At 36.4% G+C, this 57,671-nt stretch carries 43 protein-coding genes (2 of these 43 running past the window's edge); 25 read left to right on the top strand and 18 right to left on the bottom strand.

The window, feature by feature from the left end:
* The 11 genes from gyrB to tsaE form a co-directional block, all read left to right on the top strand.
* On the top strand, positions 1–533 hold the 3' portion of the coding sequence (gene gyrB / locus ACFIM1_RS00685) for a DNA topoisomerase (ATP-hydrolyzing) subunit B (RefSeq protein ID WP_375608980.1). Its footprint begins 1,900 nt before the window's first position; the window shows 533 of its 2,433 coding nt (coding positions 1,901–2,433); its start codon lies off the left edge, out of view; the stop codon is at positions 531–533.
* Positions 534–651: 118 nt separating this feature from the next.
* Positions 652–1,434, top strand: a complete 783-nt coding sequence (ubiE, locus tag ACFIM1_RS00680) for a bifunctional demethylmenaquinone methyltransferase/2-methoxy-6-polyprenyl-1,4-benzoquinol methylase UbiE (protein WP_375608981.1) — start codon at positions 652–654, stop codon at positions 1,432–1,434.
* A 2-nt stretch (positions 1,435–1,436) separates the two neighbouring features.
* Positions 1,437–3,023 (top strand): 2-polyprenylphenol 6-hydroxylase, encoded by a 1,587-nt coding sequence (gene ubiB, locus ACFIM1_RS00675; RefSeq protein ID WP_375608982.1) that lies wholly within the window; start codon positions 1,437–1,439, stop codon positions 3,021–3,023.
* 69 nt (positions 3,024–3,092) lie between these two features.
* Positions 3,093–4,514, top strand: coding sequence for a bifunctional phosphopantothenoylcysteine decarboxylase/phosphopantothenate--cysteine ligase CoaBC (gene coaBC, locus ACFIM1_RS00670; RefSeq protein ID WP_375608983.1), 1,422 nt, complete (start codon positions 3,093–3,095; stop codon positions 4,512–4,514).
* A 1,879-nt stretch (positions 4,515–6,393) separates the two neighbouring features.
* Positions 6,394–7,113, top strand: coding sequence for a sulfate transporter family protein (locus ACFIM1_RS00665; RefSeq protein WP_375608984.1), 720 nt, complete (start codon positions 6,394–6,396; stop codon positions 7,111–7,113).
* 988 nt (positions 7,114–8,101) lie between these two features.
* Complete coding sequence (accD, locus tag ACFIM1_RS00660; protein WP_375608985.1) at positions 8,102–9,022, top strand: acetyl-CoA carboxylase, carboxyltransferase subunit beta; 921 nt, start codon at positions 8,102–8,104, stop codon at positions 9,020–9,022.
* A gap of 4 nt (positions 9,023–9,026) precedes the next feature.
* Complete coding sequence (locus ACFIM1_RS00655; protein ID WP_375608986.1) at positions 9,027–10,346, top strand: bifunctional folylpolyglutamate synthase/dihydrofolate synthase; 1,320 nt, start codon at positions 9,027–9,029, stop codon at positions 10,344–10,346.
* A gap of 44 nt (positions 10,347–10,390) precedes the next feature.
* Entirely contained in the window at positions 10,391–11,389 is a 999-nt protein-coding gene (locus ACFIM1_RS00650; RefSeq protein ID WP_375608987.1) for a complex I NDUFA9 subunit family protein, read from the top strand.
* A gap of 714 nt (positions 11,390–12,103) precedes the next feature.
* A complete protein-coding gene (ahcY, locus tag ACFIM1_RS00645) occupies positions 12,104–13,501 on the top strand; it encodes an adenosylhomocysteinase (protein ID WP_375606120.1) in 1,398 nt (465 codons plus the stop codon).
* 34 nt (positions 13,502–13,535) lie between these two features.
* Positions 13,536–16,001: an ATP-binding protein gene (locus ACFIM1_RS00640; RefSeq protein ID WP_375607923.1), complete on the top strand. Its 2,466-nt coding sequence runs from the start codon at positions 13,536–13,538 to the stop codon at positions 15,999–16,001.
* A gap of 51 nt (positions 16,002–16,052) precedes the next feature.
* Positions 16,053–16,523, top strand: coding sequence for a tRNA (adenosine(37)-N6)-threonylcarbamoyltransferase complex ATPase subunit type 1 TsaE (gene tsaE, locus ACFIM1_RS00635; protein WP_375606118.1), 471 nt, complete (start codon positions 16,053–16,055; stop codon positions 16,521–16,523).
* A gap of 668 nt (positions 16,524–17,191) precedes the next feature.
* Here tsaE and trxA read toward each other — a convergent pair.
* From trxA to ACFIM1_RS00605, 6 genes are all read right to left on the bottom strand, one after another.
* Positions 17,192–17,515 (bottom strand): thioredoxin, encoded by a 324-nt coding sequence (gene trxA / locus ACFIM1_RS00630; RefSeq protein ID WP_375606117.1) that lies wholly within the window; start codon positions 17,513–17,515, stop codon positions 17,192–17,194.
* 177 nt (positions 17,516–17,692) lie between these two features.
* Entirely contained in the window at positions 17,693–21,169 is a 3,477-nt protein-coding gene (addA, locus tag ACFIM1_RS00625; protein WP_375608988.1) for a double-strand break repair helicase AddA, read from the bottom strand.
* Positions 21,170–21,171: 2 nt separating this feature from the next.
* Positions 21,172–24,291, bottom strand: a complete 3,120-nt coding sequence (gene addB / locus ACFIM1_RS00620; protein ID WP_375608989.1) for a double-strand break repair protein AddB — start codon at positions 24,289–24,291, stop codon at positions 21,172–21,174.
* Between the two features lie 385 nt (positions 24,292–24,676).
* Positions 24,677–26,251, bottom strand: coding sequence for a peptide chain release factor 3 (locus ACFIM1_RS00615; RefSeq protein WP_375607918.1), 1,575 nt, complete (start codon positions 26,249–26,251; stop codon positions 24,677–24,679).
* Positions 26,251–27,912: a lysine--tRNA ligase gene (locus ACFIM1_RS00610; protein WP_375608990.1), complete on the bottom strand. Its 1,662-nt coding sequence runs from the start codon at positions 27,910–27,912 to the stop codon at positions 26,251–26,253. The genes ACFIM1_RS00615 and ACFIM1_RS00610 overlap by 1 nt, the downstream gene beginning before the upstream one ends.
* 373 nt (positions 27,913–28,285) lie before the next feature.
* Positions 28,286–29,521, bottom strand: a complete 1,236-nt coding sequence (locus tag ACFIM1_RS00605) for an argininosuccinate synthase (RefSeq protein WP_375608991.1) — start codon at positions 29,519–29,521, stop codon at positions 28,286–28,288.
* 166 nt (positions 29,522–29,687) lie between these two features.
* On the opposite strand from ACFIM1_RS00605, the gene ACFIM1_RS00600 reads away from it, so the two are divergent.
* Positions 29,688–30,329: a LysE family translocator gene (locus tag ACFIM1_RS00600; RefSeq protein WP_375606111.1), complete on the top strand. Its 642-nt coding sequence runs from the start codon at positions 29,688–29,690 to the stop codon at positions 30,327–30,329.
* Between the two features lie 804 nt (positions 30,330–31,133).
* Here ACFIM1_RS00600 and rlmN read toward each other — a convergent pair.
* From rlmN to lptC, 6 genes are all read right to left on the bottom strand, one after another.
* On the bottom strand, positions 31,134–32,360 hold the full coding sequence (gene rlmN / locus ACFIM1_RS00595; protein ID WP_375608992.1) for a 23S rRNA (adenine(2503)-C(2))-methyltransferase RlmN: 1,227 nt from the start codon (positions 32,358–32,360) through the stop codon (positions 31,134–31,136).
* Positions 32,361–32,402: 42 nt separating this feature from the next.
* On the bottom strand, positions 32,403–32,906 hold the full coding sequence (locus ACFIM1_RS00590; protein WP_375606225.1) for an invasion associated locus B family protein: 504 nt from the start codon (positions 32,904–32,906) through the stop codon (positions 32,403–32,405).
* 1,614 nt (positions 32,907–34,520) lie between these two features.
* Positions 34,521–34,985, bottom strand: a complete 465-nt coding sequence (ptsN, locus tag ACFIM1_RS00585) for a PTS IIA-like nitrogen regulatory protein PtsN (RefSeq protein WP_375608993.1) — start codon at positions 34,983–34,985, stop codon at positions 34,521–34,523.
* 912 nt (positions 34,986–35,897) lie between these two features.
* A complete protein-coding gene (lptB, locus tag ACFIM1_RS00580) occupies positions 35,898–36,692 on the bottom strand; it encodes an LPS export ABC transporter ATP-binding protein (protein ID WP_375607915.1) in 795 nt (264 codons plus the stop codon).
* 6 nt (positions 36,693–36,698) lie between these two features.
* Complete coding sequence (locus tag ACFIM1_RS00575; RefSeq protein WP_375607914.1) at positions 36,699–37,271, bottom strand: LptA/OstA family protein; 573 nt, start codon at positions 37,269–37,271, stop codon at positions 36,699–36,701.
* Between the two features lie 106 nt (positions 37,272–37,377).
* Positions 37,378–38,022, bottom strand: a complete 645-nt coding sequence (gene lptC, locus ACFIM1_RS00570) for an LPS export ABC transporter periplasmic protein LptC (protein ID WP_375607913.1) — start codon at positions 38,020–38,022, stop codon at positions 37,378–37,380.
* A gap of 185 nt (positions 38,023–38,207) precedes the next feature.
* On the opposite strand from lptC, the gene ihfB reads away from it, so the two are divergent.
* The 7 genes from ihfB (at position 38,208) to ACFIM1_RS00535 (ending at position 44,140) form a co-directional block, all read left to right on the top strand.
* A complete protein-coding gene (gene ihfB / locus ACFIM1_RS00565; protein ID WP_375607912.1) occupies positions 38,208–38,486 on the top strand; it encodes an integration host factor subunit beta in 279 nt (92 codons plus the stop codon).
* Positions 38,487–38,493: 7 nt separating this feature from the next.
* The gene (locus ACFIM1_RS00560; protein WP_375607911.1) at positions 38,494–38,790 is read left to right on the top strand and encodes a lipopolysaccharide assembly protein LapA domain-containing protein; all 297 of its coding nucleotides are present in this window, start codon (positions 38,494–38,496) and stop codon (positions 38,788–38,790) included.
* Between the two features lie 174 nt (positions 38,791–38,964).
* Positions 38,965–39,897 carry a class I SAM-dependent methyltransferase gene (locus ACFIM1_RS00555; RefSeq protein WP_375606105.1) on the top strand — a complete coding sequence of 311 codons (933 nt, stop codon included), beginning with the start codon at positions 38,965–38,967 and terminating at the stop codon, positions 39,895–39,897.
* Positions 39,898–39,899: 2 nt separating this feature from the next.
* A complete protein-coding gene (locus tag ACFIM1_RS00550; RefSeq protein ID WP_375606104.1) occupies positions 39,900–40,754 on the top strand; it encodes a TrmH family RNA methyltransferase in 855 nt (284 codons plus the stop codon).
* Positions 40,744–41,247, top strand: coding sequence for a signal peptidase II (lspA, locus tag ACFIM1_RS00545; RefSeq protein ID WP_375608994.1), 504 nt, complete (start codon positions 40,744–40,746; stop codon positions 41,245–41,247). The genes ACFIM1_RS00550 and lspA overlap by 11 nt, the downstream gene beginning before the upstream one ends.
* 1,125 nt (positions 41,248–42,372) lie before the next feature.
* Positions 42,373–43,146 carry a Bax inhibitor-1/YccA family protein gene (locus ACFIM1_RS00540; RefSeq protein WP_375606102.1) on the top strand — a complete coding sequence of 258 codons (774 nt, stop codon included), beginning with the start codon at positions 42,373–42,375 and terminating at the stop codon, positions 43,144–43,146.
* 115 nt (positions 43,147–43,261) lie between these two features.
* Positions 43,262–44,140 carry an endonuclease/exonuclease/phosphatase family protein gene (locus ACFIM1_RS00535; RefSeq protein ID WP_375608995.1) on the top strand — a complete coding sequence of 293 codons (879 nt, stop codon included), beginning with the start codon at positions 43,262–43,264 and terminating at the stop codon, positions 44,138–44,140.
* On the opposite strand, the gene polA is transcribed toward ACFIM1_RS00535, so the two are convergent.
* The 6 genes from polA to ACFIM1_RS00505 form a co-directional block, all read right to left on the bottom strand.
* The gene (gene polA, locus ACFIM1_RS00530) at positions 44,137–47,043 is read right to left on the bottom strand and encodes a DNA polymerase I (RefSeq protein ID WP_375608996.1); all 2,907 of its coding nucleotides are present in this window, start codon (positions 47,041–47,043) and stop codon (positions 44,137–44,139) included. The two genes, ACFIM1_RS00535 and polA, sit on opposite strands and share 4 nt — an antisense overlap.
* Positions 47,044–47,369: 326 nt before the next feature.
* Positions 47,370–48,077: a DNA polymerase III subunit epsilon gene (gene dnaQ / locus ACFIM1_RS00525; protein ID WP_375608997.1), complete on the bottom strand. Its 708-nt coding sequence runs from the start codon at positions 48,075–48,077 to the stop codon at positions 47,370–47,372.
* Between the two features lie 4 nt (positions 48,078–48,081).
* The gene (gene coaE, locus ACFIM1_RS00520; RefSeq protein WP_375608998.1) at positions 48,082–48,669 is read right to left on the bottom strand and encodes a dephospho-CoA kinase; all 588 of its coding nucleotides are present in this window, start codon (positions 48,667–48,669) and stop codon (positions 48,082–48,084) included.
* The gene (locus tag ACFIM1_RS00515; protein ID WP_375606097.1) at positions 48,666–49,538 is read right to left on the bottom strand and encodes a shikimate dehydrogenase; all 873 of its coding nucleotides are present in this window, start codon (positions 49,536–49,538) and stop codon (positions 48,666–48,668) included. The genes coaE and ACFIM1_RS00515 overlap by 4 nt, the downstream gene beginning before the upstream one ends.
* Positions 49,531–50,127 (bottom strand): Maf family nucleotide pyrophosphatase, encoded by a 597-nt coding sequence (locus tag ACFIM1_RS00510; RefSeq protein WP_375606096.1) that lies wholly within the window; start codon positions 50,125–50,127, stop codon positions 49,531–49,533. Before ACFIM1_RS00510 ends, ACFIM1_RS00515 begins: the two co-directional genes overlap by 8 nt.
* A gap of 12 nt (positions 50,128–50,139) precedes the next feature.
* A complete protein-coding gene (locus ACFIM1_RS00505) occupies positions 50,140–50,964 on the bottom strand; it encodes a pyruvate, water dikinase regulatory protein (protein ID WP_375608999.1) in 825 nt (274 codons plus the stop codon).
* 564 nt (positions 50,965–51,528) lie between these two features.
* Here ACFIM1_RS00505 and rho point away from each other — a divergent pair.
* The 6 genes from rho to ACFIM1_RS00475 all read left to right on the top strand — a co-directional run.
* Positions 51,529–52,794: a transcription termination factor Rho gene (rho, locus tag ACFIM1_RS00500; RefSeq protein ID WP_375607905.1), complete on the top strand. Its 1,266-nt coding sequence runs from the start codon at positions 51,529–51,531 to the stop codon at positions 52,792–52,794.
* 31 nt (positions 52,795–52,825) lie between these two features.
* Positions 52,826–54,133, top strand: coding sequence for a tRNA uridine-5-carboxymethylaminomethyl(34) synthesis GTPase MnmE (gene mnmE / locus ACFIM1_RS00495; protein ID WP_375609000.1), 1,308 nt, complete (start codon positions 52,826–52,828; stop codon positions 54,131–54,133).
* 105 nt (positions 54,134–54,238) lie between these two features.
* Positions 54,239–56,107 (top strand): tRNA uridine-5-carboxymethylaminomethyl(34) synthesis enzyme MnmG, encoded by a 1,869-nt coding sequence (mnmG, locus tag ACFIM1_RS00490; RefSeq protein ID WP_375609001.1) that lies wholly within the window; start codon positions 54,239–54,241, stop codon positions 56,105–56,107.
* On the top strand, positions 56,107–56,754 hold the full coding sequence (rsmG, locus tag ACFIM1_RS00485; RefSeq protein ID WP_375609002.1) for a 16S rRNA (guanine(527)-N(7))-methyltransferase RsmG: 648 nt from the start codon (positions 56,107–56,109) through the stop codon (positions 56,752–56,754). The genes mnmG and rsmG overlap by 1 nt, the downstream gene beginning before the upstream one ends.
* A gap of 6 nt (positions 56,755–56,760) precedes the next feature.
* Entirely contained in the window at positions 56,761–57,558 is a 798-nt protein-coding gene (locus ACFIM1_RS00480) for a ParA family protein (protein WP_375606091.1), read from the top strand.
* Between the two features lie 40 nt (positions 57,559–57,598).
* Positions 57,599–57,671: the start of a ParB/RepB/Spo0J family partition protein gene (locus ACFIM1_RS00475; protein ID WP_375607901.1), read on the top strand. Its footprint extends 824 nt past the window's final position; only the first 73 of its 897 coding nucleotides appear in the window; its start codon is at positions 57,599–57,601; the stop codon falls past the right edge of the window.

Here is a 57,671-nt window from a genome sequence, read left to right as displayed (position 1 = left end):
AAAAAGCGCAAAAAATAGCAGATACTACAGCACACCGCCTTAATCTGATTGCTGATGATATGGAACAAGGTTGGAGTGGACAATATACAGCAGATGGAAGTTTATGTTTTGAGCGTATTTTACGTGGTGTTAAAGATGTTGTTACGCTTGATGTGGGACTTATAAATTCAACTGACGCACGCCAAATTGATCGCATTTCCCAAAATTTTATCGACATATATCATCCTCCTGTTCTTTTACGTCGCAAAGATAAAACAGAGCGTATTTTTGGTCCTATGAGCCTTTTAGAGAGCATTTTTACAAACGGTAAAAAAGGTGTTACTCTTCAACGTTATAAAGGTCTTGGGGAAATGAATGCTGAACAACTTTGGGAAACAACGCTTGATCCCAATGCACGTTCTCTTTTACAAGTAAAAATTAATGATGCAACCGATGCAGATTCACTCTTTTCTCGTCTCATGGGTGATGAAGTTGAACCTAGACGTATTTTTATTCAAGACAATGCCTTAAGCGTTGCCAATCTTGATATCTAAAGATACTCTTCTGTTTTTGGCTGTGTAAACGTCGTAGTTTTATACGTTGTTTTTTCGTAGTTGAACATTCTCTCTCTATTTCATTTACGATAAAAGAAAAATAAGGTAGATCATATACATGGCAATTGAAACAGAACGTGTAGGAACCAAGGGTGGCATGGAGCACTCTTTTGGTTTTACAAGAGTAGATGAAACACAAAAACAATCCATGGTGGATGGTGTGTTTCATTCTGTCGCTGAAAATTATGACAAGATGAATGATATCCTATCATTGGGGCTACATCGTGTGTGGAAAAATTCCATGATTGCTTGGCTTTCCCCACCAGCACTTTCTCATTGGAAAGTTCTTGATGTCGCTGGCGGTACAGGTGATATTGCTTTTCGTATTCTTAATGCTTCACGCCAAAAAGCCCATGCTACAGTGCTTGATATTAATGGCTCAATGCTCAGCGTTGGTAAAAAACGCGCACAAAAAAATGGTCTTGCCCCTCTGATTGATTTTGTTGAAGCCAATGCAGAACATCTACCTTTTGAAGATCAAAGCTTTGACGCTTACACGATTGCTTTTGGAATTCGCAATGTTCCTCATATTGATCAAGCCCTTAGAGAAGCTTTTCGTGTCTTAAAGCCCGGTGGACGTTTCTTATGTTTAGAATTTTCAAATGTCGAGATGCCTCTGTTGGATAAAATTTATGATCTTTGGTCTTTCCATGCTATCCCTAAGCTGGGTCAATTTATCGCAAATGATGGCGATGCTTATCGTTATTTGGTTGAATCTATCCGCAAATTTCCTAAGCAAGATGATTTTGCCCATATGATCAAGCATGCGGGGTTTTCGCGGGTATCGTACCGCAATCTCACCGGTGCGATTGCAGCGCTGCATTCAGGTTGGAAAATTTAAAAATGGTGCAAATTTCCCCTTACTTTCAATTGATGCGTGCAGGATGGGTTTTAACACGTGAAGGTGTTTTAAGTGCTCTCCCTCATGATGATCTTCAAGGATTTCCAGCGCTATGTCATCGTATAGCGAGTGCATTAGCACGACGCAAAACAAAAAAGAAACAACGATCTGAAAATATTTCATATGCCATTAATAAGCTTGGACCCTCTTACATAAAACTTGGTCAATTTCTTGCCACAAGACCTGATATTGTTGGGCGTGATATTGCGGAAGATTTGTCACAGCTACAAGATCGCGTCCAAACATTTTCTTGCACTGCCGCTATTGCTCAAATTGAAAGTTCTCTTGGTCGCTCTATTGATGATTTATTCGTAAATTTTTATCCCCCCATTGCCGCCGCGTCTATTGCTCAAGTTCATCCAGCTGAATATAGTGATGAAACTGGCCATAAGAAAAAATGTGCTGTAAAAGTTATTCGTCCCAATATCAGAGCACGTTTTTCTAAAGATCTTAGAGGATTCTATCTCATTGCTCATTTACAAGAGCGCTATATCCCTGCCTCTCGAAGGCTTCGTCCTGTTTGTGTAGTGGATACTTTAGCACAAACAACACGACTTGAAATGGATTTACGCTTAGAAGCAGCAGCTATATCTGAAATGGCTGAAAATATTCAACATGATACAGGCTTTCGGGTTCCACGTATTGACTGGGAACGGACAGGACGTAATGTTCTTACAATGGAATGGATTGATGGTATAAGAATATCCGAAACTTCCAAACTCAAAGAAGCAGGTTTTGATTTGAAGGCGCTTGCTATTACGCTTATTCAATCTTTTCTTCGTCATACACTGCGTGATGGTTTTTTTCACGCCGATATGCATCCTGGTAATTTATTTGTAGATGAAAAAGGATGTATTGTTGCTGTTGATCTAGGCATTACAGGAAGGCTTGGCAAAAAAGAAAAGCATTTCCTTGCTGAAATTCTTTACGGCTTTATTACCCGCGATTACCATCGAGTTGCACGTGCCCATTTTGAGGCCGGCTATGTTCCTTCACACCATAATATCGAAAGCTTTGCGCAAGCCAACCGCGCTATCGGCGAACCAATTCACGGACAATCAGCACAAAGCATTTCCATGGCTAAATTGCTCACTTTATTATTTGAAGTCACTGAATTATTTGACATGCAAACGCGACCTGAACTTTTATTGCTGCAAAAAACAATGGTTGTCGTGGAAGGTGTTGCCCGTACATTAGACCCCACTTTTAATATGTGGAAAGCTTCTGAACCCGTTGTCAAAGAATGGATTAGTAAAAATTTAGGACCCGTAGGCGTTGCAAAAGACTTTAGTGAAGGAGCACAAGCTCTCCTTTCGCTGGCACGCAAAACACCACAATTGGTTCAAAATTTCCAACGAATAGAAGAAGATTTCAATCAAATGAGAAAAACAGGTTTTAATCTTTCTCCTGCTACCCTCAAACAACTTGCTGTGGAACAAAGTCACAGAAACCGTTATGGTCGTTATAGTCTTTTCATCATTGCACTTTGTTGCGCTTGTCTTACTTTTTACTTTTTTCATCTTTTCTAATCTCCTTAATATGCTAAAAATATCAACAATGAAATCATTGTAATCATTTTTATTTCTTGGAGGTATTTTATGGCCAGTATTACTATTCGTAACCTGTCTCTTGAAACCAAAGAAGCTTTGCGCATACGCGCCGCGCAAAATGGTATTTCTATGGAAGAAGAAGCCCGCCGTCTTTTAAGCAATCCCCCTACTCACACCACACTCCCCTCTCATGCCAGTGCTGTTGAAGTGCAATCATTGAAATCAAAATCTCTCCTTCTTATTATTGGTGGAAGTATTGCATCTTATAAAGCCCTTGATTTGATTCGCCGTTTACAAGAACGTGGAGCACATTTAAAAGTTGTGATGACAAAAGCGGCGCAAAAATTTATTACGCCTTTAGCCGCTGAAGCTTTAAGCGGTGGTACTGTATATACTGATTTATTTTCACGCGAAGAAGAACATGATATCGGACATATCCGATTAGCACGTGATGCTGATCTGATTATTTTAGCTCCTGCTACAGCCAACCGCATTGCAAAAATAGCCAATGGCATAGGAGATGATCTGGCTGATTGTGTCCTTTTAGCAGCACGCTGTCCACTCTTGATTGCACCCGCCATGAATCCAGCCATGTGGGTGCATCCAGCAACTATTCGTAATGTTGCACAATTGCACGCAGATGGCGTTCATATCATCGGACCAGAAATCGGAAATATGGCTGAACGTGACGAGATTGGATATGGACGTATGAGCGAACCTTTAACTATTGTCGCTGCTATAGAGAATCTTTTGAATGTGCATGAAAAACCTCTCTTTGGCCGCCATTTCATCGTTACCTCTGGCCCTACCCATGAACCAATTGATCCAGTACGTTATCTTGCTAATCGGTCCTCAGGTAAACAAGGTCATGCCATTGCAACCGCTCTTGCACATTTGGGTGCAAAAGTAACACTTATTTGTGGACCTGTTCATCTTGCAGACCCACAAGAAGTAAAAACAATTCATGTTGAAACAGCACAACAGATGTTAAAAGCCGTTCAAACCGCATTGCCTGCTGATGGTGCCATCTTTGTTGCCGCTGTTTGTGACTGGCGTAGTCAAACCCAATCTTTACACAAAATTAAAAAGGATGCTCATAAAACACCACCATCCCTTCAAATGGTTGAAAATCCTGACATTTTAGCAACAATTGGACACGCTCCAAAACGCCCCTCATTGGTCATTGGTTTTGCTGCTGAAACATGCGATATTATTGCTAATGCGCAAAAGAAATGCGTTGAAAAAGGAGCTGATTTCATTCTTGCTAATGATATTTCTCTTCAAGTAGATGGTACAAGTGTCATGGGTTCTGATACAAATCAAGTTTATCTCGTAAGTAGAAAAAAAGTTGAACAATGGCCTCATATGAGTAAACAACACGTAGCACAAAAATTAGCAAACGTGATTGTATCATTTTTTGCCCCCCAAACATCTACTCCTCATGAGAAAAATATACCCCTTTGCAAATAAGAACTCTTCAAACGCGTTGATATTAAAACACCTTATAAAATAGAACTGATAATAGGTGTCTATCCATCTCAATTAGTATATAATATTTTTGATTTATAATGATAACCTAGCATTGTTCATATTAAATTAGAATCCCAGACATCGTAAGATTCTCTCATTCCCAATCTCTCTCATATTGAATCAATAAAAATCATTTTCTTGCACATTTTAAACAAGGATAACTGTATGAATACAAAACGTTTAAGAAAGAACTAAAAGCGCTTATAATGGACCGTCTCAAGAACCAAGAGCTTGTCTCGGACAACACTAAGGATGATGGCACCAACGTACTCTTTTTATTAAGAGTATAGTGATGCCCTATAAGTTTTATATTATTCACGAGAGCTTTACCCATAGACCATTCACAAGCGCTGTTGCGAAATGGGTGTGACAAGCGTTGGAAAATATTTTTTAAAAAAATCACATCTCACTCTAGCCTTCATAAAAGTAGGATCTATTGCACTACTGTCTCCCCAGCTTATAAAAAAACAAGCTATCATTCACTTTGCCTAACATTAATTTTGAGAAAGCTCTTGCACTGGATAAAATTTATAAAAAGCATTTTCTCTCTTCAATGTTTTTATCCCCATATTGGTCCTATTTATGATATACGAATAAATGATTTTGATTGTTTCATAATGAGAACAGCTCATGAGAAAATATGACAACTTTATTTGAAGCTCTTATTCACTATGAAAATGATGTATAAATTAATATATTATAATATCTCAATGCAATTTTAAGCATACCTCACACTGACGCTCATAAAGAGTGTAGACAAAATTCATTGTACCACTGTCTATAAGTTTATGAAACTGACGCTTTTATTATTTTCCTCAGTGATCGGTCTTTAAGATTAAATGTCTGTCTCCTCTCTCCAGCATACCAAGACCACAAAGACTAGAATTTTATCCATGATATCCTCACATTGTGACGATTCATGAGAAGCATTTTTATTCTTTTATCGAAAGCTTTGTACCCATACATTGGTCTCGCCTATAATGTGCACGTAAATAATTTTTTGATGTTGAATAGAGACTTTGAAATTAAAGAATATTTCTATATTTTGGATTCTTATTCAAGTTGAAAATGATCAATTCTCTTCATAAATTAATGGTGTTATTATCTAAAAATTATTTGATACAGTGCACCACTTGTATGAAAAGTGCTTCAATGAATTCTTACTTCATTGCACTTATGGCTTTTAAAATTCAAAATCTCATCATTTTTAAGCATCAGTGACATCTCCCTTTCTTTGCTTCTTCTCAAAAAACTGCTCTTCCATGGAATCGGACGGTCAATCGCCTAAGCTTATTTTTTCCACTTCTATCATATTAATCATTCTGTTGCCCAAAATTAGAATATCTACGGAGCTACTACGTTACCCCTATTCCATTGAACTCAATATTTTTTTGAAAGCGAGAGGCAAAAGCATGCTGCCAAATAGTAGAAAAGTACAGAATTTTAGGAATTGTGTAAAACAATTAAGCACTTAAATAAACTAAGTTAGATAAATCTACTGAATAAATAGAAGTAAATAACTTTCCTCTCCAAAGTTCTTATTCCTTAATTTTTTACATATATCATATAAACGCAATAATCTACACTATGTACAAAAATAATAAAAACTTCTTCTACAACAGCTGCTTTTTAAATTCTTCTTTGTTTTAAAAATCAAAATTTCTATTTATTCAAACTTTATTTTAAATAAAGGAGCCTTATCCGTTTTTTATAATGTTTTTGAAAAAAATCTTGTAATTCAAAGAAAGAAAAAATTACACTGTACATACTTTAAATATATTTCTTGTTTTTTTTGCTTCTTTCCTTAGTTTATTAATCTATGATTTTTACTGCTGCTTATCGTGCTTTACAACGTCTTCTGACCTCGCAATATCGTATTATGATACTGAAAGCATTGGGGGTTACTTTTTTCATTCTCACCATTTTATGGTTATGTGTGCACCAACTTTTTGTGTCTTACTTTTGGCCCTGGATTGCTCAATTTCTTCCTGGACTCCCTAGTTGGGCGGGATGGATTGGTTTTAGCATGCTTATCATTTTTAATCTTGGTTTGGCTCTTTTGTTAGCTTTTTTGATTGCACCAATCACCGCTATGATTGGTGGTTTTTTCATTGATTCTGCTGCTGAAATCATTGAAAAAGAGGATTACCCAAATGAGCCTATTGGACAAGCTTTGCCGTTTCAGCGTTCTCTTATCATTTCCTTTAAATTTGTTATTTTAAGCCTTCTTGGTAATGGAATTGCTTTTATTTTATTCTTCATACCAGGTATTAATTTAATTGCTTTTTATCTTATTAATGGTTATTTGCTCGGTCATGAATATTTCTTGTTTGCTGCTTATCGTTTTCGAACAGAGCAAGATGCACGTACTTTTTTACATACTCATTACACAACGGTTTTTGGTGCAGGATTATTGATAGCGCTTTTTGTTTCGATTCCAATTCTTAATTTAGCAACACCGCTTTTTGCAGCCGCCTTTATGACATATTTACACAAAATGCTTTCCCAAAAGACCATGGCACGCATTACACAAAAATAGTTTCCTTGACTTTAAGGTTAATAAAACTTGCCAGCCAAAGAAAGCATAATATAAAATTTTATGCTTTCTCTTTTATTAAAGCAATATATTGATTTATAATGATAATTTATTGTTTCACAATATGAGTGAAAAACCTAAATATCATGAGGGTTTCTCATTTTAATCCTATTCATATTGGATCAATTGAAATCGTTTGTTTATGTATCATAAATGAAGGTGGTATGCGGATAAAAGTACTTTCAAAAAGGCGTGAAATATCTTTATATGAATCCTCTCAATGCAAACATTATCGTCGCATTGAAAACTGAAAAAGAGTATGATGGTGCCGCTTTGTACCTTATATTTCAGTAAAAATGGAGAGCATAATGTATTTTATACCCTTCATAGAGAAATGATTATTATACTCTTCATGGGTACCGTCATAAGAGAGTTTTGGGAATATTGAGACTGTTAAATCTAGCAACGCGTGAATACATAACAAGAACAATATTTTGTTTTTGACGTTCTATTTTATGTGAAAAGCGTGCGCTTTGAAAAACCATTCTGAAAAAATATTGCTCTGGTGTTGGCGTTTCGCTAACATAACATTATCATAGTCATTATCTTTAATGAATGAGTGTGGCTTATATTATAAGGTTTCTTGATTTAAAAATTGTTGATACGAATGATTAATTGGATATCCATTTTTATTAAAAAATAAGGCGTTTGTTAACTATCGCAAGGAGTAAATTTTAATACCAAAGTAAAAATAAAAACATGTAAGTTCTTAAAACTTCTGAGAAGTTTGTTATAGGAAATACTCTTCATGCATATGATTGTTGTAAAATTGGAAAAATTAAAAAACAGTGGAGTGAGAGCTATACGTATACTGATAAAAGTATTAAATAGACTCGTTTGGTCAGCCGGCAAAGCAAATGTGACTGCTTAAATTCTATATTCTTTCAAATCATGCAAAAGGTGTATAATATTTTAAAGGAAGGTTATAAAGATGAACTGGATTACAAATTATGTTCGCCCTAAAATTAATTCTATATTGGGACGCCGTGAAATTCCAGAAAATCTATGGATTAAAGATCCTACCAGTGGTGAAATGATCTTCCATAAAGATTTGGAAGCCAATCAATTTGTGGCTCCTAATTCTGGCTATCATATGCGTATCAGTGCCAAAAATCGTCTCATGCATTTTTTTGATGATGGTGTTTATACAGCTCTTGAAAATCCAAAAGTTGTGACAGACCCTTTAAAGTTTCGCGACGAAAAACGCTATATTGATCGGTTAAAAGAGTACCGTTCTAAACTCGGTGTTGAGGACAATATTTTGAGTGCACGCGGTACGATTGAGGGTTTGCCAATTATTGCAACCGTTCAAGATTTCGCCTTTATGGGGGGATCACTCGGTATGGCCTCAGGAGAAGCTATTATCAAAGCTTTTGATACTGCCATTGCCGAAAGATGCCCTTTGGTTCTTTTTACTGCTTCTGGTGGTGCACGCATGCAAGAAGGAACACTCTCATTGATGCAAATGCCCCGTACAACAGTAGCGATTGAAATGTTGAAAGAAGCAAAACTTCCCTATATTGTTGTGCTGACTAATCCAACCACCGGTGGTGTTACTGCTTCTTACGCCATGCTTGGTGATATTCACATTGCCGAACCTGGCGCTATGATTGGTTTTGCTGGTCCACGTGTGATTCAACAAACGATACGTGAAACCCTACCAGAAGGGTTTCAAAGTAGTGAATATCTGCTTGAACATGGTATGATTGATATGGTTGTATCGCGTTTAGAAATGAAAACAACAATTGCGCGTATTTTACGCTTGATGATGAAACGCCCTGCTGTTTTTAACCCTTCCGATCCATCCCCAACAGACTCTCAAACATCGCTTTCTAGGACAAAAGCAGCTTAAGTTTATGCAACAAAGTCAAATACAAAGGGTGGTGGATGATTTACTAAAAAATTATCCGAAAAAATTTGATCTTTCTTTAGAGCGTATTGTTCACCTTTTAGAGCGTCTTGGTAATCCACATTTAAAACTTCCACCTGTTATTCACATCGCTGGAACAAATGGCAAAGGATCTGCCTCCGCAATTTGTCGTGCTCTTTTGGAAAGTGAAGGATACTGCGTTCATGTTTATAGCTCACCTCATCTCGTCAACTGGAATGAACGCTGCCGGTTAGGTCAAAAAGGAGGTGGTCAACTTGTTGCAGAAAACCAATTGGCTGAGACAATCCGTGAAATTATAAAAGTAAATCGTCAAGAGCCGATTACTATTTTTGAAATTTTTACAGCCGCTGCCTTTATGCTGTTTAGTATACATCCAGCTGATGTTGTTATTTTAGAAGTTGGATTGGGAGGACGTTTTGATGCTACCAATGTCGTTAACAAAACAGCTGTATCGCTTATTATGCCCATTGATTATGATCATGAGAATTTTCTTGGAAACACAATTGCTCAAATCGCTTTTCAAAAAGGGGGGATTATAAAACCAAACGTTCCAGTGGTCATCGGAAAGCAGAATTATGAAGAAACTCTTGCTACTTTAATACCCCTTGCCGATAAAAATAAAGCATCTTATGCTCTCTTTGATCAAGATTATCAAAGCTATAAAGAACATGGACGTATGGTTTTTCAAAACCATCAAGGTCTCATGGACCTTCCTCTTCCTAACCTTATTGGAGACCACCAAATTGCTAATGCTGGTGCATCTCTTGAAGCAGTTTATCAAGCGGGTTTTCAACTTTCAGAACAAACCATAAATGACGCTTTGAAGAATATTTATTGGCCCGCACGAATGCAGCGTCTTACCCAAGGGCTTTTGGTTGATCAACTATCTCCTGATATTGATTTATGGTTAGATGGTGGTCACAATCCTGCTGCAGGAAAAGTTATTGCGGCAGAACTTACACAATGGAGAAAAAAAACAGATCGTCCCATTATTATGATTGCTGGCATGCTTAATACCAAAGATGCTGTCGGTTATTTTCGTCCTTTAGCAAACCTTGTCGATAAAGTATATACGATACCGCTTATTAACAATGACGCCAGTCTCTCTCCAATAAACTTAGCTGAATCAGCCCAAAAAGCAGGAATCTTTGCTACTCCACAAGCACATCTACAAGATGCTTTGCATAAAATTAAAATGGAATATAAAGAGGCTATTGTCCTTATTAGTGGTTCTCTTTATCTTGCGGGTGATATTTTGCGTGACAATAAAACACCACCGTGCTAGATAATTAGCTATTTTTAAAGCTTTGAAAGATAGACCTTTTAATCATGCAACTTGATTGTGCACTTTATCAACATCCTAAACTCATTACTGTTTTTGGCGGATCCGGTTTTGTAGGACGACATGTCGTTGAAACTTTGACTAAGCGGGGATATCGCGTTCGCATCGCTGTTCGTTGTCCACAAAAAGCTTATTACATGCTACAAATAGGAGAAGTAGGACAAACCCAAATGCTTAAAACAGATATCAAGCATCGTGCCTCTGTTGCACGCGCATTGCTTGGAGCTGATGCAGCAATATTTTTACCCGGTAGCTTAAAACAAGCAAATCAATCGAATTTTAAAAGCACACAAATTGATGGTGCTTACAATGTTTCTGAATTAACAGTAGAAGCTGGTATTCCTCTCATCTATATGTCGACTCTTGTGGCTAGCGAAAACACTGCATGTCTTTATGCACGTGTTAAGTTTATGGGTGAACAAATCATTCATAACAAGAATCCTCAGGCAATTATTATACGTCCATCCATTATCTTTGGACCAGAAGATTGTTTCTTTAATACCTTAGCAGATTTGTCACGTTTTTTACCAATTATGCCTCTTTTTGGAGGTGGGAAAAGCAAATTGCAACCCGTATATGTTGGTGACGTTGCTGAGTTTATCGCACGTGCTTTAGATGGACAGATAGCTTGGGGAAAAAAATATGATCTTGGTGGTCCCCAGATTATCACCCTCCAAAATGCTCTTGAAAATATACTTAAAATCATTCGTCGTAAAAAAACAATCCTATCTATGCCTCTTTCTGTCGGTCTATTGATTGGAGGAGTTTTAGGAACGATTGGTAAGTTGCCTCTTGTGCCAACGCTCGTAACAGCCAATCAAATACGCTTTTTGCAAATGGATAACATTGTTTCTAAAGAAGCTATAGAGAATGGATATACTCTAGAAGGAGTAGGAATTACTCCTAGAGCAATGACTGCATTCTTGCCAAGTTATCTCTGGCGATTTCGTCCACATGGTCAATTTTCCCAAAACCTACTCGTCTAGAATAAATTCTTCTAAAACTGAGTTAATTATTTGATTTATAATTCATAGCGCGTTGTTAGCGGTTTTAAAATCAGAGTGTTCAATAGAGTGATGTTTTTGCATTTTTAATTGCTCCATTTAGTATCACAAAACATGTTTCCTCGCACATCTATAGTATTTTGATAAAAACTGTTGGAAACAGGAGAAAAGCACTTCTTACAAACTGTCTTTATCCAAGAGCAGGTGCAACATTGGAATCCTAAAGAACCGATCCTGAACTGCCTATCCATAAACATGATAATCTATGGCTTTGCATTTATATTATTTTGCCAAAAAGCTTAATAATGAGATTAAAGTAATTCTTCCTTTTTCAAAAACCGCATAAGTGAGTAGAATACGAGTATACTACTTTCGATATTATCCCATAAAAATCGATATAAAAACTGTAAAGCAATGCACCATTTTTATTATTTAAAAGGTATTCCCTCTGGAAACTTTTAAAAGCTTTAAAGTTACGTGAAAAGGATAGAATTTTGTTTATATAATAAAACTTATCATGAAGATCTCCTACTCTGTCAGTAACATCACTACTCAGATCCATAAATGCATATTTGTTGCACAAATTTATGGAGATTTTAAAAGAGCTTTTTCACATAAAGAAGTCCTCTTCTTGTCTTGCATTTTTTTTTAATTTCTCCTACCGTCTTGGAAAAAATTATTTTAAAGGAATGAAGAATGGCAGCTCAAGATTTTGTTGTCAAAGATATTGCACTTGCCGCTTATGGTCGTAAAGAACTTGATATTGCTGAAACTGAAATGCCTGGTTTGATGGCTTGTCGTAAGGAGTTTTCTTCCAGCCAACCTTTGCGCGGAGCGCGTATTTCTGGCTCATTGCATATGACAATTCAAACAGCTGTTTTAATTGAAACATTAAAAGCAATTGGCGCCGATATACGATGGAGCTCTAGCAATATTTTTTCTACGCAAGACCATGCAGCAGCAGCTATCGCCGCAACTGGCATTCCTGTATTTGCCGTTAAGGGTGAAACATTGGAAGAATATTGGACTTATATAGATGCAATCTTCCAATGGCCAGATGGTAATCCTTCCAATCTTATTTTAGATGATGGAGCTGACGCCACAAACTATATTTTAATGGGAAGTCGTGCAGAACAAAATAAAGATATTTTATCGCATCCCAAAACAGAAGAAGAAGAAATTTTTTTCAAACAAATACAAAAGCGTATGGATGCAACGCCAGGTTTTTTTACACAACAGCGCGCAGCAATTAAAGGTGTAAGCGAAGAAACCACAACAGGTGTAAACCGTCTTTATCAGTTACAAAAAGAAGGACTTCTACCTTTTCCTGCTATTAATGTTAATGATAGCGTCACTAAATCAAAGTTTGATAATAAATATGGATGTAAAGAATCATTGGTCGATGGTATTCGACGTGGAACAGATGTGATGATCGCTGGTAAAACTGCCATTGTCTGTGGTTATGGTGATGTAGGAAAAGGTTCAGCAGCATCTCTTTCTGGTGCTGGGGCTCGTGTTAAAGTAACAGAAATTGATCCTATCTGCGCTCTTCAAGCCGCTATGGATGGCTATGAAGTTGTTAATTTGGATGATGCTGCTTCCAGTGCTGATATTATCATCACGACAACAGGCAATAAAGATGTTGTTCGTTTAGATCATATGCGACAAGTAAAGGATATGTGTATTCTTGGAAATATTGGTCATTTTGATAACGAAATCCAAGTCGCTGCCCTTAGAAATTTGCCATGGACGAATATTAAACCACAAGTTGATATGATCACCTTTCCCGATGGAAAACGCATCATTTTGCTCTCTGAAGGACGATTGTTAAACCTCGGCAATGCGACGGGGCATCCTTCTTTTGTCATGTCAGCTTCGTTTACCAATCAAGTTTTAGCGCAAATTGAACTTTTTACCCGTACAGAACACTATACAAATGAAGTCACTGTTTTGCCTAAACATCTTGATGAAAAGGTTGCACGTCTACATCTGGATCGGTTAGGAATAAAATTAAGTGTTTTATCAGAAGAACAAGCCGCTTATATTGGAGTCTCACCACAAGGACCTTATAAACCAAACCATTACCGTTACTAATACGTTTCCTTGGGTTAAAAAAGGGAAAGATGTCGTGCTCAGCTTTGGTGACTATAACCCCAAAGAAAAAACTCAAAAAGAGATCCGAATCTATACGTATATACTTTGCCTTTTTTTCTTTTTTTCTCCAACATGCGCTTTTTCTCAGTCATTGGAAGGTTATTTACCATTTTTCTTCACTTTGCCGAATGGTCCATGGCTGCTTTTAGCGCTGTGTGGAGGAATTTCTTGTGCTTCACTTCTCTCATGTATAGCTGTTACCGTGCGTGCAAAAAAAACTGCACAGAAGCCTTTGAAGATAATTCAGGCAAATTTTTCTGAAAAACTTAAATATTATGAATGGCTTCTGGAAGAAACCGAGCAATTCCTTCTTATTTGGGAAAATCCAACAACCTTACCCCATGTTGTTGGTGCTCTTTCCACATTGCAAAAAATAGGAATCGATCAGAAAGATTTTCAGCGTTTTGAGCTCTGGGTTGAAGAAAATTCTCTGCGAGAACTTGATTATGCATTGACTCAACTCCGTTGTAAATGTCACCCTTTTGATCTTTCTATCACCACCACAAACAATGTACTGCTACAAGTTACAGGAGTCATCGCAGGAACAGTCGCCATTGCTCGTTTTCAAGATATCTCAAAACAACAGAGTGAAAATGCTCGTTTACAGAAAGATATCGCCCGCCTTCTTACTGAACTGAGAATGCAGCGTAATCTTCTTGATCTTATTCAAGAGCCCGTATGGATAAAAGATTGTGAAGGAAAAGTTTGTTTTATCAATCGCGCCTTTAGAGAAATGACAGACTTTCGTGAAGACAGTGATGACGTGGGGGATCTTTTCAATGAAAATACACAACGCAAAACAGATGAAACAGAAACAATTTTTCAAGAACATGTTCATACGGTTATTGGTGGAGAACGGCACCGTTTTCATCTCACACGTATTACAACAGCTGAAGGGATGGCAGCTTTTGCACGTGATGACAGCGCCTATGAAAATCTTGCTCATGAATTAAGATATGTTCTTCAAAGTCATTGTGAAACACTTGACCAAATTTCAACAGCTGTAGCCATTTTTGATACAAACCAAAAATTAAAATTCTGTAATCACGCTTTCAAAATTTTATGGCCGTTGGAGAGTTCTTTTTTAGAAAGTGAACCAAGCCATACATTGTTTCTTGAACGTTTACGTGAAAAGGGGCTCATTGCTGAACACCCTGATTGGCGCGCATGGAAAGAAGAACTTTTAAAAGCCTATTGGCAAACAGAATCGAACCAACAAATTTGGAATCTTCCAGATGGGCGTACGGTGCGTGTTGTCTCGAACCCTCATCCACAAGGAGGTGTCACTTGGCTTTACGAAAACCTTACCGAAAAAATTGATCTTGAGCGCCGTTATAATACACTTATTAAAATACAAGGTGAAACACTTGATAAACTTTCTGAAGGTGTGGTCGTTTTTGGTACTGATGGACGCCTTCGCTTATCGAATCCTGCCTTGTCGAAATTGTGGTCTCTTCCTTATAATTTACTGGTAGAAGGAACCCATATTACACAGTTACAAAGCCATTGTTCAGCCTTAACCTTGGGGCAAGAATGGGATCAATTTACCAAGTTCATTACCGGTTTTGCTGAAAAACGTGAAACATTTTCAGGTCGTATAGATCTTAAAAATGATATGATTATTGACTATACTCTGGTCCCTCTTCCTAATGGACAAACGATGCTTACTTTTGTGAATGTTACGGACACTGTCCATATTGCGCGTGCTCTTCAAGAAAAAAATGAAGCATTAGAAAGTGCTGATCGTTTGCGTAATGAATTTGTCCAACATGTTTCTTATGAATTACGCACACCTCTCACCAATATTATTGGATTTTCCGATATTTTACGTGATCAAATTTTCGGTTCTATCAATGAACGTCAACAAGAATATCTTGAACACATTCATTCAGAATCAGGAACTCTTTTAAATATTGTTAACGATATTCTTGATCTTGCTACCCTTGATGCAGGCATTATGGAGTTGGACATAAAATCGGTTAACATTGCCGATGCTATGATACAAGCAGTAGCACGTGTAGAAGATCGCCTTAATGGACGTCATATTACGCTTTTACAACAAATTTCTCCTTCCTTAAATTCTATTTCTGCTGATGAAAAGCGCTTGCATCAAATTTTTGTGAATGTCCTGAGTAATGCTATTAATTTTGCAACGGAGGCGAGTACTATTGAATTTTGCGTTGATGAACAAGATGATAACATTGTCTTTAGCGTTCACAATCAGGGCTCTGACATCCCAGAAGATGTCCTTGATCGTATTTTTAAACGTTTTTCTTCCCATTCACACCATGGTGGGCGTGCGGGAGCGGGTCTTGGCCTTTCCCTTGTAAAAAGTTTCGTTGAACTACACGGTGGACATGTTGAAATTCTTACCGGTTCTGGAAAAGGAACAACAGTTAAATGTTTTTTCCCACTCTCCAAAGGAGATACGATTTTTTAATTTTAACCTTTATGATAACAAAAATTTTTCATCCATTTCATGGAACTTTTAATGAATTTTAGTTTTTTTCTTGAAAATGAAGAGGCAACAAAGCTTTTTTCACAAAATTTAGCTCTTTCTTTAAAGCCAGGAGATCTTGTAACGCTGCAAGGAGATCTTGGAACTGGAAAGTCAACCATTGCACGTACAATCATTCAAACACTTGCGAACGATAACACTATGGATGTTCCAAGCCCTACTTTTACTCTTGTGCAAAGCTATCAACTTCCAAAGTTTGAAATTATTCATGCTGATCTTTATCGCCTTTCTATGGCAGAAGAAATTGATGAATTAGGGCTTCATGAAACTCGTGAGAAAAATATTTTACTTGTTGAATGGCCAGAAAGAAATACAGCTCTTTTAGAGCTTGCCACTTTTGCACTCACCTTACATTATAAAGAACATGGGCGTCATGTAACAGTTAAATCAGCGCAACATTCCATTGAATGTTTGCAACAGTCTTTCGCAATTCGTACATTTTAAAAAAAACATGGACATCATCATTTTTAATTTGATAATACCTCAGTACTACCTATGAAATTTGAGATGATGGACAACATAAAGAAGGCTTCAATGGAGGCACCAACCATGGAAGATGAAGTGAAATGCTGACTCTTTCATATAACAATGACATAAATTGCAAAGAACAGTCGTTAATTTATAGGAATTCATCAATTTATTTTAGAGAATCTGATACCTACAATTTTGATTTTAGAGAATAGTATAAGAGAATTTTAAATTGAAGTGGTAACCCTTTAGAAGAGCATTATATAACCTGTAGTGAATTGCTTGTTTCTTTCTGCTTAAAAATTGTGAGCTTCAAAAAAGTAATTTGCAAAGTTTTTGCTTAAAATCTCCTTTTATGTGTTGAAAGCACTATCTATCTCAATAGTCTTATCTAAGAAGAAAATATCATTCACTTAAATATTCGTTGGCACGCATATAAACAAGGAATTGCCTACATTGTTCATACAGGACAATTTTTTGATAAAAAATGATCTATTGAATTACGTATAACAGTGTGGATTCTTAAAATCATTTGAATTTTTGATTTAATTGAATTGCTATTACAATGTATTACAGAAAAGGAATGTAAAAAAATCAAAAGGAGAGACTAAAATTTCTCTCCTTTATCGTTACTGTGTATGGCATTAACTAAGGCCATTTTTTATCCACTCAGAAAGACGTCCTTTAGAGGTAGCGCCAACCATATTCGATGAAATATTTCCATTTTTAAACATTAGTAATGTAGGGATAGAACGTACTCCGTATTGGGTAGCCAGTTCCGGATTTTCATCAATATTTACCTTAGCAATTTTAACTTGATTTTGCATTTCTATTGAAATTTCATCCAAAATTGGAGCAATCACTTTGCAAGGGCCACACCATTCTGCCCAAAAATCAACCACAACAGGGGTGGAAGAGGTTAGAACTTCACTTTCGAAATTATCCTTATCAACTTTTATACACGTCATTGATTTATCCTTTATATTCACTTTTTACAGATTGGTATAATAACAATTCATATCAAGTTATTGCAAAGATAAATTATTAAAGGACTTTTTTACATCAGAGATTGTGCGTTGTGTTTGTTTGAGCGATTTTATGAAAGTAAATAAAGTGTAAAAATGCTTTGCAAGGAAAAGACTAACTTATAAGGCAACTTCACTAAGAAATGCCTCAAGTTTTTCTGGAGAAAGTTTGAAAATTTTGGCTTCTTTACTATAGATAAGCAGAGCTTGTATATCTTTATCGGGATGAATAGCTTGCAATAATTTTCGATAAAGAGCCATTTGCAACCAATGATGGGAAGCAATAGCGGCTTCATTTTCTGGTGGGGTTCCCGTTTTAAAATCGGCAAAGATAATGCTGTTTTGCGTGATGTAGAGACGGTCAATTTGACCAGAGATTACTTGTTCTTTTCCACGAATTTTTACAATGCCCATTAAGGAAACCTCAGCACGTGAATGCTCAGAAAAAAGGGGGTTGAGATAAACATGATCTAATATTTTCCAAATATGGCAAAGAGCATCTTCTCTTTGGCTCTCATGCCAATGAGAGGCTTTGATATTGAGATAGTTTTGAGCATAATCTCGACGTTTTTGTGGGGGACAATCGGGTAAATATTGTAACAATCGGTGAATGAGATTACCGTATTCAATGGAAAAAGCTCTGTTTGTGTTCGTTTCTCCTAAAACAGGTGAAATAGTAAATTGTTTTGGACTTGAGGAAGGTTCTGTATCAGCTTCAATAGAAAGGCTCGCTACTGAGGGTTTTAACGGTTTTGGGAGAATTGGTTCTGCTGGTACTTTATGAGAGAAAAAAGCAGGCAAAGGCGGTAAAGTTTGGCATTCAGAACAGGCGATTTCGGGGATTATAGAAGTAGAAGAAGGCGGTGTAATGCAATAACGCCAAGCTGCAATATCTTCCGCAGGGCCTTTTATAGAAACCGCATGAGGTTCAAGAGCTTTTTTTACCAATTGTAACCATGTATGAGATGGCGTTTTCTGACTTTTATATCCACAAATAAACAAGCGATCTTCAGCGCGTGTCATTCCTACATAAAGAAGGCGCCTATATTCTTCTTCTGCACGCTCTTTTAAATGTGAAATTGCTTGTTTAGAAAGTTTTGTATCAAACTTTTCATTGGGGCGCCAAATAAAGGCTTGTTGTCCATTCACTTGTGCCTTATCTAAAGGAACTTTAAGCAAGTGAGGGGCATGCTGAGGGTGCCAAATCGCACTACCGGGATCAACTAAAAACACAACAGCAGCCTCTAGTCCTTTTGCGGCGTGAACAGTCATAATACGAATTTCTTCATTATTTTGTTCAAATTCACGTTTAATTTCTGGTTCGCTTGCACTTAATGTTTCTAAAAAAGCTTGTAATCCTGGTAATCCGGTCTTTTGAATAGTGAGCGTATAATCCATAAAAGCATCGAGCACGTCATTTGCTTCAGATCCTAAACGAGACAGAATTTTTTGTCTTCCCTTATCATTATTCAGAATATGGCTATAGAATTCGAAGACTGGTATTTTATCCACTAAAGTACGATAATGGTTCAGCTTTTCAAAAGCATCTTTAAAAGATACCCGCGATGATGTATGCGTACACAAACTTTGCCAAAGAGAGCCAGTGCGGTGTGCGGCAAGCAGATAGAGTTCCTCTTCACTAAGAGCAAAAAGGGGACTTTTTAAAACACAAGCAAGAGAAAGATCATCTTGTGGCTGCAAAACAAAACGCGCAAGTGCCATTAAATCACGGATACTAATATGTTTAGTAAGTTGTAAACGGTCTGCACCAGCAACAGGTATATTGCGTTGTTTAAGGGCACGAGAAAGCGCTAGGGCAAATTGATCACGCTTACGAACCAAAACCATAATATCACTAGCACGCAATAACCGCCCTTTTGCTGGAAGCATTTCTCCTTTTTGTAACCAGCCTGCAATAGTTTCAGCAACTTTTTCTGCCAAACGTACTGCTGGTGTATCTAAATGATCAACAGTTACATGCCAATCATCAGGAAATTCGTCTTTTTCTTTAGAAATAGCATCCCATAAAATAACTTCACCTGGACTGTGAGTACGGATAGCTTCGTGTATGGTTTTTGTATTTTCTGCCGAAAGCCCTTTATAATTTTCTGGTGTTTCAAAAACAAGATCAACGCTTTTAAGAACATCTGCTGTAGAGCGAAAAGAGTAATGCAGTTGTATTTTTTCGAATTTCTGCTTTGCTTGTTGTGCTTTTTTTTGAATAATTTTCCCATTTGCAGCAAAATTTTCTGGTGCAGCGCCCTGAAAGGAATAAATAGACTGTTTTTCATCTCCAACAGCAAAAAGAGTACGTATATTGTCACGTTGACTATGACCTGTAAAAAATTCTTGTACCAACAATTGAATAATTTGCCATTGCTCGGGGTTGGTGTCTTGTGCTTCATCAAGTAAAATGTGATCAAGCCCACGATCAAGTTTATAATGCACCCATTGACTTGCACCTTTGCGCTGTAACAAATGAAGCGTACGCTCAATAAGGTCGTCAAAATCTAAGAAGCTATTAGCCTTTTTTAGATTCGTATATATTTTGAGATAAACGGCACAGAGCTGAAAAGCAGCCATATTGAGGGTCGCAACTTTTGCGCATTGATATTTCTCTAAAAGAATAGAAAGCTCGCTTTGTTTATCTTCAAGCATTTGTTGAATAAAAGGCCAAATTTCGTCTGATTTTTTACGAGATAAATTTGAGAAATTCCGTGGCTCACCTTTTGTTGTAAAATAAATATCAGAAATACTATTGAGAATATTTGTCTCATCATGTACCTCTTCTAATTGGGAAAGTTTTGCCACCATATCCTTGAAGCTTTGACTGCCATTGATTTCACAATGATTAAGAGCATAAACAGGAAGGCGCGCAATCTGTTGCATTTGTTCCAATAGGTATTGGGTTGTTTCATCGGGCGCTAAGTTAAAAAGCGCACGCAATTTTTCTTCTCCATTTTCAGACAGAAGAGAAGACAAAAAATCAGACAGTTTATGTTGCTTTTCAGCTGCTTCATACAGCAATTGGTTAAAAGTATGTTCACTGATAACCTTAAGCAGCTGTTGTAAAGCGGGTTGCACATCATGATGCGCTAAAAGTTGACGACGCGATTCTTGTATTAATTTTTTTCGACTGATATCATCGGGAAGTTCAAAATGCCCTGCAATATTGGCTTCTAACATAAATTGATGCAAAAGAGATTCACAAAAAGCATGAATCGTTTGGATTTTTAAGCCACCAGGTGTTTCGAGAGCACGCGCGAAGAGTTGTCGTGCATAAGTTAATTTTTGCGCATTGACGGGTTTATTTTCAAACCGTGTTAAGGTTTCTTGCAGCTGTGCATCATCGAGTTCATTCCAGCTGGAGAGTGTGCGAAAAATTCGTGATTGCATAACAGCAGCGGCGGCTCTCGTGTAAGTAAGGCATAAAATACGTGCTGGAGGTGTACCGTTTAAAAGCAAACGGATAACACGTTCGGTTAGAACATGGGTTTTTCCAGATCCTGCATTTGCAGAAACCCACACGTTTTTTTGGGGATGTGTTGCTGTTGCTTGTGCATCAAGAGCGGCCTCAGGAATAGAAAAAAACGTCATGATTACTCTTCTTTATGAAAACCACTTGACCATTCCCATAAGCGTGCCAGATGATCATAGTCACTTTCATATTGTTTTAACATAGGGACTGCGTGTGAAAGATAGCCTTGTTGTGGATTTTGATAATAAGTTATGAGTGCGATAAGATTTTCCCATGCATTGTTAGCAAGATCAACAGCATTTAGATGAGTTTTTCCGTCTTTTTTCTTTAAAAGAATTGATTGGGATTTAATTTCACCTTTTTTGTTAAGAGGAATGTAAAATAAATTTGAGGGGGTAAAATCTTGAAAATCTGGGAATCCCCCTTGTATGAGTAAAGCTGTTTCTAAAGCCAATTGCGGAAATAATAATTCACGAACTTGTTTTGATGAAGGAGGGGTTCCGGTTTTGAAATCTAGAATTTCAACCGTTTTATCTGGCAAAACATCAAGACGATCAGCACGTCCTGAAAGGGTTACCCCTGTTGTTCCTATAGGGATTTTTTGTGATACCACTTCCGAATATCGCTCTCGCAGTCCTAAACTTTGTTCCCATTGAATAAAACGTGGAGCAAGATTTTCAAAACTATCCCACCAAATTACTTCAATATCCGGTGGAAAATTGAATTTATCAAACTCTTTACGTCCAATAGCAAGCAACACATCTAATGCATTTGCAGCATTTAGATTTTTTATTTGTGTGCAAAAATCTGCAAGAATAGCGTGATAAAGTGTTCCACGTTCAGGAGCGCTAGAATTATGAATAAGGGCTTTAAGTGGTTTGAGCCTTAAGATTTTTTTAGCATAAATGGCATAAGGATCATACCGTAATATTTCTATTTCAGTAACTGAAAAATGACGTGGACGCATATCAAGAGGTGGTACAGGGCAGGGACGCTTCACCTCAGAAATCATGTTTGTATGATCAAGCATCTTTGCCCAATGAAGGAGTATTTCACCTCGTGCACGGATTTGTTTCCAAACTTGTTGTCCTACGACGGTTTCTAAGCGTTGTAGCCAACGTGAAGGAATGGAAGGCGTATGATTAACGCGCAATGCGCGACTCATCACCACTTTATCCATTCCCATCGCCCATTGAAAATCATGCGCGGAAAGACCAATATGCTGCTCTGGTGGCTCCAGAGTTAACATCATTTTCATCGGTCGCGATAAAAAAGCATCATTTCGGGTTGATATCGGCCATGACCCTTCATTAAGACCGCCGATGACCACTGTATCAACCGTTTGCAAACGCGATTCCAAAGTACCCCAGATGAATAAACGTGGATGTCCTCCAGGAGAAGGTGTAACGGAACGCATTGCGATCAATGCAGAAAACATAGCAGGCCATTCGCAAAGATGAAATGTTAATCCTGATTGATCACTGACCAATTCACGTAAGAACTTTGATAAGGCTTGTCCTGCTTCGTGTTGATAAAGATGTGCAAGAGAGTTATCCTCATCGCGACCAAAATTTTCAAAAACTTCAACAGTTGCTATCGCAGCTTCGTTGATGGTGCACTCTTTCTCTTGTTTCATAAGAGATGTTAAAGGTTCAACAGCTGTCCTCAAAAGATGACAAAGGAAACGTGCTTCTTCACATTTCTGCTGATCAAGAGCGTTGATTTCAGAACTATTATGAAAAGATGTTTCAATCCATTTTTCAAGAAATTGATCACATTCGCAAAGATTGATGCGCCCTGTATTCCCTCGAAGAACAAAAAGTTCAAAATTTTCTGCCATTTCCCGTAAACGATGACGGTTTTGTTGGAGTGTTGTAAGGGGATGTTTAAGAAGAGAAAGAAAAGCAATGGGATCATCAGGTTGTAATACATTTTCTAAGATAAGCCGCAAAAGCGTTACAGGCAATGTTTGGGCAAGTGGTATTCCCCCTGAATCATTTGCTTCAATTCCAAATCGTTGTAATTCCGCAGTAACACGGCGTGCTAAATTACGGTCATTTGTAATAAGAGCTGCGGTTTTTTGGGGTTCTTCAATAGCTTTGCGTAAAGCAACAGCAATAGCGAGAGCTTCTTCACGTTCATTGATAGCTTCAATAAATGACCAGTCTGCACAAAGAGCCTCATAATCATCACGGACAATTTGTATCCATTTATCTGTCGTAGAAGCAGGTCGCAATGCTTCCGATAAAAGAGCCATTCGTCTTTTCTTTGTGCTACTTTGTTGGCCAATTTCGCAAACATGGCGACGTTGACACCCCATGAGAGAAAGAAGTTTTTTTAAATGATATTGAGGATGGCTAAAAATATTTTCTGCAGGATCAAAAAAATCGCAAGCTGTTTTTTCTTTATTGCTTGTGCTTAATGCATTCCATTGTTCTTCATCCATATAAAAATCAAGGCCAGGAAGAACAACAGCCCCTTTTGGCAGAGAAGCTATAACCTTTAAAAGATGAGAAACTGCAGGAATAGAACCTGACACACCAGCTGCAATGATCGGTTTATCAGGCTGCGTACGTCGTAAATTCTCTGCATGCATTGTGAGTGCTTGATTACGCCATTCAGCGGGATTACTTCGTTGTCTTTCTGTCAAGATTTGTGGCCAATTTTGCGTAACAATAGTCAGAAAATCGAGCGTTATCTGCCACCATTCAGCGACCATGTCAGGGGCAATATCTTTAAGTTTCGACCAATCTGCTCCTTCTGTTTCAATTTCGTCCATCAAGTGTGCTAAATCTTGAGCAAGCCAAATTGCATCAGCACTATGAGCTGGAATAAGCACATCTTCTGTACCAAACATGGCACGCAGATGCGCAGGTAAATTTTCACGCCATGGACGAATAAGGCGCGCTAAAAGCAGTAGGCGTTCACTTTCTCCAATAGGCGGATTTAAAGCGCTAGTATGATTTTCAACAAAAAGGAAACTGTCTTCATCGACATCTCCTAGAGCACGAATAGTTGGTAAAAAGGTTGAGTGTGTATTACTTCTTTCAACAAAAGCTAAACGCAAAGCGCGCGCAGCACGACGTGTCGGAACATAAATAAGGCTATCAGCAAGAGCAGTTTGAATGTCTCCATTGGGAGCAAAATTATCAATAAGGGTACCAGAGAGCAGTGCATCAACAAAGTGAGGCAAAAAAGCCGTTCCAGAAGATATAGAAAAGACACGTGGCTTATAAGTCATATGATCTCATATTGGGAATAACAAATTTCATCTTATTGATTATTTGCTTTATTTTGACTGTATACAATTTTCATACAAGAAAAAACTGAAAAGCTCTATTTATACAGGAGATTTTTAACTGACATTCAAAATACTTAAATATATGACCTTGTCTTAAGCTATTGTGAAAAAATATATCAAAATTTTAAAAGACGTTACAATTACAAATATATTATAACTTATTGAATATTATAAATAAATTTACTTCTTTCTTTATATAATACAACCTGAAAGTGTTCTTTACATACTCCTTTTGTTTTCAGAAAAAATAACAATATTCAGATCCCTAACTCGATATGAAAAATCATTATCAACCAAATTGTTACATAAAAAATTCTTCTTTACATTAAGAGCTTACTTGATAATCTTTAAAAGTAGAAAATTTTATCTTAGGAGCTCTTTCTGCTTCATAATTTAATGAAAAATGGTTCTCCGCTAAAAAAACTGGATCACCTTCTAAATCATACGCAAGAGCAGAGCGATGATTGTTGAGAAACTTTTGCAACTCATCTTTGCTCTGCGCTGAAATCCAACGGCATAAATTAAAGCGTGCAGACTCAAAATTCACTGGCAAAGAATATTCTATTTTTAATCGCTCTTTTAAAACATCAATTTGCAAAGCACCAATAACACCAATGAGAGAAGGCGACCCATCATCAGGAATAAACAATTGCACAACCCCTTCTTCAGCCATTTGTTGCAAAGCTTCTCTGAGCTTTTTTGCTTTCATTGGATCACCCAAACAAACACGACGCAAAATCTCTGGTGCAAAATTGGGTACTCCCTTAAAAAGAATATCTTCTCCTTCAGTCAAAGTATCACCAATACGCAATGTTCCATGATTAGGAATCCCTACGATATCACCAGCATAGGCTTGATCAGCAATTTGGCGCGAACGCGCAAAGAAAAATTGTGGAGCAGAAAGTGTCATCGGTTTTCCTGTTCTGACCAATTTTGTCTTCATACCACGTTCAAGTGTTCCCGAACATACCCGAAAAAATGCAATACGATCACGATGATTAGGGTCCATATTCGCTTGAATTTTAAAAACAAATCCCGTCATTTTAGGTTCAGTTGCTATGATATTGCGCTGATCTGCACTTTGATCACGAGGACTTTGACCAAAATCAATAAGCGCATTGATCAAATCACGAACACCAAAATTTCGTAAAGCTGAACCAAAATAAACCGGAGTCATATGACCTTCACGGAAAGCTTGAAGATCAAAATTCTTGCAAACACTTTGAGCGAGTTCTACTCCTTCAAGAAAAGTGGAACGTTGATATTGGGGAAGTAAATGGACAACCTCACTGGGATTTGAAACGATCCGCTGGGTTATCTCATCATCTTTTTGGCGAAAACGGTTATGATGAAGATCAAAAGTCCCAACGAAATCTTTACCCGTCCCAATGGGCCATGTTATGGGGGCGGTATCAAGAGCAAGCTTTTCTTCAATTTCATCTAAAAGCTCTATAGGATCACGCGCCTCACGATCCATTTTATTGATAAAAGTAACAATAGGAATATCCCGCATCCGACACACTTCAAATAGTTTTAGTGTTCTAGGCTCAATCCCGCGGGCCCCATCCAATACCATGATAGCACTGTCAACCGCTGTAAGCGTGCGATAAGTATCGTCTGCAAAATCTTCATGGCCTGGGGTATCTAGGAGATTAAAAATATGATTTTCATATTCAAACGTCATCACAGAAGTCACAACGGAAATACCACGATCACGCTCAATATTCATCCAGTCAGAACGAGTTTGAATACGATCTTTTTTGGCTTTTACTTCTCCTGCAAGTTGAATAGCACCACCAAACAATAAAAGCTTTTCCGTCAATGTTGTTTTCCCAGCATCTGGGTGAGCAATAATTGCAAATGTACGGCGCCGCTTTACTTCCTGTACTCTTCGTTCCATTATTCCTCCATAGGTCGTGCAAGTGCTTCAGCAATCAGTGCACGCATTTCATTAATCCCATAAAGCGCTATAAATGATCCCCATCGTGGACCTCTCTCTTGTCCTAAAAGGACCTCATACAACATTTGAAAAAAAACATTGGAAACGCCAGGCCCACCTTCAGGGCTTTTTTTGCTATGATCTTGATAGCGTTCCGTTAACCGCGCAACATCAAGAAGTGTATTTTGTAGTGTGTTGCCATCAACAGTTTCAGGCAAATTGGCTAATTTTGCATCAATTTGTGCTAATGTTGCTCGTTCGCTGTCATCTGGTATACGAAATTTTTTGTTTGGTTTAACAAAAACATCAAAATATTTAATGGCAAATTTCACCAATTGATCAAGTTCTGGACAAGTTTGCGCATTTGCTCCCTTAGCGTAACGAGAAATAAAACCCCAAAGAACCCCTGCATTCTCTGCATTTGAAGCACTTACCAAATTTAAAAGCATCGCAAAAGGTACAGGTAAATCAACCTGCGGTGGACAACCATTATGAATATGCCATACAGGATTATTGAGCCGTTCTTGCCAACTTTGACGACCATAGGCAGAAAGATGCGCATAATATTCATCCACAGCTTTGGGAATAACATCAAAATAAAGCCGTTTTGCTGTCTTGGGCTTTGAAAACATATAAAGCCCTAAGCTCTCTGTTGGAGCATATGTAAGCCATTCATCAATGGTTAAGCCATTTCCCTTGGATTTGGAAATTTTTTGCCCTTTATCATCTAAAAAGAGTTCATAGTTAAATCCCTCTGGAGGCTTTCCACCCAGTACTTTACAAATTTTAGAAGAAAGATTTGTGGAATCGATAAGATCTTTTCCTGCCATTTCATAATCAATGCCAAGCGCTGCCCAACGCATAGCCCAATCGACCTTCCACTGACACTTAACTTTACCCCCTGTAACCTCTGTTTCTATGGTTTCTCCTGTTTCAGGTTCAATATAAGTAACTGTCCCTTTTTCAACATTACGCGCAATCATTGGTACTTGTAATACTTTTCCAGAAAAAGGAGAAATCGGTAAAAAAAGAGAATAGGTCGCCTGTCGCTCTTCACCTAATGTTGGTAAAATAATTGCCATCACCTTGTCATAACAAGCAAGAATTTTTAAAAGTGTTTCATCAAAACGACCAGAATTGTAATAATCCGTAGCACTTGCAAATTCATAATCAAAACCAAAACGATCAAGGAAAGCCCGTAACCGCGCATTATTTGCCGCTCCAAAAGAAGGATAATCATCTCCAAAAGGATCAGGTACACGGCTCAACGGTTGACCAAGATAATGTTCCATCCTCTCGCGATCTGGCACATTCTCAGGAACCTTGCGCAAACCATCCATATCATCAGAAAAACAAAGTAATTTTGTTTTTACTTTATTCTCTGTGAGAATATGAAATGCATGACGCACCATGGTTGTACGTGCAACTTCCCCAAAAGTTCCAATATGCGGTAAACCAGAAGGTCCATAACCGGTCTCAAATATTATACTGTCTGGGTAACCCGTCTTTTCATACCGTTTGATAATCTTACGTGCTTCTTCAAATGGCCAAGTTCTCGATTGAGCAGCCGCATCCTTTAATTCAGGCGTAAGGCTAAGGGCATCACACTGATTACGCATCATTATTTATCCTAAAAATTATAATCTTCCAAAATAGGGTGTATGGTTCTTGAATTTATTCGTCAATAATAGCAAGCAAAAAGATGTAAATTTCTTTATACTCTTAAGTCACAATACAAAAACCACCCTCACTGTAAACATATTTTGTTCTGATAAAAATCAAAAACATTCAATATTATAAAGCAAAATTGACTTGTTTTGATTATCGAAGCCTTCATTGCTATTATTATCATGGGTTTTGCTTATTATATTTATTAGCGCAGAAGATAAGCTTCTAGTATTGAACGAAAGAACGGTAAAAACCAACAAAAAAATGCTTAAACTAGGCATTTCATACAAAAGCACTAATCCACATTACACTTGTCACTGTAACTTTCTATTTCTTTTCTTTATCATCTTGATGATGCCTTGCTAATGTACGCAAACGTAGAGCATTTAATTTAATAAAACCAGTCGCATCTCTTTGATCATAAACACCTTGATCATCCTCGAAAGTTACCAACTCACTGGAATAAAGTGATTTTTTACTTTGGCGCCCTTCAACAATCACATTCCCCTTATAAAGCTTTAACGTGACTTCACCTTCAACATGTTCTTGAGATAAATCAATCGCTGCCTGCAACATCTTACGTTCCGGCGAAAACCAAAATCCATAATAAATGAGTTCTGCATAACGTGGCATCAATTCATCTTTTAAATGAGCTGCGCCACGATCTAACGTTAAAGATTCTATAGCTCTGTGAGCCGTTAAAAGAATGGTCCCCCCTGGTGTTTCATAAATACCCCGCGATTTCATACCTACAAAGCGATTTTCTACCAGATCCAACCGACCAATACCATTATCCCGCCCATAATGATTTAGTTCTGCAAGTAAAGTTGCAGGAGATAAATTTTTTCCATTGATTGAAACAGCATCACCTTTTTTAAAGCCAAGAGTGATTCTGGTTGCTTTATCTGGAGCATCTTCCACCGAAAGAGTACGCATATGGACATATTCAGGAGCAGGAAGTGCTGGATTTTCTAAAATCTTTCCTTCTGATGAAGAATGTAATAAATTTGCATCCACTGAAAAAGGAGCTTCGCCTTGCTTATCTTTTTCTACAGGAATTTGATGCATACGCGCAAATTCAAACAGATCTGTCCGACTCTTAAAATCCCAATCACGCCACGGAGCAATAATCTTTATATTAGGATTAAGTGCATAAGCAGAAAGTTCAAAGCGTACCTGATCATTGCCTTTGCCCGTTGCTCCATGAGCAATGGCATCTGCCCCTGTTTCCTTAGCAATTTCAATAAGACGTTTTGAAATAAGTGGACGTGCAATTGATGTTCCTAAAAGATAAGTCCCTTCATAAACGGTATTGGCTCGAAACATCGGAAAAACAAAATCACGCACAAATTCTTCACGCAAATCTTCAATGTAGATTTCTTTAACACCTAGCATTTCAGCTTTACGACGAGCAAGCTCTAATTCTTCCCCCTGCCCCAAATCTGCTGTAAAAGTCACAACTTCAACGCCTAGCGTACTTTGTAACCATTTGAGAATAATTGACGTATCCAATCCCCCCGAATAAGCCAAAACAACTTTTCTAATACTTTTCCACTTTTTCATTCTAAAGCTCTATACGAATTGTTCTTTTTTTCTAAAAAATTAAAACGACACAAGAAATATAAAAATAAATTCTCTTTAAACAACATTAAAAAGACTCAAAAAGCATAAATAAAGACGCCTCAAAGTATAAATAATGAACATTACTTAAAAATAAGAGGAGATTGACGTGTCATTTCTACCGGAGTGGTCTATTGTTGTACAATTTGCTTTAGCATCGTTGATTTTAGCACTTATTCCAGGACCTGATATGATGCTTTCTGTAGGACGAACCATTACACAAAGCAAAAAAGCTGGAATTATGTGCGCCTTGGGAAGTGCAACAGGATTTGCCATTCAGGTTACAGCTGTAGCACTTGGTTTATCAGCGCTTATTTTTGCTGCGCCACACGCTTTTGTTTTTCTGAAAATTGTTGGCGCCTTTTATCTTTTATGGTTTGCCTTTCAAGCATTAAGGAGAAACCCGACACTTTCCTTTGAACCAACATCTTCTAAACCTCAAAGCTCTAAACGTAACTATCTTGCTGGTATTGGAATTAATCTTCTCAATCCTAAAGTCATACTCTTTAACGCAACATTCTTACCACAATTTATCAATGCAAATGATCCTATGGCAACACAAAAGCTGCTCTTTTTAGGACTCTCTTATATTCCTATTTCTTTCCCCATTACAATTTCAGTCGTTTTTACAGCGCATAAACTTACCAAAATCCTTAAACAGAACCCTCTTTATCTTCGCTTTCTCGATTGGCTTATTGCAGGTACTTTTACCAGCTTTGCCCTCCATCTCCTTGTGGTTACAAAACATTGATTTATAAGTGTAATGTATCGCTTTTAATTTAAATAAAAAAACAAATATTATAAGATTTTTTCATTTCAAACCTGTTTATTTTGAATAAAACAATACCTTTCCTTTGTACATCACAAGAGAAGCTGGAGTTTTTGTATGGATAAAAACTATCTAAGAAAAGAATAAAAACACCTCTTATAAACCATCTCAAGTACTAAAAGCTGTTACAACATTGGGAGCTAAAAAATAGAATGGTGGTACCAATTTACACCTTTATTAAACATAAAGGTGTAGGAGTATGATACATTTCACAGAAGCTTTTTGTTATACTCCTCACAAGCATTATCGTGATATGAAGAGTGCACTAAGAGATACTTAAAAAACATATCAATGGATAACTCAATGGTATTTATATTTTAGATCCTCTGTTTTGCTTGTGATGCGTGATCTTATTTAAGAAGAATAATAAACAAAAGCATGAGGCACTGCACAATCTCCACTTTTTAAAAGGTATTACCGTAGATGCTTTTAAAAGACACAAAACCTAATTAATGAGTATGATAATAAGGTAGAAATTAGTTACAATCCTTAAGACTTCATATTCCCTCTAAATTAGGCTTCCTTCTTATTTCAGAGATTATGCAAACAGACTATAGACAATCTCTTACCCCATTTAGCATATAAACGCTGAAACTGTTCGTCTAGCACTTATCCAATCTTAATCTCTGTCTCACATATGCTATCGCACGAGGTTTGGATATTAATTTACAAACAAAAAAGCACAGACTTTATATCGCTTCGCTATATAGCTGAAAATTGTATTAACTAATGACCAACAGCATTTTCAAGTCGCAAACGTTCAGATTTCCGTAAGCGCTCTGAAGCCGATTTAAGCTGTCCACATGCAGCTAAAATATCGCGTCCACGCGGTATCCGAATAGGAGAAGCATAACCCGCTTGATTAACGACATCAGCAAAACGCTCGATTTGATCCCAATCAGAACACTGATAGTTACTCCCTGGCCACGGATTAAAAGGAATTAAATTGATCTTAGCAGGAATCCCTTTCAATAGCTGAATCAATCGCTTTGCATCATCTAAACTATCATTGATATCTTTTAGCATAACATATTCAAATGTGATTCGCTTTGCATTAGAAAGACCAGGATAATTACGGCAAGCATCCATTAGTAAAGAAAGCGGATATTTTTTATTAATGGGAACAAGCATATCCCTTAATGTATCGTGTACTGCGTGGAGTGAAATCGCCAACATAACACCTATTTCTTCTCCGGTTCGGATAATTCCAGGAACAACCCCACTAGTTGAAAGCGTAATTCGACGTTTTGATAAAGAAAGTCCATCGCCATCAGAAGCAATCAATAAAGCTTTTTTAACAGCTTCAAAATTATAAAGAGGTTCTCCCATTCCCATCATAACAATATTGGTAATTTTGCGCCCTTCAATGGGAACAATTGCCCCATCAGGAGTATTCTTATCAGGAAAATCACCCAAACAATCACGTGCAACCAATAACTGTGCCAAAATTTCTTCTGCAGTCAGATTGCGAACAAGCATCTGTGTTCCTGTATGGCAAAAGGAGCAGGTTAACGTACACCCTACTTGCGATGAAAGACATAAAGTACCACGCCCTTCTTCAGGAATATAAACCGTTTCAATTTCAACAGGCCTTCCAGCTCCACGTGCAGGAAAACGTAAGAGCCATTTACGCGTACCATCTTTTGATATTTGTTCTCCAACAATTTCTGGGCGCGCAATGGAGAAATGACACTTAAGTGTTTCTTGCATTGCTTTAGAAATATTCAGCATCTCATCAAAATTTGAAACACCACGTACATAAAGCCAATGCCAAAGCTGACGCACACGCATACGCGTTTGATGCTCTGGTACACCAACTGTCTTTAAAGCTTGCATCATTTCGTCTTGCGACAAACCAATTAAAGAGAGCTTAGAACTCTCCTTCACGACCACATTATCTGTTTTTCGTGCAAAACATGAACCAACTGGTCTAAGGTCATAGGAAATGGCCATTGCTTTCTAATTCACATCACTATTTTAGAAGTTATCGAAACCTTAATGGCACTTTTGAGTTGCATTTAATGCAGCAGTGACCCCTTTTAAGGAATAAGTATAAGTGGTATGCGTTCCTCGTTTTGATATCGCTTTCACTGTCATATTGCTTCCAGCACGCATAGCAGAAACAAGCTGCTTTTCTAGCTCTGATGACGCCAACCAAGCTGAGGAATCTTTAGTGAAAAAATCAAAATCCTTACCTCCAATGGTCACTGTCACTCTCGACCCTTCTTGAAGGGAATAACCAGCCATAAACTGCGGTTCAAACGAAATAGGTGAATGAGAACGCTTGGTAACCAAGAAAAAGTTATCACCATGATTAACTGTCGTTGGAAGAGCCTTCAAAGGTACCGATAACACATAGCAAATCGTATTTTTGGGCGATTTATAAGAATAGGCTCCCCACGCTTCAAATTGATTTAAACGGCTTGGCGTTTGTGCATATGCCACTCCTGCTGTAACAAGAACCATTACAGATGCAGCAATAACAGTCTTTTCAAACATCTTCATTTAGCTCACTTCTTTAGTCTCTAACAAGATTTTCTTCATTGGAAAAATTCAACAAAAACTCCTCGATATTCATGTGTTATTGTCCTAATTCCTTCAATAAGCGAAATATTTTCAAACTAATCAAAATAGATTTCTACGTTTCATTATGACCTTTTAATAGTTACCAAAAAATAAACTTCTTATTCAATAACCACATTAAAAAATAACATCTTCATTTTACGCTACTTATTTCGTTTTTGTATAAAAAACGATTTCTTTAAGCTATAGAACCTCAAAACGAGATGAAAACATACCATCACACTATTAAGAAATAAACCATACTCTTTATATCACAAGCAATCTGATGCAAAATTTTGAAAATATACCCCGGACTCCCCGCAAAAAAGCTTAATCGCCTTACGAATATCACTTCTCGACTTTATGCATTCAATACATTTATGTTCGCAAAATACTCCACCTTTTACTCATTATAGTGCATTCATATTTCGTATTCAATATCGTCCCGATAACACTTTTTCTCAACCTTCAAAAGACCTTGTAAAAATAATAAAATATTATCAAGATATTAATAATAAAACATAAAGAATTTAGATTCTATCTCAATAATCACATACAACTTTGTTTCTTTTGATCTTATTTCCCTATATATTTCATCTCCAATTATTAATTTCTAAAATGATTTTAGTAGCTTATAATAGCTTAATCGTATTATTTTAATATATTAGATAATATTCTTCCGCTTGTTACCAAAAAACGCCTTAAGAATTCTTTTGGTAAGTCTCCTTATCTTATTTCTAAGTAATTTATAAAAAGAAATATAAAACTTTTTTCTACAGCAGTTCTAACCTTATTATTTTTTACACAACATTTCAATCAATTAAAGACACTTAAATAAATCTTCCCATACACAAAAACTCTTTCACTCAACCCAAAGCTATAATTTTCATTCTTACCGTGCAAAATTATTGTTTAGTATGAGCTGGCATCTAAACCATATCTATTAAAATAGTTGATCTCTCTCCTCTCTCATACAAAGGACGCAATATCCCTTATTTCAGCTTGAACCTTAATAATATTATCCATAGATACTCAAAATTAACTTACGAAAAAATTCAATGCACAAATAAACTTTCCCGCTGATTTCTTCCCCGCCCTCAAAGGACGAAAACTCTTAATCCAATTTGGCTTATAAACAGTTTAGATTCTTGTCGAGCGCAGCTCCTCTTGTTTTCCCACTCATGAAATTAAGTTAACTCAAGGCTCTACAAGCAAATCCTGCTTTAAGAATATTTACCACACATTCTAAAAGCACTTAGTATATTAAAGAAACTTACATACTTTATTTTACCACATCTGAAATGATAGTGTTTTTATAGTATAATAGGACGAAAAAATCCACGAACATAATAATTAGATGCTTTAATATACGAGAACAAGAAAGGACAAGCCCTTCGTTTTTGTTGCTTGCTCTTTAAAAAGAAGGTTCACTTAGAAGTGATTTTCTTAAATCTCATGACACAACCTTGTGTTATTAGTCTTAAGATGCAAATTATATTATTTCCTACGCTCTGTAGCGCATACCTCGCAACTACACGCTCATAATACCTTTTAAGCTGCATTTGATTCTGAAGTTTGAATCAATAAAGCATAAAGTGCATTGGCATTATGCGTATTGCGCAATTTTTGCACAACATCAGCATGACGCAAAACACGTGCAATCTGTGATAAAGCTTTTAAGTGATCTGCACCAGCATTTTCAGGTGCCAAAAGGAGAAAAACGAGATCTATAGGTTCGTCATCGAGAGCTTCAAAATCAACAGGACTTTCAAGACGTGCAAATATACCAATAATCCGATTAATATCCGGTAATTTCCCATGAGGAATTGCAATACCACCACCCAGCCCCGTTGAACCAAGCTTCTCGCGTTGCAAAACAACATCAAAAATCACATGCTCACTAAGACCTGTCAGCTGAGACGCTTTTTCGGCTAAAATTTGTAGAACTTGTTTTTTCGAATTAGCCTTAAGAGCCGGAATGATCGCTTCCGGTGCTATTAACTCACTCAAATTCATCCTTTAATTTTCCTCTTATACGCTCAAATGCTCAATCAATAAACCTATAAACGGTATAGATATTTAAAGTTCTTTCACTTTCATGCATCATTGCATGTGTTTTTATTTTTCAATTTATAACGGGTGATGGTTTAATACATGTCATATCACTTTTAACACAACAATAAATAATATTTAGCTCCTCATTAACAGCATGAGAAAAAAAAGAAATGAAATTGTTCATAAAATTAATTTCCTTAAGACAATAGAAAAGGTCATTATTGATAAAATTTATTAGACTTATCACAAGAGTTAATGCACAATTCCCAATTAAATTTTTTCTTTTTTTTAACGAGCTCTTAATAACATGGGGAAACATACTGAGCGAAATAGACCTTTACTTTATACAATTACGGTATAGCTTAACACTGCCTTATAACAACAATCTAAAGGCTTCTAGAGATTTAATGACTTTTTTAAAAGATTTATAGATCTATTCTGATATCTATAGACGAGCTCCTATTTTGAAATATGCCATACAAACCAATAAAACACGACAATCCCTCTTGAATAACCGCAATATATAATTGGTGCTCCCATCAAAATACCCGAAACAGCATTATCGATATGTTATTTGATTCGACAGAAAAAATATGGTGAATATCTCTTACCTTTCAATAATACATACATTTATTTACAGCCTCATTTATCACTCATTATCACGTTAATCTAATGATATCTTTTCTACGATACAATCATGTGTAATCTAAACTAATAAAACAACAAATTCACCTTATAGTGATGAAGCTTTCTGCACCACTCCATAAAAACATTTTAAGATTATAGTCATAAAAGAAGTTTTGGCATAAATAAGGAGATTTTCAGTAATAATGTTCGGTTAAACTTAAATGGAAACTCGTGAAAATTGTAAAATCAAAGAGAAAACTGATTTCCCAAATAAATTCTGCGTACATCAACGTTGTTGATAATATCATTAGGACAACCGTGAACTAACACCTTACCTGTGTGAATAATATAAGCGCGGTCGACAAGTCCTAATGTCTCACGCACATTATGATCCGTTATTAAAACACCAATGCCACGCCTCGTTAAATGACGAATAAGTTGTTGAATATCGAAAATAGCGATAGGATCAATTCCTGCAAATGGTTCATCAAGTAACATAAAATTGGGACGAGACGCTAAAGCGCGCGCAATTTCAAGTCGCCGACGCTCACCCCCAGATAAAGAAAGTGCAGGCATTTTACGTAAATGATCAATTTTAAATTCATGTAATAGGCTATCTAACTCTTCACGTTGTTTAAGGCGATCTTTTTCAACGACCTCTAAAACAGCTTTAATATTATTTTCTACTGAAAGGCCACGAAAAATAGAGGCCTCCTGCGGAAGATATCCAATACCTAAACGTGCACGTCGATACATCGGAAAATGTGTAATATCAAATCCATCAATCTTAATGGAGCCTCCATCAGATTTTATGAGCCCCATAACCATATAAAAACAAGTTGTTTTACCTGCCCCATTAGGCCCTAAAATACCAACAGCTTCTCCTGTACGAATGCCAAAAGAAACACCATTAACAGTTCGTCTTCCTCTATAAACTTTAACTAAATGACTGGCAATCAAGGTCCCCTTTAAGCGCTTTTTTGAAGCTTCACTTGCAAGGTCATACCTATCTGTCTGTTTTTTTCTTTTGATTCCAAACATGAAATCTTAATGGCCATTCTTTTGATTTTGTTTAAAAATAATAGAAACACGGCCTTTTTTCTCAGGCGTCTCACAACCTTCTAAAAAAGCCTTTCCGCTTTCCATATTTGCCGTTAGTTTGCACCCCGTTGCCACATTATCACCATCAGTTAACACAACATGCTTCCCAGTCAAACTCATCATTTTTGACTTTCCATCAAAAACGCCTTTATCACCTGTAGCAATTTGCGTAGCAATTTTTATATAGACCTTTCCTAAAGCTTCCATTTTTTTTATGCTTGACGAACCCAATAAAGAAACAGGTGATGCCTTTGTATATTCTTTGTTTCTATCCGTTTTTTTATAGGCTTTATCGTAGTAAACAACTAATTTTGCCGTTCGTAAAAGACGTTCACCTTGTACTACTGAAACATCACCCTGAAAAAGCGCTATCCCCTCTTTATCACGTATTTCTAAAGAATCTGCATAAAGTTCTACCGGTTCTTTGTCATTTGATAGACTTATTCCAAAATGAGTCCCTTCAGCATATCCTAAAACCATCCCTCCTTCTAACATTCCCATGCTAAAAGCTAATGCCATACCTATCCATCTTTTGTATGATCTCATGATTTCAATTCTTCATGTTTATATATACACATACTTTTCTTTACAAATATCCACTTTAAAGATTCGTATTGATATTTCGTCATTGCTTTTGCAGCACTAAATGCACACCACCATGAAAATACATGTTTTTTCCTTTTTCTCGAATTTGCAAAGCATTTGCTGCAAGATGCAAACCTGCTCGCTGAATATTAACACGTTGATCTGTTTTTAACTGCCCCTCAGATAAATTAATACTAGCGGATATAAATTGTGCCATCATCCCATCATTTGTTGTAACAGTGAATGGCTTATCCAACTGTAAAAAACCATTAATGTTATCATAAACTCCCCCTTGTGCTGCGAGAAAAACCTGTCTTTGTTGGCCCATAAACGCTTTAGCCGTAATGTTTTGCAACCTAATTATTCCAGAGTGTGTATGATCTTGAAATGCCTTTTCTGCTTTAAGCCAATAAGGTTCATGAGCACGCGTATACCCTTCTAATTTTGGATTGAGTATCGTCAAATTCATCACTTCACTCTCTTCGCTATTCAAAGGCATAGAATTAGAAGTAACAGGAACTGAGAAAAACGTAAACCAGCAAAAAACCAACGCTGAAACCAACGCTAAGAAAGGTAAAAAAATTTTTAATATGCTAATGCGACGCGAATGACGGGAAGCTTTTTTAAAAACATCTCCAAAAGATGATCGCGTGGAAAAGACTTCATAAGGTTTGTGTACGAACATATTCTCCTAATCTCTTAAATGTTCCGCATTTTTAATCTGTATAACCTTTATAAGAGGTATTTTAAAATTTTGTTTCTTGCAATTTGTTTTTTCTTTGTTTTATTTTGCTTTTATCCGCTTATATATTGTAATATGCATGGAGTGCACAATTATAAAAAAGTTTTTTGTGTGAAAGTGAGGCTATTGTGGTTAAATCAGAGCTTGTGCAAATTATTGCTCGTCATAACCCACATCTTTTTCAAAGAGATGTGGAAAATATTGTGAACGCTATTTTTGAGGAAATTTCAACAGCACTTGCAAATGGCAATCGCGTTGAACTTCGTGGATTTGGAGCTTTTTCTGTAAAGAGCCGTTCAGCTCGTAATGGACGTAATCCACGAACAGGTGAAGCCGTTACTGTTGATGAAAAGTGGATTCCCTTTTTTAAAACTGGCAAGGATTTACGTGACCGTCTTAATCAATGAGAAACTTATGATTATTAAACGTATTCTTCTAACAAGTATCAGTGTGATTCTCGCTGCGTTTTTGATTGTTTTTATCGTAGCTAATCGTCAAATGGTTCCGTTAAACCTTGATCCTTTTCGAGCAAATTCTGAAAGTTTTACTTATCATGCTCCCCTCTTTATATGGCTCTTTATTTTCTTTGGTTTTGGTATCTTATTAGGAAATTTGATCCGTTGGTTTTCCTATCACAAATGTAAAAAAGCTCTCAAAAAAAGTAAAGCCGAGATAGAGAAATTGAAAACGACTATATCAAATCTGGTATAATGGTATTTTAATGAAATCTTTTTCTCTCTGTATTTTATATTAATACGGAGTTTAAAAGTGCTCTTTTTCTTTATTTTATACATGTTTTAATTGACTTTAGCTTTTTTGCACTTTTACGAAACATTTAAGAGCTTTATAATATATTTTTATACCTCATATACCGTGATACAAAACATGCCCCCACAATGCTTTCAATCCTCCCATAATAATAGATATCCGCAGGAAAAGCTGCCCCTTATTTTAGAAACGGGTATAAGCGAAAACTATGCTCTCATTGATTCTGGTCATGGACAAAAATTAGAACGTTATGGAGCTTACCGCATTATTCGACCAGAAGGTCAAGCACTATGGAAACCCGCTTTATCACAGAAACAATGGGCTGATGTGGACGCTATTTTCACGGGAAATCGTGATGAAGAAGGGGTTGGTCGTTGGCATTTTCCTAAAAAGCCACTTAATGAGACATGGCCACTTTCTTGGAATGGACTGTCTTTTCTAGGCCGTTTTACTTCTTTTCGTCATGTGGGAGTTTTTCCTGAACAAGATGCCCATTGGCGCTCTATGGAAGAACAAATTGTTAAAGCCGAACGCCCTATAAAATTGTTGAATCTTTTTGGCTATACAGGTATTGCCTCTTTGATTGGAGCACGAGCGGGTGCGAATGTTACCCATGTTGATGCTTCTAAAAAAGCCATTGCGTGGGCAAAAGCTAATCAAGAAAGAGCAGGATTACCAGATCATTCTATTCGCTGGATTTGCGATGATGCTATGAAATTTGTCGAGCGTGAACTGCGTCGTAAGAAAAGCTATGATATGATTCTCCTTGATCCCCCTGCTTATGGGCGTGGACCCCATGGTGAAGTTTGGCAACTGTTTGATCATTTACCAGATATGATCACAAATTGTCGTAAACTTCTCTCTGATAAACCGCTCTCTGTTGTGCTTACAGCTTACTCTATTCGTGCTTCCTTCTTTGCACTTCATGCTTTAATGCGTGATGCATTTGTAAATCTTGGTGGTAAGGTCGAATCAGGAGAACTTATTTTGCGTGAAGAAGTTGCAGGACGCGCTCTTTCTACTTCCCTTTTTAGCCGTTGGATTGCTTGAATATGTTTAGACCTAAAACTGGCAAAGTGAAAGAAATTACTTCTCTTAGCAACCCCATTATAAAAGATCTTAAAGCGCTCAGCCAAAAGAAAAATCGTAATAAAGAAGGTCTTTTCATGGCAGAGGGATTGAAGTTGGTCATTGATGCTCTCGATCTCGGCTGGACAATACAGACGCTTATTTTTTCTAAAAGCAAAATCGGTAATGCTGCTATCGAAAATATTGCTGCACGCGTTGTAGCCAATGGTGGTTTTGTGATTAAAGCTTCACAAAAGGTTATGGAATCACTTACCCGACGCGATAATCCACAAACAGTTATTGGTATTTTTAAACAAAAATGGCAACCTCTTGAAATGATAACTGAACAGACTAAAGATGTTTATATCGCGCTTGATCGTGTGCGTGATCCTGGAAATCTTGGTACCATTATCCGAACTGCCGATGCCGTAGGTGCTAAAGGTGTTATTTTAATTGGCGAAACAACAGACCCTTTCTCGCCTGAAACAGTTCGTGCAACTATGGGATCAATTTTCTCTATACCGCTTTATCGTTTTGATGAAAGCGCCTTTTTAAACTGGTCTGCTCACTTTAAAGGCATGATCGTTGGCACGCATCTTAAAGGATCTCTGGATTATCGGACACTTGATTTCAAAAATGGTCCTGTTATCCTTTTAATGGGAAATGAAAAACAGGGATTATCAGATATTCTTACAAGGCGGTGTAATAAACTCGCGCGTATTCCACAAAGTGGACGTGCTGATTCGCTTAATCTAGCAGTAGCAACAGCTGTTATGCTTTATGAAATCCGTCGCCCTTATTTAATACTGGAACCATGTGAGGAAAAACATGATTCGTAAATCACTCCCTTTTCTTCTCTTGGGCTTGGCTTTTACAGTAGTACTTGATCAAGCTGTCAAATACTGGATTATGCACAATATGCCTTTAGGAACAGAAATTTCGCTTATTCCTTTTCTTTCCCTTTATCATGTGCGCAATTCTGGCATTGCATTTTCATTTTTTTCTTCCTTTTCTCACTGGGGAATCATCGCCATCACGATCATTGTGATTATCTTTCTTCTATGGTTATGGAAAAATACTGAATATAATAAATCTTTTATGCGCTTTGGTCTTATCCTTATTATTGGGGGAGCAATCGGCAATCTTATTGATCGTATTCGCTTTCATCATGTCACTGATTATATCCTTTTTCATATTGATGATATCTTTCATTTTGCTATTTTCAACCTTGCAGATAGTTTTATCACTCTTGGTGTTATTGCCATCCTTATTGAAGAATTGCGTACTTGGATGAAGGCAAAACGTCATTCCAACAGCACATCTTCTCATTGATATGTTCAGCGCCTTAAAAACCAGAGGTTATTAATCATCACAAGTCTGATTACAAATTGATTTTTCTCAATCAATTCTTGTTTCTAATAATTTCATGTGTTTCTTTTCATGGAATTATAAGACCTTACTTTCACTTGATCTTTATATACTTGATCCGTGTAAAAGGAATGAACTCAAATAGAAACCAATAATTTTTTATTCATATGTCCTATATCCCATTCTGAGAGGAAATATTTTACAGCATTTAAATTCTGTTCATTTGCTTAAAACAATTGCTTTTCATATGTTTTTTAGTTTTTACAGGCGTCATTTTTACAGTGTTTTTCTTAAGCGCTTCGTGTAAAAACACCCCTCTTTTATTTATATTGCTTAATAAGCAATATCCTTTAACTATTTTCAATGTTTTATTGATAATACAACATATTGATATATAATGATAGTTTACCATTTTGTATATTGAATGAGAACCCTAAATTTCTTTTATTTCGAACTTTCGCATGTTGAATTAATTAAAACCATGTCTTTTACACACCAATCTTGCTTGTGTGGAGCAAGCAAATAAATAACCTTGATTGATTTAATATAAGAAAATTTTTCATCAGAGAATCTTACGATATTCGGAGAAGAATTTAGCATACAAAACGATAATTTATTATTATATATCAGTTTTTATATAAAAAGATTCAATTCAATAGGTCTTCTAACCGTATAGAGCAGATGCAATATTGTAAGTTGAAAAACAGTGCAACGACACTTGCCTCTCTCTTCATCAAAGCAAAAACCGTTGATACCTTAAAGAGAATTATATTACACAATTTCTATGAACAGTAAAAAAATTTTAAGTATAGTCTTTTTATCTTGCAAAAATATGGCAAAAAATGGAAATATTATTTAATCAAAATAAACTATTTCCTTACCAATTTGTAAGGTTCCTTCTTCAGATAAATCTCTTGTAATTTTTAAATAAATCTCCATAATAAGAGCAGATATGCTGGAATTCCGCCAGTGATTCTTAGGGTTTTTGTGTTAGCCAATTTAAGGCTTATACGAAGTGTGTATCTGTAATGACAGAGGTACTTTTAAACCCCAATATCTGACGGAACATATGCTAAAGGATTTTATATTATGGCTAATTTTAAAAATTTACGTTCGGCGCCTGCTTCTCATGCCGATGCATCAATTGATCTGGGATTGCGCGACTATATGTTGGGTGTCTACAATACAATGGCCATTGGTTTGCTTATTACAGCTGCTGCCGCTTATGCAATTGTATCATTAGCAACGACAACAGATATGAGTCAAGCAGCAGCTCAAATCAATAGCAGTGTTTATTTAACATCTTTTGGAGTAACATTTTATACATCACCATTCTCTTATATTGTTATGTTTGCACCACTCATAGCGGTCTTATTTCTCAGTTTTAAAATTAATACACTGAGCACAAATGCTGCTCGTAGCCTCTTTTTTGGTTATGCTGCTCTGGTTGGTCTTTCACTATCTTCAATCGTTTTGCGTTATACGACAGAAAGTATTGTACAAACCTTTGTTATTTCCGCTGCAACTTTTGGAGCTCTTTCACTTTATGGATACACAACAAAGCGTGATCTTACAGCAATCGGTTCATTCTTATTTATGGGATTGATTGGTTTGTTACTTTCTATGATTGTGAACATTTTTCTTGGATCAAGTGCTTTGCAATTTGCTATCTCCGTTATTGGTGTTTTTATCTTTGCTGGTTTAACAGCTTACGATACTCAAAACATTAAGTTGATGTATTACGAAGGAGATGAAGGTGACACAAGAGGACGTAAAGTTATTATGGGTGCATTGAATCTTTATCTTGATTTCATCAATATGTTTGTCTTCTTGCTACAATTTCTTGGTTCAAACCGTGATTGATTTTAAAAGATCATCGCTTAATGGAAGAACCTTGTTTCCAAAAGAAACAAGGTTCTTTTGTTTTTAGTGTAAGTTTTTACCCTTTGCCTCTTAGAGATTATATTCTTTTCGCAAAATGACAAAAATACCTTACAAGCAAAAGTTTCCTTGGTTTACTGGTTTTATCCAACAAAAGCTCCATAATTCTCTTTTAAAGGCAATCTATAGCCGCTCTCATCATCAACCAAACATCATCAAGCCAAATGATAATTATGATCTAACCGTTGCTTCCTATAATGTGCATAAATGTGTAGGTATTGATAAAATTTTTAATCCTACACGTATTGTACGTGTTATTAATGAATTACAAGTTGATATCCTTGCTCTTCAAGAAGCAGATAAACGTTTTGGAGAGCGCGTTGGCTTGATTAATCTTCAGCTATTAAAAGCTGAAACTGGCTTGATTCCTGTGCCTCTCAATACCATGTCACCTCATGGTCATGGTTGGCATGGGAACGCTCTTTTTTTGCGAAAGGGATATGTACGTGAAACTTTACAAGTCACTCTTCCTGGTATTGAACCACGTGGGGCTGTAATTGTAGAATTGGAAATGCAAGCAGGCCCTATTCGTATTATTGCGGCTCATTTTGGCTTATTACGTTATTCTCGTAAACAACAAACAAAAATGCTCCTTGCAATTTTGCAAAAAGGCTCCCTTATGCCTACACTCCTCATTGGAGATTTTAATGAATGGCGGATAGGAAAAGGCTCATCTTTGAACCATTTTTCTCCCTATTTTGATAACACACTTGAAGTTGTGCCAAGCTTTCCTTCGCGTTTTCCTCTTTTAGCCCTTGATCGCGTTTTTGCTTTTCCCCATCAATTGGTAACAAATATTGAAAATCATCATTCACCACTTGCACGTATTGCCTCAGATCATTTGCCTATAAAAGCCTACCTTAATCTTGCCAACGCCATGAACGTTCTTGAACATAAAAGAAATAAAAAAAGTTAATGTGCCTCATCCCAATTTTGAGCTGTCATGACTTTTACTTCAAGGGGTACAGATAAAGATAAAACCGGCATTGTAGCATTTTCCATAACATTTTTAACAACGTCCATGGTTTTTTTACTCTCTTCTTTTGGTACTTCAAAAATCAGTTCATCATGTACTTGCAGCAACATTTTTGCTGATAGATTTTCTCCTTTTAAAACATCTTCCATCTGTATCATAGCGCGGCGAATAATATCTGCAGCAGAGCCTTGAATCGGGGCATTAATAGCTGCCCGTTCATTAAGGGAACGAATTTTTACATTCTTTGCTTTTATTTCTGGATAATGGATACGACGTCCAAAAATTGTTTCTACATAACCATTTTCACGTGCAAAGTTTTTTGTCTTTTCCATATAATCTTTAATTCCTGGAAACCTTTCAAAATACAATTGAATATAACGACCCGCTTCTTGGCGTGAAATTCCTAATTGATTGGCTAAGCCAAAAGCTGAAATACCATAAATGATACCAAAATTAATCGCTTTTGCACGCCGTCGTATATCTGAATGCATTCCCTCTATTGCAACGCCAAACATTTGTGACGCCGTTATAGCGTGAATATCGTGTCCTTTAGCAAAAGCTTCTTTTAATGCTTTTATATCCGCAATATGTGCAAGAATGCGTAATTCAATCTGACTATAATCAGCAGAAAGCAACACGTGCCCTTTGGGAGCAATAAAAGCTGTTCGAATTTTACGTCCTTCAGCAGTTCGTACTGGAATATTTTGCAAATTTGGCTCTGATGATGACAATCGCCCTGTTGATGTTATTGCCAAAGAATAATTCGTATGAACACGCCCTGTTTTTGGTAAAATATAAGAAGGCAAAGCATCGGCATAGGTAGATTTTAGCTTTGCAAGTTGACGCCACTCAATAATTTTACGCGGTAATAGATGACCTTCAGCAGACAACTCTTCTAAGGTCTGTGCAGAAGTTGACCATTGTCCACCCTTGGTTTTAGCACCTCCAGGTAATCCCATTTTGCTAAAAAGGATATCCCCCAATTGCTTTGGCGAAGCAAGATTAAACTTTTCACCAGCTTGTTTGTAAATTTCCTCTTCTAGAATCAAAGTAGCTTGCGCCAATTCTCCTGAAAGGCGCAATAAAATCTGCCTATCAACAAGAATCCCACGTTCTTCCATTCTTGCAAGAACTTCTACGAGTGGTCGATCAAGGCGATCATAAATTTTTGCCATTTTTTGAGCAACAAGTTGCGGTTTCAAAACTTGCCAAAGGCGTAGCGTTATATCGGCATCTTCCGCCGCATAAAGGGTAGCTTGTTTTAAATCTACTTGTGCAAAAGAAGTAATTTTTTTTCCTTTATGCGTTAAATCCTTATAGGCAATTGGTTTATGTCCAAGCCAACGTTCAGACAAATCATCCATATTATGGGTTAAAGTTCCAGCATCAAAAGCATATGACAAAAGCATAGTGTCATCAAAAGAACGTATAACAATGTCGTATTGCTTCATCACCAACCAATCATATTTTATATTCTGACCAATTTTTAACACCGCTGAATCTTCTAATAGCGGTTTTAATAGTGCCAAAGCTTTTTGGATCTCAATCTGCGAGGCAATACGCCCATCCCTTAAAAGGTCCTCTTTTTCCTCAAAATGTTCAAGTGGTATATAGGCTGCTTTTCCTGGTTGTAATGCGAGTGAAAAACCAACAAGCTTTGCTTGCATCGGATCAAGAGAGGTTGTTTCAGTATCAAAAGCAAAAAAGCCCTGTTCTTGTGCTTGCCATAACCATTCTTTTAAAGTTTCCTCCTCAAGAATCGTTGTGTAAGTATCTCTTGTAATTTTTTGAGACAGTGCTTGATCTTTACGTTTTTGTGCAAAAACTTGTGGAGAATTTTCAGAAAAATTATGAAAAGATGCACGTTCAGTATTTTTTATATCTAAATCATGTCCATAGCTTAGTTTTTCCCATTCAACATCTATATCAAGTGCATCAATAACAGCTGCATCGCATGACGTTGCCTCTGCCACGCGACGCGTTAATGTTGAAAATTCCATCGCTTTCAAAAAAGCAATTAAACGCGGACCATTTTGTGGCTCCAAAATAAAATCATCTAAATCACTGTCTATAGGGACATCTGTTTTAAGCCTAACAAGCTCACGAGACATTTTAACTTGTTCTCTATAAGCTTGAATGTTTTCACGCCGTTTTGTTTGTTTAATTTCTGTTACGCGTTGCAATAAAAGATCAAGAGAACCAAATTCATTTAACAACTGGGCTGCAGTTTTGGGACCAATGCCTGGAATACCCGGTATATTATCCGTTGAATCTCCAATCAAAGCTTGTAAATCAATCATTTTTTCAGGTGTAACACCCCATTTTTCTATAACTTCTGAAATACCTATATGCTTGTCTTTCATTCCATCATACAAGGACACATGCGTATTTACGAGTTGCATAAGATCCTTATCAGAAGAGATAATGGTTGTCTTTGCCCCAACCTTCGTTGCCAATTTTGCATAAGTAGCAATTAAATCATCCGCTTCAAAACCTTCCTTTTCAATACAAGGCAAATTAAAAGCTTTTGTTGCTTGGCGTATCAGAGAAAATTGAGGAATTAGATCTTCAGGAGGTTCAGCGCGATTCGCTTTATATTGAGGATAAATTTGTTTCCGAAAAGTATCAGATGAATAATCAAAAATAACAGCAAAATGTGTTGGAATAATACCCATAGCTGTATTACGAGCATCACAAAGTAATTTCCATAACATATTACAAAAACCAGCTACCGCTCCTACAGGGAGTCCATCCTTTTTACGTCTTAAAGGCGGCAAAGCATAGTAAGCACGAAAAATGTAGCCTGATCCGTCAACCAACAAAAGATGATCTGTTGCTTTCATGATAATTTTATTTCTCCATTTCAGCTAAAAAACAAATTACCTGTATATATTTTTTTCATTTTTATTTTATTTTTTTACTTTGCCTCTAAAAAGCCATTTTTTCTTTCCATAAGACATGAAGTCGTTGCACTTATATTAAGTACCTAGAGCTTTTCTTTGCTGTTACAGGATTAATAGCTTTCATTTTGCTCCTCCTATGATAGCTGAGGTACAATGTAACGACAAGGTCGTTGTGGTGTTCCCCTCCCCACAACGACCGTTTTTTTTGGTATCCATATTTTATATTTTTAACCTTAAATAGCTTGTTTAGAGAAAAGATAAGAATATTATTCATAAACTTTGAAGTTATTCCACAGAGCTTTTTCACCCATTTTATTGATAAAATCAGCATGCAATCTTTTTTCTTGCGCACTCAATCTTGAAGGTAAAGCCTGTGGGCGAAATTTAACTGCATAAGGCATATCTTTGTCACTTTGAGTATGTTCATCAACACTCTTTCTGTTATCAAAACCCAATATGCCCTGCTTTCCACCAATCAATTCAATATAAACATCGGCCAAAATCTCTGCATCAAGTAAAGCACCATGAAGAACACGATGGCTGTTATCAATTCCAAAACGTTTGCATAAAATATCAAGAGAATTAGGACCCATAGGGAATTTACGCCGTGCCATAGCCAATGTATCAAGAATATTATCAACACTGATGAGCGGCTTATTGACGCGTTTTAATTCTGCATTAATAAAACCAATATCAAAACTCGCATTATGCGCAATCATTATAGCGCCATTAATAAATTCCAAAAATTCATCAACAATATCACTAAAACTTTTCTCGTTTTTTAGGCGTTCATTGGTTAATCCGTGAATTGCTACAACTTCATCAGGAATAATAACGCCTTCAGGGTTTAAATAAACATGAAATTGGCGCCCTGTAAGATAACGATCAACCATTTCTACACAACCAATTTCGATTATGCGATCTTTCTCTTTATCTAAACCTGTTGTTTCTGTATCAAAAATAATTTCACGCATGATTTTAATTCTTTAGCAATTTTTTTATCACATCAAAAACCTGTTGACGGGTATTTTCTAAATCTTTCCCTGTATCAATAATAAAATCAGCACGTTCTCGTTTTTTTTCATCTGGCATTTGTTGGGCATTGATAAAGGCAAATTTTTTCTCATTCATACCTTGGCGAATCATTACACGTTCTTTTTGTATTTCTGGTGGAGCAGAAACAACAATAACGCTATCTACACGATTTTCACCATTTGTTTCAAACAGAAGTGGAATATCAAGAATAACTAATTTTTCCCCTTGTTTGCGCGCTGTATCAATAAATTCTTTTTCTTTTTCTTGCACCAAAGGATGAATTATTTTTTCTAATGTTTGTAATTTTTCCTTATCATCAATCAAAATTTCAGAAAGTTTCAAACGGTTAACTTCATCGTTTTCAACAACACTAGGAAAAATACGCTCTATGAGTGACAAAACTGGCTCACTTTTATAGAGTTGTTGTACCGCCTCATCAGCACTAAAAACAGAAATACCCGCTTGTCTGAAAAAATCAGCAACTGTTGATTTTCCCATAGCTATTGATCCGGTTAATCCTATAATTTTCATTCTCTTTCTTCACTCATATCCTCTAAAATGGCTGTCCTTAACGCTTTTGTTACCTGTGGTTTTATTCCAAACCACCGTTCAAATCCTATAACAGCCTGATGTAGAAGCATCCCAAGCCCATCAACCGTTTTGAGATCACAAGCCTTTGCCTGTTGTAAAAAAGGAGTTATCAATGGTGTATAAACAATATCTGTTACTAATGCCGTTGTTTTTGCTTTATGAAAATCACAAAAAAAAGAATCACTTTTTTCTTCTGGACTTTTTATGCCTATAGAGGTTGTATTAACAATCAAATCAGCTTGATGAAGTATTTCATGGATTTTATGCCAATCGTAAACTTTAATGATCTTTCCAAAATGCTGAGCTAAATTATCAGCGCGTTGTTTTGTACGGTTAATTAAATAAATTTGTTCAAATCCGCGTTTTTTTAAAGCATATAGGATAGCGCGTGCAGCGCCCCCAGCCCCAAAAACAAGAGCTGTTTCCCCTCCCCAATCAGATGCAAAATCATCAAGATTAGCGCTAAAACCATAGGCATCGCTATTCGTGGCACAAAGCTTATCTCCTTCATACCAAAGTGTATTAGCAGCACCAATCATTGTTGCTCTCTCATCTTTATAATCTGCTAAACGAAAGGCTTCTTGTTTATGAGGCAAAGTAACATTTCCTCCACAAAAGCCCATTTTTTGTAAAGAAACAATAAAATGACTAAATTCTTCGGATGTTACTTCCTGTGCAAGGTATTCTCCTTGTAAACTATATTGTTTAAGCCAAAAATTGTGAATTCTTGGCGATTTTGAATGATGAATAGGAGAACCAACAACAAAAGCACGCGGATAATTTGTCTTTTTTATTATTAAGTTAACCATCAATAATTCCTAAGTGGCGCAATTTTATGAGTAGAGGCAGCAAAGGTAAACCAACAATGGTAAAAAAATCTCCTTCAATTTTTTCAAAGAGATGAATCCCTTCTCCTTCAATTTGATATACTCCTACGCTGTTTAGAACATCTTTTCCTACGCGTGCTAAATAACGTTCAATAAATTCTAACGAGAGTAAACGTACAGACATATGTGCACTAAAAGCTTCAACCCAAATTTTTTGACCATTTTTAAATAAAGCTACCGCACTATGAAGAGAATGGGTTTTTCCTGATAACTCACATAAACGTTGATGTGCTTCCTTAATATTTCTTGCTTTATGAAAAACTTTACCTTCCAAATCAAGAACTTGATCACAACCAATAACGAAAGCATCAGGAAAACGATCTGAAACATTTTTTGCTTTTGCACTTGCAAGAAAACAGCTAAGTTCTTTAGGTGTTTTTTCTTTTGTTGTTTTTTCTACTTCTCTCTCATCAAAAGAAGCGCCTTCAATTAAAAAATTTAAACCTGCCTTTTTCAACAACTGTGCACGATAAAAACTAAGAGATGCTAATATTAACGTATCTGCGTCCATGAGGATTTTCTCTCACTTTCCTTCACGAAATCGTGATAAAAGTTCAAATATTGCAGCAGCAGTTTCTTCAATAGAGCGCCTCGTGACATCAATAATAGGCCAACCAAAACGTTCGCAAATGCGTTTTGCATGGATTAATTCTTCAGCTATGCTGATACGATTAGTATAATTATCAAGAGCAAAACCTTCTCCTAAATCTCTATTTTGACGAATATGTGAGATTCTTTCAGCTGAAGCAATTAAACCAATAATTAAAGAATTTTTTACCTCTAAAAGAGATTCTGGCAAATCAATTCCTGGAATAAGAGGAACATTAGCCGTTTTGATTCCACGATTTGCTAAATAGATGCTTGTTGGCGTTTTAGAGGTTCTTGAAATTCCTACAAGAATTACATCCGCTTCAGATAAGCTACTGGAAGACTGTCCATCATCATGCTCTATTGTAAAATCCAGTGCCTCAATACGACGAAAATAATCTGCATTAAGATCATGTTGTGCACTAACACGTAAATGAGTTGGCATTCCAAGGTAAGACTGAAAAACATTTAGAACAGGATACAATATATCAATACAGGGAACTTCTATTTTTTTGCATTTTTTTTGAAGGAGTAGTTTAAGTTCTTCATCAATCATTGTGTAAAGAACAATACCTGGCTCTTGTTGTATTTCATCAAGAACTTTTTGTAACTGTATTTTATTACGAATCATAGGATAGATATGCTCTGTTGCCTGACACATTGCATATTGGGATGCTACAGCTCTTCCAACAGAAATTAATGTCTCCCCCGTTGCATCAGAAAGCATGTGTAAATGAAAGAATTTTTTTTCTTTTGTCACAAAAATTTTAACTCCTTGTTAAGACATGTGTATATATCCTCACCGCTTTTTATAAAACTAAAATTTAGAAAAAATTATCCATTATTATGCACAAATCAAACGCTTGTGATAACCAAACACCTATTATAAAAAAAAGAGGGGATAATACCTTTAAGATAGTGTTATTTATATTCTTTTTTTTTTTTATTATGTGGATAAAATTGAGGATAAATACAGTATAAATAATAATTCACATTAAACACAGCTTTTAATAATAAGAATCCTCTTTTAAATATAAATTTATTAATAAAAAATTCTGTAAAAAATACTTTTGAATAACATTTCATTAGTGATATAGATTTTATTCATATTTTTTTTACAAAATAATTAAATACTGTTCGGATTTTATGTTTTTTTAAATTTTTATACAATTACTTGATATTACACAAATAAATTTCCTATAAATGGTACTTGCAGATTTAAAAAATTGAGTGTAAAATAATTTTTTCTTAAAGAATATTTCATTCATAAAATCTCCATAAATTATTCAGGGTAATCCTCTTCCTAATTAAAAGAGCATATTTCATGCAAAAAATGAAACTACAAGAACTTAAAAGCAAAAAACCAGTCGAACTTGTTTCTTTTGCTGAAACTTTAGAAGTTGAAAATGCTTCTCTTATGCGTAAACAAGAATTAATGTTTGCAATCTTGAAAAAACTAGCCCTACAAGATGTAGAAATTATAGGAGAAGGTGTTGTCGAAGTTTTACAAGATGGATTTGGATTCTTGCGCTCTGCTGATGCTAATTATCTTCCTGGACCTGATGATATCTATCTTTCACCTGCACAAATACAGTCGTTTTCTTTAAAAACAGGCGATACAATTGAAGGCCCCATACGTAGTCCAAAAGAGGGAGAACGTTATTTTGCTCTCCTTAAAATTAATACAATTAATTTTGAAAAACCTGAAAAAATCCGTTATAAAATTCACTTTGATAATCTTACTCCCCTCTATTCAAATGAACGTTTTCAAATGGAAATACAAGATCCTACAGAGAAAGATATGTCATCACGTGTGATTGATTTGATATCTCCATTGGGAAAAGGACAGAGGGGACTAATTGTCGCACCACCACGGACGGGAAAAACAGTTTTACTTCAAAATATTGCTCATTCTATTACCACTAATCATCCTGAATGTTATCTCATTGTTCTTTTAATTGATGAACGACCAGAAGAGGTTACTGATATGCAGCGTTCAGTAAAAGGAGAAGTGGTTTCTTCTACTTTTGATGAACCTGCAATACGTCACGTACAAGTGGCAGAAATGGTCATTGAAAAAGCCAAACGTCTCGTTGAATATGGCCGTGATGTTGTTATTCTCCTCGATTCTATTACACGTCTTGGGCGTGCATATAATACAGTTGTTCCTTCTTCGGGTAAAGTTTTAACAGGGGGTGTGGATGCAAATGCCCTACAGCGTCCAAAACGTTTTTTTGGTGCAGCACGTAATATTGAAGAAGGCGGATCTTTGACCATTATTGCAACGGCTTTGATTGATACAGGAAGTCGTATGGATGAGGTTATTTTTGAAGAATTCAAAGGAACAGGTAATTCGGAAATTGTTCTTGATCGTAAAGTTGCTGATAAACGTATTTTCCCTGCTATGGATATTTTAAAGTCAGGAACGCGTAAGGAAGAACTTCTGGTAGAACGACAAGATTTACACAAAATTTTTGTTCTTCGTCGTATTTTAGCATCTATGAATGTAACTGATGCAATTGAATTTTTGATTGATAAATTAAAGCAAACAAAAAATAATAGTGAATTTTTTGATTCAATGAATACGTAGAGTCATTAAAGTTTTTATTAGGATAAAACCTGTGGATACAATCTTTGCTGTTTCGAGTGGATTGTTACCTTCAGGGGTTGCAGTCATTCGGCTTTCTGGTCCTCATGTTGTGGATATAGTTAAAACGCTTTGTGGTCGTTTACCTAAAGCACGTTTTATGCATTATGGAAATCTTACTGCTCGTGATGGTAGTTTTTTAGATTCTGGTTTAACTGTTTTTTTTCCTGCTCCTCATAGTTTTACGGGGGAGGATTGTGCAGAATTCCATTTACATGGAGGAAAAGCAGTCGTTAATCGTTTTCTCGATGAATTGTCAACATTTTCTGGATGCCGTATTGCAGAGGCAGGTGAATTTTCACGTCGCGCTTTTATGGAAGGAAAATTAGATCTTGTTCAAGCAGAAGGTCTTGCTGATTTAATAGAAGCAGAAACGGAAAGCCAACGGCGTTTAGCTGTTATGGGTACAAGTGGACATTTAACGACGCTTTATCGTGATTGGCGTCATAAGCTTATGAAGGCGCGTGCTTTTATTGAGGCAGAACTTGATTTTGTTGATGAAGCAGATATTCCCAACGCAATATCTGATAAAGTTTGGAAAGATGTTGAGGATCTTTGTACTTCTATTAGGGAATATATTACTGAAGGAGAACGTGCGAGTATTTTACGTGATGGATTAAAAATTGTTATTGCTGGTGCTCCAAATTCTGGAAAATCAAGCATTATGAATCGTCTTTCAGGAAGATCTGTTGCTATTGTAACGGAAGAAGCAGGAACAACCCGTGATGCTTTAGAAATGAGAATTATTCTTGGTGGTTTACCTGTTTTTTTAACCGATACTGCTGGTTTTAGAAAAACAGAAAATAAAATAGAACAGATGGGAATAGAAGTTGCTAAACAGCATGTTAGAGAAGCTGATTTGGTTATTTTGGTTTATGATATAGGAAATCCTAAGCAAGTTGATTTACCAGAAACATCGGCTGAAATATGGTGTATTGGTAATAAGCTTGATCTTTATGAAAAAAATGATCAGCGTTGGTCTATACAATTTTCCGCATTAACTGGTTTAAATTTTGATTCTTTTATCAAAGAACTTGAATTATTTTGTCATCATCGTGCTTCTGAAATTGGAAATATTGTTCCAGCACGTAAAAGGCAACTTCAATTATTAAAAGAAGCTGTTAAAGAGATTGAGTTTGCTCTCAATTATCATTTTTTTGATCTTAGTTTACGTGCAGAACATCTCCGTCGTGCAAGTGATTTTCTTGGAAAAATTACGGGAGATATTGATGTTGAAGATTTGCTTGATATCATTTTTTCAGAGTTTTGTGTTGGTAAATAATGATTCACGTGAAACATTGATTATTTCATAGACAGATTATAAAGATTATGTAATTTATATCCTGTTTCACGTGAAACCTTAGAAATTTTCTACGGAATGAATTAAATGCGATCATATGATGTTATTATTGTTGGTGGTGGTCATGCTGGCTGTGAAGCGGCTTCAGCTTCAGCACGTGTAGGAGCCAAAACAGCGCTTGTTACACATAAAATATCAGCACTGGGAACAATGTCGTGTAATCCTGCTATTGGTGGTCTTGGAAAAGGGCATCTGGTTCGTGAAATAGATGCGTTAGATGGTCTCATGGGAAGAGCAGCAGATGCTGCTGGAATTCAGTTTAGACTTCTTAATAGACGTAAAGGACCGGCAGTAAGAGGACCACGGACACAAGCAGATCGACAACTTTATAGAGAAGCAATTCAAAAATTATTAAAAGAACAAGAAAATCTTATTCTTATTGAGGATGAAGTACTTGATTTGGTTGTTAAAGATAATTGTGTATCAGGTGTAATTTTAAAAAAACAAGGAGCATTTTTTTCTGGCGCTGTTGTTTTAACAACAGGTACATTTTTAAATGGCTTTATTCATATTGGTAATAAAACATGGGCTGCTGGCCGTATGGGAGATCAGTCAAGTGTGAAACTTGCTGAACATTTGAAAAAATATCATATAAAACTTGGACGATTAAAAACAGGAACCCCTGCTCGTCTGAGTAAAAAAACAATTGCTTGGGAAACTCTCCAAAAACAACAAGCAGATGAAAATCCCGTTCCCTTTTCTCTTTTAACAGAGAAAATTGAACAGCCACAAATTGAATGTGCAATAACGCGTACAAATGCACAAACACATAAAATTATTCGCGAAAATATCTATAGTTCTGCTTTATATTCTGGAAATATTGAAGGATTAGGACCACGTTATTGTCCTTCAATTGAAGATAAAATCGTTAAATTTGGAGAACGTGATGGACATCAGATTTTTCTAGAGCCAGAAGGATTAAATGATGATACTGTTTATCCAAATGGTCTTTCTACGTCTCTTCCTGAAGATGTACAAATTTCTTTATTGAAAACCATTGAAGGATTGGAAAATGCTACAGTTTTGCAACCTGGCTATGCTATTGAATATGATTTTGTTAATCCTCAACAATTAACGAAAAGTTTGGAAGTACGCTCTTTACCAGGTTTGTTTTTAGCGGGCCAAATTAATGGCACAACAGGATACGAGGAAGCGGCAGCACAAGGTCTTTTAGCTGGATTAAATGCTGCATGCAAGGTAGGTAAATTAGATGAAATACTTATAAGTCGTTCTACTGCTTATATTGGTGTTATGGTTGATGATTTGGTTTCACGTGGTGTTTGTGAACCTTATAGAATGTTTACATCACGTGCTGAATTTCGTTTATCTTTAAGATCTGATAATGCTGATACGCGTTTAACACCTTTGGCAAAAGAATGGGGTATTGTGAGTAAAGTACGTTGGGATTATTATCAGAAAAAGCAACAACGGCTTGATCAAGCACGATCGATATGTCAAAATCTCTTTTTAACACCTAATGAAGCTTCTGCTCATGGATTACACGTTAACCATGATGGGATTCGGCGTTCGGCTTATGATTTTCTTGCATATCCTCATATGACTGTAGAGCGTCTTTCACATTTATGGCCACAATTACAAGAAATTGATTCTAAAACAGTTGAAGCTTTAGAAATTGAAGCACAATATGCGGTTTATTTAGATAAACAAGCACAAGATATTGCCTCTCTTCAAAGAGATGAACGTTTAGAAATTCCTTCTTCTCTTAATATTGAGGCAATTTCGGGTCTTTCAAATGAACTTAAATCAAAAATTCAAGAAGTATCGCCTCGTTCAATTGCTGATGCACAAAAAATTGATGGCATGACTCCTGCCGCATTATCACTTATTATTACATATATTCAACGTCAACGGCGTGAAAAGGCTAAAACAGCTTAATGGATTTTTCTACAGAAAAAAAATATCAACAATTATTAAATATTGTTCCTTCTGTTTCACGTGAAACGATGAAAAATTTAATTCAGTTTGAGTCTTTAATACTTCAGTGGAATGCACATATTAATTTGATATCTGCTACAACTATACCAGATCTATGGACACGACATATTTTAGATTCAGCACAAATTTTTCCTTTGTATGCTCATTCTTTACATTGGTGTGATTTAGGATCAGGAGGAGGTTTTCCTGCAATTGTGATTGCTATCTTTTTGAAAGAAAAAAAAGCAGGACATATTAATCTTGTTGAAAGTAATGGGAAAAAAGTTGCTTTTTTGCGAACAGTTATTGCTCAACTTAATCTTCCAGCAACGGTTTATCACGCTAGAATTGAAGATATATATCAAAAAATTCCCATATCTGATATTATAACGGCACGAGGATTAGCGCCGCTTGATACTCTTTTACAACTCATTTTTCCTTTATTAACAGAAAAAACAATAGCTCTTTTGCAAAAAGGTCGGGATTACGCTACAGAAATAAAAAATGCCTCTGCCAATTGGCACTTTGATCTGTTAAAACATAAAAGTAAAGTTGATGAAAATTCTGTTATTTTGGAAATTTCTCATATTCGATCATATAGAGGGTAGAGCAAAATGAGCGAAACACGAATTATCGCTATTGCAAACCAAAAGGGTGGAGTCGGAAAAACAACCACAGCAATTAATCTTGCTACAGCTTTAGCGGCTATTGGTGAAAATGTCCTTATTATGGATGTTGATCCACAAGGTAATGCTAGTACAGGTTTAGGGATTGATCGTAATAGCCGTCCTTTATCTTCTTATGATGTTTTGGTTTCGGGCGTTTCAATTACACAGGCGGCTTTAAAAACAGCCGTACCCAATCTTTATATAGTTCCCTCTACACTTGATCTCTTAGGAGTGGAAATGGAAATTTCTTCATCAAAAGATCGCATACAACGCTTACGTAAAGCTCTCTATGATGATCCGGAAATGGAAAAAAAATTCAATTATGTTTTAATTGATTGTCCTCCTTCCCTTAATCTTTTAACACTTAATGCTATGGGGGCTGCGGATTCTGTTTTAGTGCCTATGCAGTGTGAATTTTTAGCACTTGAAGGTTTAAGTCAATTACTTGAAACAGTAAAACAAGTGCGATCCGTACTTAATCCATCTTTAGAGATCCAAGGTATTGTTCTAACAATGTATGATGGACGTAATAATCTTTCAAATCAAGTTGTTGAAGATGTACGCTCTTTTATGGGAGATAAAGTTTATCGTACTGTTATTCCACGAAATGTAAGAGTATCAGAAGCGCCCTCTTTTGGTAAACCTGTATTGCTTTACGATCTCAAATGTGCTGGAAGTCAAGCTTATTTGCGTCTAGCATCAGAAGTGATTCAACGTGAAAAACAAGCACGCGCTGCTGCTTAGAAATATAAAAAAATAATCTAAAAATTCAAAGAGAAAAATTATGAATGATGATCTCTCAAAAAAAAGACTAGGACGTGGATTAGCGGCATTGATTGGAGATATCAATTTAAACA

Origin of the sequence: Bartonella sp. AC158YNML, assembly GCF_042196725.1 — a bacterium.
Taxonomy (GTDB): domain Bacteria; phylum Pseudomonadota; class Alphaproteobacteria; order Rhizobiales; family Rhizobiaceae; genus Bartonella.
This window is presented reverse-complemented; position numbering and strand designations above follow the sequence as displayed.

Coding starts and splice junctions, on each gene's coding strand:
- ubiE (WP_375608981.1), top strand. CDS start 652: ATGGCAATTGAAACAGAACGTGTAGGAACCAAGGGTGGCATGGAGCAC.
- ubiB (WP_375608982.1), top strand. CDS start 1,437: ATGGTGCAAATTTCCCCTTACTTTCAATTGATGCGTGCAGGATGGGTT.
- coaBC (WP_375608983.1), top strand. CDS start 3,093: ATGGCCAGTATTACTATTCGTAACCTGTCTCTTGAAACCAAAGAAGCT.
- ACFIM1_RS00665 (WP_375608984.1), top strand. CDS start 6,394: ATGATTTTTACTGCTGCTTATCGTGCTTTACAACGTCTTCTGACCTCG.
- accD (WP_375608985.1), top strand. CDS start 8,102: ATGAACTGGATTACAAATTATGTTCGCCCTAAAATTAATTCTATATTG.
- ACFIM1_RS00655 (WP_375608986.1), top strand. CDS start 9,027: ATGCAACAAAGTCAAATACAAAGGGTGGTGGATGATTTACTAAAAAAT.
- ACFIM1_RS00650 (WP_375608987.1), top strand. CDS start 10,391: ATGCAACTTGATTGTGCACTTTATCAACATCCTAAACTCATTACTGTT.
- ahcY (WP_375606120.1), top strand. CDS start 12,104: ATGGCAGCTCAAGATTTTGTTGTCAAAGATATTGCACTTGCCGCTTAT.
- tsaE (WP_375606118.1), top strand. CDS start 16,053: ATGAATTTTAGTTTTTTTCTTGAAAATGAAGAGGCAACAAAGCTTTTT.
- trxA (WP_375606117.1), bottom strand. CDS start 17,515: ATGACGTGTATAAAAGTTGATAAGGATAATTTCGAAAGTGAAGTTCTA.
- addA (WP_375608988.1), bottom strand. CDS start 21,169: ATGACGTTTTTTTCTATTCCTGAGGCCGCTCTTGATGCACAAGCAACA.
- addB (WP_375608989.1), bottom strand. CDS start 24,291: ATGACTTATAAGCCACGTGTCTTTTCTATATCTTCTGGAACGGCTTTT.
- ACFIM1_RS00615 (WP_375607918.1), bottom strand. CDS start 26,251: ATGGAACGAAGAGTACAGGAAGTAAAGCGGCGCCGTACATTTGCAATT.
- ACFIM1_RS00610 (WP_375608990.1), bottom strand. CDS start 27,912: ATGATGCGTAATCAGTGTGATGCCCTTAGCCTTACGCCTGAATTAAAG.
- ACFIM1_RS00605 (WP_375608991.1), bottom strand. CDS start 29,521: ATGAAAAAGTGGAAAAGTATTAGAAAAGTTGTTTTGGCTTATTCGGGG.
- rlmN (WP_375608992.1), bottom strand. CDS start 32,360: ATGGCCATTTCCTATGACCTTAGACCAGTTGGTTCATGTTTTGCACGA.
- ACFIM1_RS00590 (WP_375606225.1), bottom strand. CDS start 32,906: ATGTTTGAAAAGACTGTTATTGCTGCATCTGTAATGGTTCTTGTTACA.
- ptsN (WP_375608993.1), bottom strand. CDS start 34,985: ATGAATTTGAGTGAGTTAATAGCACCGGAAGCGATCATTCCGGCTCTT.
- lptB (WP_375607915.1), bottom strand. CDS start 36,692: ATGTTTGGAATCAAAAGAAAAAAACAGACAGATAGGTATGACCTTGCA.
- ACFIM1_RS00575 (WP_375607914.1), bottom strand. CDS start 37,271: ATGGCATTAGCTTTTAGCATGGGAATGTTAGAAGGAGGGATGGTTTTA.
- lptC (WP_375607913.1), bottom strand. CDS start 38,022: ATGTTCGTACACAAACCTTATGAAGTCTTTTCCACGCGATCATCTTTT.
- ACFIM1_RS00560 (WP_375607911.1), top strand. CDS start 38,494: ATGATTATTAAACGTATTCTTCTAACAAGTATCAGTGTGATTCTCGCT.
- ACFIM1_RS00555 (WP_375606105.1), top strand. CDS start 38,965: ATGCCCCCACAATGCTTTCAATCCTCCCATAATAATAGATATCCGCAG.
- ACFIM1_RS00550 (WP_375606104.1), top strand. CDS start 39,900: ATGTTTAGACCTAAAACTGGCAAAGTGAAAGAAATTACTTCTCTTAGC.
- lspA (WP_375608994.1), top strand. CDS start 40,744: ATGATTCGTAAATCACTCCCTTTTCTTCTCTTGGGCTTGGCTTTTACA.
- ACFIM1_RS00540 (WP_375606102.1), top strand. CDS start 42,373: ATGGCTAATTTTAAAAATTTACGTTCGGCGCCTGCTTCTCATGCCGAT.
- ACFIM1_RS00535 (WP_375608995.1), top strand. CDS start 43,262: ATGACAAAAATACCTTACAAGCAAAAGTTTCCTTGGTTTACTGGTTTT.
- polA (WP_375608996.1), bottom strand. CDS start 47,043: ATGAAAGCAACAGATCATCTTTTGTTGGTTGACGGATCAGGCTACATT.
- dnaQ (WP_375608997.1), bottom strand. CDS start 48,077: ATGCGTGAAATTATTTTTGATACAGAAACAACAGGTTTAGATAAAGAG.
- coaE (WP_375608998.1), bottom strand. CDS start 48,669: ATGAAAATTATAGGATTAACCGGATCAATAGCTATGGGAAAATCAACA.
- ACFIM1_RS00515 (WP_375606097.1), bottom strand. CDS start 49,538: ATGGTTAACTTAATAATAAAAAAGACAAATTATCCGCGTGCTTTTGTT.
- ACFIM1_RS00510 (WP_375606096.1), bottom strand. CDS start 50,127: ATGGACGCAGATACGTTAATATTAGCATCTCTTAGTTTTTATCGTGCA.
- rho (WP_375607905.1), top strand. CDS start 51,529: ATGCAAAAAATGAAACTACAAGAACTTAAAAGCAAAAAACCAGTCGAA.
- mnmG (WP_375609001.1), top strand. CDS start 54,239: ATGCGATCATATGATGTTATTATTGTTGGTGGTGGTCATGCTGGCTGT.
- rsmG (WP_375609002.1), top strand. CDS start 56,107: ATGGATTTTTCTACAGAAAAAAAATATCAACAATTATTAAATATTGTT.
- ACFIM1_RS00480 (WP_375606091.1), top strand. CDS start 56,761: ATGAGCGAAACACGAATTATCGCTATTGCAAACCAAAAGGGTGGAGTC.